The 57,671-nt window shown below is 34.1% G+C and carries 54 protein-coding genes, 1 tRNA gene and 2 pseudogenes (2 of these 57 running past the window's edge); 48 read left to right on the top strand and 9 right to left on the bottom strand.

What is annotated here, in order from left to right; translation table 11 throughout:
• Both HUE88_RS11000 and fliW read right to left on the bottom strand, forming a co-directional pair.
• A protein-coding gene (locus HUE88_RS11000; protein WP_194368993.1) for an Ig domain-containing protein crosses the window boundary here: on the bottom strand, positions 1-2,576 show its 5' portion. It extends 2,359 nt beyond the left edge of the window; only the first 2,576 of its 4,935 coding nucleotides appear in the window; the start codon lies at positions 2,574-2,576; its stop codon lies off the left edge, out of view.
• Between the two features lie 166 nt (positions 2,577-2,742).
• Entirely contained in the window at positions 2,743-3,126 is a 384-nt protein-coding gene (gene fliW / locus HUE88_RS10995; protein WP_194368991.1) for a flagellar assembly protein FliW, read from the bottom strand.
• Positions 3,127-3,259: 133 nt separating this feature from the next.
• Here fliW and HUE88_RS10990 point away from each other — a divergent pair, with 133 nt between their 5' ends.
• Both HUE88_RS10990 and lon read left to right on the top strand, forming a co-directional pair.
• Complete coding sequence (locus HUE88_RS10990; RefSeq protein ID WP_194368989.1) at positions 3,260-4,018, top strand: outer membrane protein assembly factor BamD; 759 nt, start codon at positions 3,260-3,262, stop codon at positions 4,016-4,018.
• Entirely contained in the window at positions 4,005-6,416 is a 2,412-nt protein-coding gene (gene lon / locus HUE88_RS10985; RefSeq protein WP_194368986.1) for an endopeptidase La, read from the top strand. The genes HUE88_RS10990 and lon overlap by 14 nt, the downstream gene beginning before the upstream one ends.
• Here the strand turns inward: lon and HUE88_RS10980 are convergent.
• The 6 genes from HUE88_RS10980 to HUE88_RS10955 all read right to left on the bottom strand — a co-directional run bounded on the left by HUE88_RS10980 (position 6,413) and on the right by HUE88_RS10955 (position 14,299).
• Complete coding sequence (locus HUE88_RS10980; protein WP_194368984.1) at positions 6,413-6,787, bottom strand: response regulator; 375 nt, start codon at positions 6,785-6,787, stop codon at positions 6,413-6,415. The genes lon and HUE88_RS10980 overlap by 4 nt on opposite strands.
• 10 nt (positions 6,788-6,797) lie before the next feature.
• Positions 6,798-9,980: a hybrid sensor histidine kinase/response regulator gene (locus HUE88_RS10975; protein ID WP_194368982.1), complete on the bottom strand. Its 3,183-nt coding sequence runs from the start codon at positions 9,978-9,980 to the stop codon at positions 6,798-6,800.
• Positions 9,980-11,656 carry an Hpt domain-containing protein gene (locus HUE88_RS10970; RefSeq protein ID WP_194368980.1) on the bottom strand — a complete coding sequence of 559 codons (1,677 nt, stop codon included), beginning with the start codon at positions 11,654-11,656 and terminating at the stop codon, positions 9,980-9,982. Before HUE88_RS10970 ends, HUE88_RS10975 begins: the two co-directional genes overlap by 1 nt.
• Positions 11,657-11,667: 11 nt before the next feature.
• Positions 11,668-12,078 (bottom strand): PAS domain-containing protein, encoded by a 411-nt coding sequence (locus HUE88_RS10965; protein ID WP_194368978.1) that lies wholly within the window; start codon positions 12,076-12,078, stop codon positions 11,668-11,670.
• A gap of 69 nt (positions 12,079-12,147) precedes the next feature.
• A complete protein-coding gene (gene uvrC, locus HUE88_RS10960; RefSeq protein WP_194368976.1) occupies positions 12,148-13,950 on the bottom strand; it encodes an excinuclease ABC subunit UvrC in 1,803 nt (600 codons plus the stop codon).
• Entirely contained in the window at positions 13,928-14,299 is a 372-nt protein-coding gene (locus HUE88_RS10955) for a hypothetical protein (RefSeq protein ID WP_229860072.1), read from the bottom strand. Before HUE88_RS10955 ends, uvrC begins: the two co-directional genes overlap by 23 nt.
• A 57-nt stretch (positions 14,300-14,356) precedes the next feature.
• Between HUE88_RS10955 and HUE88_RS10950 the strand changes: the two genes are divergently transcribed.
• The 20 genes and pseudogenes from HUE88_RS10950 (at position 14,357) to HUE88_RS10860 (ending at position 34,774) form a co-directional block, all read left to right on the top strand.
• A complete protein-coding gene (locus tag HUE88_RS10950) occupies positions 14,357-14,548 on the top strand; it encodes a hypothetical protein (protein ID WP_194372719.1) in 192 nt (63 codons plus the stop codon).
• Entirely contained in the window at positions 14,549-15,997 is a 1,449-nt protein-coding gene (gene nadB / locus HUE88_RS10945; RefSeq protein WP_194368972.1) for an L-aspartate oxidase, read from the top strand.
• Positions 15,994-17,325 carry a sodium:proton antiporter NhaD gene (gene nhaD, locus HUE88_RS10940; RefSeq protein WP_194368970.1) on the top strand — a complete coding sequence of 444 codons (1,332 nt, stop codon included), beginning with the start codon at positions 15,994-15,996 and terminating at the stop codon, positions 17,323-17,325. The genes nadB and nhaD overlap by 4 nt, the downstream gene beginning before the upstream one ends.
• 95 nt (positions 17,326-17,420) lie before the next feature.
• Positions 17,421-18,971, top strand: coding sequence for a glutamine-hydrolyzing GMP synthase (gene guaA / locus HUE88_RS10935; RefSeq protein WP_194368968.1), 1,551 nt, complete (start codon positions 17,421-17,423; stop codon positions 18,969-18,971).
• Between the two features lie 19 nt (positions 18,972-18,990).
• A complete protein-coding gene (locus HUE88_RS10930; RefSeq protein ID WP_194368967.1) occupies positions 18,991-19,626 on the top strand; it encodes a uroporphyrinogen-III synthase in 636 nt (211 codons plus the stop codon).
• Between the two features lie 90 nt (positions 19,627-19,716).
• Positions 19,717-20,583: pseudogene (locus HUE88_RS10925) on the top strand (methyl-accepting chemotaxis protein); the annotation flags it as partial.
• 69 nt (positions 20,584-20,652) lie between these two features.
• The gene (locus HUE88_RS14175; protein ID WP_430733204.1) at positions 20,653-21,042 is read left to right on the top strand and encodes a CZB domain-containing protein; all 390 of its coding nucleotides are present in this window, start codon (positions 20,653-20,655) and stop codon (positions 21,040-21,042) included.
• A complete protein-coding gene (locus tag HUE88_RS10920; protein ID WP_194368963.1) occupies positions 21,039-21,401 on the top strand; it encodes a response regulator in 363 nt (120 codons plus the stop codon). The genes HUE88_RS14175 and HUE88_RS10920 overlap by 4 nt, the downstream gene beginning before the upstream one ends.
• A 1-nt stretch (position 21,402) precedes the next feature.
• On the top strand, positions 21,403-23,172 hold the full coding sequence (locus HUE88_RS10915; protein ID WP_194368961.1) for a sensor histidine kinase: 1,770 nt from the start codon (positions 21,403-21,405) through the stop codon (positions 23,170-23,172).
• 313 nt (positions 23,173-23,485) lie between these two features.
• Complete coding sequence (purD, locus tag HUE88_RS10910) at positions 23,486-24,751, top strand: phosphoribosylamine--glycine ligase (protein ID WP_194368959.1); 1,266 nt, start codon at positions 23,486-23,488, stop codon at positions 24,749-24,751.
• A 12-nt stretch (positions 24,752-24,763) separates the two neighbouring features.
• Positions 24,764-25,213 (top strand): RDD family protein, encoded by a 450-nt coding sequence (locus HUE88_RS10905; protein WP_194368957.1) that lies wholly within the window; start codon positions 24,764-24,766, stop codon positions 25,211-25,213.
• Entirely contained in the window at positions 25,206-27,368 is a 2,163-nt protein-coding gene (locus HUE88_RS10900) for an LPS-assembly protein LptD (protein ID WP_194368955.1), read from the top strand. Before HUE88_RS10905 ends, HUE88_RS10900 begins: the two co-directional genes overlap by 8 nt.
• Positions 27,369-27,372: 4 nt before the next feature.
• Positions 27,373-28,035, top strand: coding sequence for a phosphoribosyltransferase (locus tag HUE88_RS10895; protein WP_194368953.1), 663 nt, complete (start codon positions 27,373-27,375; stop codon positions 28,033-28,035).
• The gene (locus tag HUE88_RS10890) at positions 28,025-30,190 is read left to right on the top strand and encodes a polyribonucleotide nucleotidyltransferase (RefSeq protein WP_194368951.1); all 2,166 of its coding nucleotides are present in this window, start codon (positions 28,025-28,027) and stop codon (positions 30,188-30,190) included. Before HUE88_RS10895 ends, HUE88_RS10890 begins: the two co-directional genes overlap by 11 nt.
• Before the next feature lie 210 nt (positions 30,191-30,400).
• On the top strand, positions 30,401-30,715 hold the full coding sequence (locus HUE88_RS10885) for a F0F1 ATP synthase subunit C (RefSeq protein WP_194367074.1): 315 nt from the start codon (positions 30,401-30,403) through the stop codon (positions 30,713-30,715).
• Positions 30,716-30,765: 50 nt separating this feature from the next.
• Positions 30,766-30,849 (top strand) — tRNA-Leu (locus HUE88_RS10880).
• Positions 30,850-31,006: 157 nt separating this feature from the next.
• The gene (locus HUE88_RS10875; protein ID WP_194368948.1) at positions 31,007-32,770 is read left to right on the top strand and encodes a sensor domain-containing diguanylate cyclase; all 1,764 of its coding nucleotides are present in this window, start codon (positions 31,007-31,009) and stop codon (positions 32,768-32,770) included.
• A gap of 19 nt (positions 32,771-32,789) precedes the next feature.
• Complete coding sequence (gene cysK, locus HUE88_RS10870) at positions 32,790-33,713, top strand: cysteine synthase A (protein ID WP_194368946.1); 924 nt, start codon at positions 32,790-32,792, stop codon at positions 33,711-33,713.
• Positions 33,706-34,299: an aminotransferase class IV family protein gene (locus HUE88_RS10865; RefSeq protein ID WP_194368944.1), complete on the top strand. Its 594-nt coding sequence runs from the start codon at positions 33,706-33,708 to the stop codon at positions 34,297-34,299. The genes cysK and HUE88_RS10865 overlap by 8 nt, the downstream gene beginning before the upstream one ends.
• Positions 34,300-34,318: 19 nt before the next feature.
• The gene (locus HUE88_RS10860) at positions 34,319-34,774 is read left to right on the top strand and encodes a hypothetical protein (protein WP_194368942.1); all 456 of its coding nucleotides are present in this window, start codon (positions 34,319-34,321) and stop codon (positions 34,772-34,774) included.
• A gap of 66 nt (positions 34,775-34,840) precedes the next feature.
• Here the strand turns inward: HUE88_RS10860 and HUE88_RS10855 are convergent, their stop codons facing one another.
• The gene (locus HUE88_RS10855) at positions 34,841-35,743 is read right to left on the bottom strand and encodes a LysR family transcriptional regulator (RefSeq protein ID WP_194368940.1); all 903 of its coding nucleotides are present in this window, start codon (positions 35,741-35,743) and stop codon (positions 34,841-34,843) included.
• A 127-nt stretch (positions 35,744-35,870) separates the two neighbouring features.
• Between HUE88_RS10855 and HUE88_RS10850 the strand changes: the two genes are divergently transcribed.
• The 26 genes and pseudogenes from HUE88_RS10850 to HUE88_RS10725 form a co-directional block, all read left to right on the top strand.
• Entirely contained in the window at positions 35,871-37,919 is a 2,049-nt protein-coding gene (locus HUE88_RS10850) for an ATP-dependent helicase (protein ID WP_194368938.1), read from the top strand.
• Entirely contained in the window at positions 37,916-38,737 is an 822-nt protein-coding gene (gene truB / locus HUE88_RS10845; RefSeq protein ID WP_194368936.1) for a tRNA pseudouridine(55) synthase TruB, read from the top strand. Before HUE88_RS10850 ends, truB begins: the two co-directional genes overlap by 4 nt.
• The gene (csrA, locus tag HUE88_RS10840) at positions 38,731-38,961 is read left to right on the top strand and encodes a carbon storage regulator CsrA (protein ID WP_194368934.1); all 231 of its coding nucleotides are present in this window, start codon (positions 38,731-38,733) and stop codon (positions 38,959-38,961) included. The genes truB and csrA overlap by 7 nt, the downstream gene beginning before the upstream one ends.
• A gap of 10 nt (positions 38,962-38,971) precedes the next feature.
• Complete coding sequence (locus tag HUE88_RS10835) at positions 38,972-39,748, top strand: 4-(cytidine 5'-diphospho)-2-C-methyl-D-erythritol kinase (RefSeq protein ID WP_194368932.1); 777 nt, start codon at positions 38,972-38,974, stop codon at positions 39,746-39,748.
• 59 nt (positions 39,749-39,807) lie between these two features.
• Positions 39,808-42,513 (top strand): class I SAM-dependent DNA methyltransferase, encoded by a 2,706-nt coding sequence (locus tag HUE88_RS10830; protein ID WP_194368930.1) that lies wholly within the window; start codon positions 39,808-39,810, stop codon positions 42,511-42,513.
• A gap of 18 nt (positions 42,514-42,531) precedes the next feature.
• A complete protein-coding gene (locus HUE88_RS10825; RefSeq protein WP_194368928.1) occupies positions 42,532-43,500 on the top strand; it encodes a DUF2971 domain-containing protein in 969 nt (322 codons plus the stop codon).
• 66 nt (positions 43,501-43,566) lie between these two features.
• Positions 43,567-44,238, top strand: coding sequence for a DUF3800 domain-containing protein (locus HUE88_RS10820; protein ID WP_194368927.1), 672 nt, complete (start codon positions 43,567-43,569; stop codon positions 44,236-44,238).
• Complete coding sequence (locus HUE88_RS10815) at positions 44,238-44,780, top strand: hypothetical protein (RefSeq protein ID WP_229860071.1); 543 nt, start codon at positions 44,238-44,240, stop codon at positions 44,778-44,780. The genes HUE88_RS10820 and HUE88_RS10815 overlap by 1 nt, the downstream gene beginning before the upstream one ends.
• 250 nt (positions 44,781-45,030) lie before the next feature.
• Positions 45,031-45,486, top strand: a pseudogene (gene smpB, locus HUE88_RS10810) (SsrA-binding protein SmpB); the annotation flags it as partial.
• Positions 45,486-46,346 (top strand): peptidoglycan metallopeptidase Pgp3, encoded by an 861-nt coding sequence (gene pgp3, locus HUE88_RS10805; protein ID WP_194368920.1) that lies wholly within the window; start codon positions 45,486-45,488, stop codon positions 46,344-46,346. The pseudogene smpB and the gene pgp3, both read left to right, overlap by 1 nt.
• A 41-nt stretch (positions 46,347-46,387) precedes the next feature.
• Positions 46,388-46,984 (top strand): tetratricopeptide repeat protein, encoded by a 597-nt coding sequence (locus HUE88_RS10800; RefSeq protein ID WP_194368918.1) that lies wholly within the window; start codon positions 46,388-46,390, stop codon positions 46,982-46,984.
• A 9-nt stretch (positions 46,985-46,993) separates the two neighbouring features.
• On the top strand, positions 46,994-47,716 hold the full coding sequence (locus HUE88_RS10795; RefSeq protein WP_194368916.1) for a Nif3-like dinuclear metal center hexameric protein: 723 nt from the start codon (positions 46,994-46,996) through the stop codon (positions 47,714-47,716).
• A gap of 35 nt (positions 47,717-47,751) precedes the next feature.
• Positions 47,752-48,465, top strand: coding sequence for a zinc ribbon domain-containing protein (locus tag HUE88_RS10790; RefSeq protein ID WP_194368915.1), 714 nt, complete (start codon positions 47,752-47,754; stop codon positions 48,463-48,465).
• A gap of 2 nt (positions 48,466-48,467) precedes the next feature.
• Positions 48,468-49,634: a lipid IV(A) 3-deoxy-D-manno-octulosonic acid transferase gene (gene waaA / locus HUE88_RS10785; protein WP_194368913.1), complete on the top strand. Its 1,167-nt coding sequence runs from the start codon at positions 48,468-48,470 to the stop codon at positions 49,632-49,634.
• Between the two features lie 45 nt (positions 49,635-49,679).
• Positions 49,680-50,414 (top strand): pseudouridine synthase family protein, encoded by a 735-nt coding sequence (locus HUE88_RS10780; protein WP_194368911.1) that lies wholly within the window; start codon positions 49,680-49,682, stop codon positions 50,412-50,414.
• Positions 50,407-50,664, top strand: coding sequence for a GIY-YIG nuclease family protein (locus tag HUE88_RS10775; RefSeq protein WP_347401028.1), 258 nt, complete (start codon positions 50,407-50,409; stop codon positions 50,662-50,664). Before HUE88_RS10780 ends, HUE88_RS10775 begins: the two co-directional genes overlap by 8 nt.
• A complete protein-coding gene (locus HUE88_RS10770) occupies positions 50,664-51,110 on the top strand; it encodes a YaiI/YqxD family protein (protein WP_194372645.1) in 447 nt (148 codons plus the stop codon). The genes HUE88_RS10775 and HUE88_RS10770 overlap by 1 nt, the downstream gene beginning before the upstream one ends.
• A gap of 79 nt (positions 51,111-51,189) precedes the next feature.
• Positions 51,190-52,536, top strand: coding sequence for a signal recognition particle protein (gene ffh / locus HUE88_RS10765; RefSeq protein WP_194368909.1), 1,347 nt, complete (start codon positions 51,190-51,192; stop codon positions 52,534-52,536).
• A 114-nt stretch (positions 52,537-52,650) separates the two neighbouring features.
• A complete protein-coding gene (gene rpsP / locus HUE88_RS10760; RefSeq protein ID WP_194367093.1) occupies positions 52,651-52,881 on the top strand; it encodes a 30S ribosomal protein S16 in 231 nt (76 codons plus the stop codon).
• A 1-nt stretch (position 52,882) separates the two neighbouring features.
• Positions 52,883-53,119: a KH domain-containing protein gene (locus HUE88_RS10755; RefSeq protein ID WP_194368906.1), complete on the top strand. Its 237-nt coding sequence runs from the start codon at positions 52,883-52,885 to the stop codon at positions 53,117-53,119.
• The gene (gene rimM, locus HUE88_RS10750) at positions 53,103-53,645 is read left to right on the top strand and encodes a ribosome maturation factor RimM (protein WP_194368904.1); all 543 of its coding nucleotides are present in this window, start codon (positions 53,103-53,105) and stop codon (positions 53,643-53,645) included. The genes HUE88_RS10755 and rimM overlap by 17 nt, the downstream gene beginning before the upstream one ends.
• Positions 53,645-54,349 (top strand): tRNA (guanosine(37)-N1)-methyltransferase TrmD, encoded by a 705-nt coding sequence (trmD, locus tag HUE88_RS10745; protein WP_194368902.1) that lies wholly within the window; start codon positions 53,645-53,647, stop codon positions 54,347-54,349. The genes rimM and trmD overlap by 1 nt, the downstream gene beginning before the upstream one ends.
• Complete coding sequence (gene rplS, locus HUE88_RS10740) at positions 54,339-54,698, top strand: 50S ribosomal protein L19 (RefSeq protein WP_194368900.1); 360 nt, start codon at positions 54,339-54,341, stop codon at positions 54,696-54,698. The genes trmD and rplS overlap by 11 nt, the downstream gene beginning before the upstream one ends.
• A gap of 119 nt (positions 54,699-54,817) precedes the next feature.
• Positions 54,818-55,921, top strand: coding sequence for a M20 family metallopeptidase (locus HUE88_RS10735; RefSeq protein WP_194368898.1), 1,104 nt, complete (start codon positions 54,818-54,820; stop codon positions 55,919-55,921).
• Between the two features lie 12 nt (positions 55,922-55,933).
• Positions 55,934-56,857 (top strand): ATP-grasp domain-containing protein, encoded by a 924-nt coding sequence (locus tag HUE88_RS10730; protein WP_194368896.1) that lies wholly within the window; start codon positions 55,934-55,936, stop codon positions 56,855-56,857.
• Positions 56,851-57,671, top strand: partial view of an ATP-grasp domain-containing protein gene (locus HUE88_RS10725; RefSeq protein WP_194368894.1) — the 5' portion only. It continues 505 nt past the right edge of the window; the window shows 821 of its 1,326 coding nt (coding positions 1-821); its start codon is at positions 56,851-56,853; its stop codon lies beyond the right edge, outside the window. Before HUE88_RS10730 ends, HUE88_RS10725 begins: the two co-directional genes overlap by 7 nt.

Here is a 57,671-nt window from a genome sequence, read left to right as displayed (position 1 = left end):
ATATTTGCACCAAGTGTAAGAGTGTAGGGTACTGTAGTTCCTGCGATTGTCAAGTCGTATCTTGCTTTTGCTTTTATTGGCATATCAATAGATGTAGAGGAAGGATTAATGCTATAGTAAGCATAAAAGTATTCGCTTGAAGAGATGCTTCCTATATCTATGTTGTTAATGAAATCTCCACTAGAAGTATTGCCCACTGTTACATCACTTCCATCAACCAAGTTAGTAGGAACAACAGCACCAATTTTATGAAGTTTTGTTGAGTTTGAAACGTATGTTGCTTCACTGGTGTTTATGTCATATATATCTAAAAACATATTATCAACGGATATGTCTGAATCGACAAGGTTTTTTATATAGATAGTTGTTTCAATCTCTTTGTTTGGTATTATATTACCGCTTATTTTGGGATCTTGAGAACCATTGTTGTCTTCTGTAAAAAATATACCTTGTTGTTTGTATGCGTAATCATAACAAAAATTCGGGACATAAAGTTGAGTCTCCAGAGCATACATACCAGGCATGTAACCATCACCTGAAGATGTAAATGCTATATCTGTGCTTGATTGTAAATTTCCAAGTATCCCACTTATATCATAAGTGTCAATATCTGCACCCAAGGTATTTGGTGAGTAGTACGGAAGACCAGTTGTAACAGTAGCACCGTCTTTAGATATTGTAGCATTCATCACGTTATTAGATGGGTTTAGCCCATTGGTTAATGCATGTTGCATTCCCGTGTCATCAGTTATAGACCCACTATCACCGGTAATTGAAGTATCACCCTCTCCTGCAAATACAATTAAAGAAGAGTTTACAGTGCCGCTTCTAGGAGTTAAAAAACCAGTAAGCGTAGATGATACGCCTGAGCCGACACCTGTGTTTGTATTGTCACAGCCATTGTTGTTGGCATAGGTTATAGCGTTGTTTATATCTGTATTTCCGGCAAAAGCTTGATAACCGTGAAAAGCTGTAATGTTTTTAAAGTCTTGCGAAAAGTCCTCATAAACAACAGCCAGTGACCAAGCACCAAAGCTACCACCTGCTGGTTGCCCCTCTGTTGTAGCAATATCACCTACCCAGTAGTATCCTGGGCCGTTAGCGTTTACATAGCCAGTTATATCAATAAAACTTTGGTAGTAAAAACGATTAGCATCAAAATATACCCAGTTCATAGATGCATTTGAAGCACTTTGGTAAGAAGTGTCACCGTCATGCTTATATTTTATACTTCTACCTGTTTGTTTTTGTGCATCATTCCAACCTACCATGTATCCTTGCCAAAACAGACCTGCCCATAATACTTTTTTCCCTGCCGGTATATCAAGTAAGGCAGCAGATGAGTTAGATGTTGTTGCAGCATTATCAGCTGTTGCGTGAACGTCATCGTAGTCGTTATGCATCATATTGATATTATTATTTTGTGATGTTCCTGGGTCTGTACAGTTTCCAGAGCCATCATTTGCACACAAAGAGGTGTTTCCTATTTGAACTAGTTTTGAGTAAGCACTGTCGCTGTATACAGGAGTAAAAACTCTTGGGTTTGCACATGTAAAATTAACAACAGTGCTAACTGTTATGGAAAAACTGTCACTATTTGAATCTCCATCAACATCAGTAGCAATAATACTTAGGTTGGAAACACCATCAACAGTTGGAGAACCGCTTATGATGCCAGTAAACATATCAAAAGATAGTCCCGCTGGCAATGTTCCTGCTAATGTGTATGACGTTATAGCATCACCGTCAGTTAATGTCACAAAATTAGATATATCTAAAGAGAAAGCGACACCGTTTGATGCTGCTTGATCTGGCACATCTCCCATAATTGGCGGAGCTTTTGTAGATACAGTAATAGAAAACGCATCACTGTTTGAGTCTCCATCATTATCTGTTGCAATAACACTTAGGTTAGAAACACCGTCAATTGTTGGTGTTCCGCTTATAATACCCGTTGATGTGTCAAAAGATAATCCAGTTGGCAATGTTCCCGCTAGTGTGTAAGATACAATAGCGTCAGCGTTTGTTTGTGTTACAAAAGTAGATATATCTAATGTATAAGCAAAACCATTCGCTGTTGACTGATTAGGTATATCTCCCATTGCAGGTGGAATTTGAACTGGAGTGCCATCAATTGAAATATCTAAGATAAATGCTGGTTCATTGTCTGCAGAGGTATCTGGGTTGAAGCCTACTGTAATGTTTCCACTTGCATCAGTAGTTGTGGTAGTTATGAAAGAATCACTTATGCCTCCTCCGTCACTATGATATGTTTGTTCTATACTTCCATTAATTAAAACGTTAAAGTCATCACTTGTTTCCCAAGCATTTGGTACATTGGCGTTGAATGTGATAGTTATTGCGGAATTTGCATACTCTAAACCAAAATTATATGTTTTAGAAGCTGTTGTGTCTCTGGCAACTTCCATCTCTCCACTAGATACGCTTACATATCCAGACCAACCGTCATCATCACTTGAAAAGGTGTCGTTAGCAATTTGGATAGAGTAAGCATTTACAGAAAAAAACATTAAAAACAGTAGCGGAAAATAAAAAGCTTTGGTAATAGTTTTCATAACAGACTCCTCGTCAAGCAAATATTAGGGCACAAAAAACTTGGGCTCACTCACAATTTAGTTATCAATCTTTGATTGTACTCCAATTAAAGTTATAGTTATATAAAAGTTTTTTAGCATAGATGTTGTTTGAAGAGGTGATAGCAAAGGCTAAATAAATTTTGTTTTATTTAGCCTTTAAAAAAGTAGAAATTTTCTCTGCAACGCCATATTTGGTAGATTCAGGCAAAATTATTTGAGTTGCTTTGTTGTTGTCGGTATTAAAGATGATTGGACCTATAAAGTTTACGACAGAATCTTCTATAGGTGTTTGTATAAGAACTATATTTAAAATAAGAAGGTTTGAGTCTTTGTTTGCTCCCAGCAACTCTTGTGTGCTTTCCATCACTTCAAAGTCATAATCTCTCAAAATAAACGGGTCAATCAGAGTGAAGGAGATATGTTTATCAGTTGTAGATTGCATTTTCATAAAAATATCATCAATTTTTTCTAATGTTACTTGTTTTAAATCTTCAAAGCCTAAGATAGGCGCACATATATCAAATTGCATAAAAATCCCCAGTTTGTAATTTTGTGATTGTATCACTTAACGGATAAATAAAGCATAAAATGTACCTAGTTTAATGAGTGTTATATATCTTTTGGATAAAATATCAACTTATTTACAAATAGGAAATTATTTTATGAAATTAAAAAGTTATTTAGTAGCGGGTTCTGTTATATTTATTGTGTTGTTTGCAGGTTGCGCTAAAGAGGTAGAAGAGTACAACAAGCCAGCAATGTACTGGTATTCTAAAATTGTTCAGCAAATATCTCAAGGAGATTTAGAAAAAGCAGACAGCTTTTATAGCTCTCTTCAGGGTGAACACATAGGTTCTCCTCTTTTGCCGGAGGCAACTATGATTTTAGCGATAGCTCACATGCAGTATGAAGAGTATTTGCTAAGCGAGCATTTTTTAGATGAGTATATAAAAAGATATGCAACTCAAAATGAAAAAGAAGAGGCAGAGTTTTTAAAAATAAAATCAAAATATATGGCTCTTCCAAACCCAAGACGTGATCAAGCTTTAATAGACTTAGCAATAAAAGAGGGTGAAAATTTTAAATTGCAATATCCAAACTCTATGTATACTGAAGTTATAAACACTATGCTTGTTAGATTAGAACTTGCACAAGCGGCACTTAACGAGACAATAGTTGACCTTTATAACAGACTTGATAAACCAAAAAGTGCTGAATATTATAAAAATATTAAGCCACAAGATTGGATAGTGTGGAGTGACATTCAAAGAGCAAATACAGCTTGGTACCGTGAGTGGTTTGAAGGTGATGGAACTTCTAGTTGGTATGAGTTCTTGATACCGGACACACAAAGTGTTGTCTCAAGAAATTCTGTAGCACAAGAAGATAAAGCAGAAGGAGAAAATAATGAAACTAAGTGATTATGGAACTTTTCCGGCAAGTATACCAGTTATAGCAGAGGATGAACTATTCTTATACCCATTTATGATATCCCCTCTTTTTTTAAGTGATGAGAATAACATTGAAGCAGCAACGAGAGCAATAGAAGAGAGTACATTAGTTATCGTGTGTCCTACTAAACCTTCAAAAGAGGGTGAACGTAAGTTTGAATCACTTTATGACGCAGGTGTAGTTGGCTCCATAATGAGAAAAGTCGCACTCCCCGATGGTAGAGTGAAAGTTCTCTTCCAGGGTCTTGCTCGGGCAAAAGTATCTAGCAAAGTAGAAGATAATCCTCTGGTTGTTAATGTAGACATTATTGAAGCAACAAATGTAGACTCACTTAAGATTGATGCTATTTTAGAGATAGTTAGGGAAAAGGTTAGAACACTCTCTAGTGTGAGTAACTATTTCCCGCCTGACTTGCTAAGAACCATAGAAGAGAATCATGACCATAACCGTATAATTGATCTTATTTGTTCAACAATAAAGCTAAAAAAAGATCAGGCGTACGGTCTTTTTGTAGAGTCAAATACTGAAAAAAGATTTTTAGATTTAATCGAGCATCTTATAGATGAAATTGAAGCAAATAAACTTCAAAAAGAGATACGTTCAAAAGTTCATACACACATAGAGCAAGTGAATAAAGAGTACTTCCTAAAAGAGCAGTTAAAGCAGATTCAAAAAGAGCTTGGCAGTGATACTTCAAGAGATGAAGAGATGGATGAGTACAGAAACAAGCTGGCAGCTAAAAAAGATAAAATGAGTGAAGAGGCTTACAAAGAGGTGAACAAGCAGATAGAGAGGTTCTCCCGTATGCACCCTGACTCATCTGATGCATCAATGACTCAAACATATCTTGATTGGGTTTTATCTATACCTTTTGGAGAAGAGAGTAAAAGGGCGCTTAAAATCAGTGATGTAGAAAATCAACTAGACAAAGACCACTTCTCACTAGAAAAGCCTAAAGAGAGAGTAGCAGAATTTTTTGCTGTTAAGGAGTTGATGGAGCTAAGAGGAGTTAAAGGCAACTCTGGTGCAATTTTATGTTTTTCAGGACCTCCAGGAGTTGGTAAAACATCACTTGCAAACTCTATTGCTAAAGCACTTAAGCGTCCACTTGTCAGAATTGCACTAGGCGGTTTAGAAGATGTTAATGAGCTAAGAGGCCACAGACGAACTTATGTTGGCGCAATGCCAGGAAGAATAACACAAGGGCTTATCGATGCAAAGAAAATGAACCCTGTTATTGTTTTGGATGAGATAGATAAAGTGTCAAAAACAGGAAGAGGCGATCCAACTGCAGCACTTTTGGAAATTTTAGACCCTGAGCAAAACAAAGAGTTCCGTGATTATTACTTGAATTTCAATATTGACTTAACGAAAGTTATTTTTATTGCTACTGCGAATGATGTCGGCAGAATTCCTGCACCTCTTCGTGACAGAATGGAGTTTATAACAATCAGTTCATATACTCCTCAGGAGAAATTTGAGATTGCATTAAGATACCTTATCCCTCAAGAACTTAAAAAACATGGACTTAAAAAGAGTGAAGTAAGCATATCTAATCCGGCACTAAAAGAGCTTATTCACAGTTATACACGTGAAGCAGGGGTAAGAAATCTTCGTAGACGTATTGCCAATATGTGTAGAAAAGTAGCCAGAGAAGTTTTGGAAAAACCAGAAATTACGAAAGTCTCTTTAACTCTGAAAAACCTAAAAGATTATTTCGATAAGACCGTATTTGAGATAGAAAAAACAACAAAAGTTCCTGTAGTAGGGGTTGTAAACGGTCTTGCTTGGACTGCAGTTGGCGGAGATGTTTTAAAAATAGAGTCCATTCGTATTAAAGGTAAGGGTACTATGCAATTAACTGGTAGTCTTGGCGAAGTCATGAAAGAATCAGCAAGAATAGCTTTTAGTGTAGTTAAAACATTGATAGATACAAAAAAATTAAAAATAGATGTTAAAAATATTCCACTTACACTAAAAGAGAGAGAAGATGCAGCTAATGTAGACGCAAGTGAAGTTTACAAGCGCTATGACTTACATGTACACGTTCCAGATGGTGCAACTCCAAAAGATGGACCAAGTGCCGGCATAGCTATGGTGAGTGCAATATCATCTATATTGAGCTCTAGAAAAATTCGTTCAGAAATTGCTATGACGGGTGAAGTTTCACTAAGTGGAGATGTATTGCCAATCGGCGGACTAAGAGAGAAGCTGATAGCTGCACACAAAGCTGGAATGAGTAAAGTGCTAATACCATTGAAAAATCTTGAAAGAGACCTAGAAGATATCCCTAAAGAGGTTAGAGACTCTTTAGAGATAATTGGTGTCAGTAGAGTGGAAGAAGTATTGGATTATATTCTTGTTTAAAGTACTAGAGAGTTAATTTTTTCAACAAGATCGTTATTTCTGATTGGCTTCATTAAAAAACCATTAGCACCAAGCTCTAGTGCTTCTGTTTTTTTGGTTTCATCAGTAGTTAGTACTATTATTGGCATTTGTTCTATATTGTCATCTGAACGAACAACCTTAAGCATCTCCAGGCCATTCATAATAGGCATAATTATATCAAGCAAAACCAGATTAATATCACCCCTTGATTTTATTTGACCTACAGCATCAGCTCCATTTTTTGCCTCAATAACTTCTTTTACATCCGGGTTTTTCATAAGCATTGATTTAAGCAGTTTTAGATTTATTAAATCATCATCAACTGCTAATATCACTAATTCTTTTGACATATTTTACCTTTTAAGCGTATTTAATAAATAGAGATTTTAATAACTCTCTATCCATAGCATTTTTAACTATTTCATCTACATGTTTATCATGAACAGCACCATTTTTTTCAACAGAATCATCTATAAGTACAATATGAGAATCCAATCCGCTAGAGTCAATTAACCCTTTAACAGCCGAAGATACCTCTGCTACATCTAAGCCATCATACTCTTTATCAAATAAAACAACTTTATAAGAATAGTTTTGAATCAGCTCTTGAAAGTCTATTGCTGAAGATGCAACTTCATAAGTTAACCCATCCATGCTCTCAATGATTTTAGTATAAAGTTTTGTTTCAAAGTTGCTTTTTTTAGCAATAAGTATGTCAGCCCTGTATTCTGGTGCTTTATTTACTTCTTCCTCTTGTAATTCGTCTAAGCTAACCTCTGTGGTGTTTGTGTGAATTTGGTCAGTAGATTCGACTATGCGATCGAATAAAAATTGATTTAGCACCGATATAATTTCTGAACGAACAAGAGGTTTTGTTGTGTATTCATCAAGGCCGGCGGCTAAAAATCTTTCTCTATCACCTTTTAATGCATTCGCAGTAAGAGCAACTATTGGTATGTGTGGTTGATTAAAATCTTCTTCATAGTCTAATATCTCAGCAGTTGATTCAACACCATCTAAAAATGGCATCTGGATATCCATAAAAATCAAATCAAATTTTTCATCTTTTCTTTTTTGAAATGCCTCAAGACCATTATTTGCAATTGTTATTGTTAGTCCTAAATCTTCGAGTGTTCTGCGTATAAGTTTTTGATTAATTATATTATCTTCTGCGACTAAAACATTCGCAATAAATTTTGATGACCCTGAATCGAATTTTTTACGAGATAATTTTGCGACAATATTCTTGTCTTTTCTTAACATAGAGTAGTTTTCAAGCGTTAGTTTAAGCTTTGTGAAGTGTAGAGGCTCATAAAGAATCTTAAATATATTAAGACCCATATTGTCAATCTTCTTCATTAGGTTAGATTTTGTCAAAACTATTAGCTCTTGAGGAAGTTTTGCAAACTCTGCAAGAATCTCATCTGTTACATAGTCGTAATCAACGAATATAATGTTATAGTTTGTATCTTTTTGAAGAAGAGAAACTTTACTGATGTCTTTAAATGTTGTGTATCCTACTCCAAAATAATCAAGATACTCTCTTAAGTATTTATCCTGCTTCTTAATTTTTATGGAATCGCTTAATATAAGAGCATTTAAATTATTAAAACTATTTTGTGAACTCTCATTGAGTGTTTCAACATCTTCGAGCTCAATAGTAAAGAAGAAAGTGGTGCCCTCTCCAGGTTTGCTCTCCAAATCAAGCTTTCCACCCATTAACTCAACGAAACTGCTTGAGATAGTAAGTCCAAGACCAGTACCTCCATATTTACGAGTAATGGAAGTGTCAGCTTGGCTAAATGCTTCAAAAATTCTAGATTTTTGCTCACTTGAAACGCCTATTCCACTATCTTTAATCTCAAATTTAATTTTTGTTTTACCTACGCTGTCTGAATTAACTTTTCTAATATTAACATTGATAGAACCGGCATTATTTGTAAATTTAACAGCATTTGAAAGAAGATTGATAATAACTTCTTTGATTTTAGTAGGATCTCCTTTTAAAGGGAACTCAAGTTGAGGATCTATAAAACAACCAAGGTTTATGTGTTTTTCACTCGCTCTTACTCCATATACTTCGACTGCACTCTCAAACTCAACAATAGGGTTGAAGGCAATATTTTCAATTTCAAGTTTGTTGCTTTCTATTTTAGAAAGATCAAGAATATTATTTATAATTTCAAGTAAGTTCTCAGAACTTTTTTCGATTATGTCAACAAACTCAATTTGCTCATCTTGTAAGCCAGAATCTTTTAGGAGTTCCGTAAATCCAACAATACCATTTAGAGGCGTTCGAATTTCATGTGACATGTTTGCCAAGAACATGGACTTCGCTTCACTCGCCTCTTGAGCTGACTCTTTATCTTTTTTCGTTTGCTTGATAATCTCTTCAAGTAACTCATAAGCTCTATTGGTACCTTCAGAAGTTTGAAGATTAATCTTTGTATTATCTAATTCTGAATCTTCTGCAACCCTTTTTAGTACATTTTCAAGTTCTTTGATATTTTTAGCAATTTCATTTGCCAATATGTAACCAAGAGTAGCTAGTATTATTGTCACAACCCAGATAGTAAATGATATTACTAGCAATTGTAAAGATTCTTCTTGAACTTTTTTAGATCTTGTTACCATAGAATCAAGAAGCAAGTCTTCTGCTTTTGAAATAATATTTATTTTTTCTGATTGCATTGTAAACCAGACACCAGATGTAATTTCATACTCCCCAGTGCCTGAAGCGGAAATAATTGCTGTTCTCTCGGTATTTAAATCTTCAAATAACTCTTTGCTCTCTTCATTTTTAAAGATAGCATCCATCTTTTTAATTAACTCTTTGTTTTGCATCCGTTCATAGTTTAGTGAATCGGCTTTTCCAATAAGAGAGACCCATTTATTCAAGTCATCTTCTATAAGTTTAGCGGAACGTGAAATAATATATGATATGTATCCCCTCTCAATTCCAGTTGCCTCTTTAGCATTAATCATTGTCATATAGAGAGTGTATAGTTCACCAATCTCTTTATCTATTTGATTTTCAGTAATTTGTTCTAGTTGAGTAATAAATTTTTCTTGGACAACAACATATGTATCCATAAACATTTCATTAAACTCTATATTTCCCTCATCGACTAGAGGTCTGACTAAGTTTATTTTAGCCATAGACTCAGAAACGGTTTCTATGTTGCTACACGCGATGCACTTTGATTCGTTGCTAATATCATCATGAGTATGTAAGAGTTTATTATCTCTTGAATGCTCTAGATATTTAGCAACTTTTAAATCAACAATTTTTCTCTGCTCATTTAGAGATTTTAGAATATTTCCTGTCTTATTCCCAAGCTCCATAGCGCTCATCCCACGCTCACGAGCAATATTTCCAATAACATCATTTAGATATCTGTTTTGGTCTAGTCTATCTTGTAGTTGTTGAGCAGCTTTATACTCAATATATGAATTATAAACATAAAAACTCGTCATAGCAAATAATGCTATGATTGGTAAAAGACTGATTAGTCTTAGTCTGTTTTTTAGCCCAAATTGCATTATTTGTTCTCCAAATTAGAAATCTGATTTAGCTTTGATATTACACTCTCGGCAAAACCTTTAATATTGCCGATGTCAGTAGAGTTTATAATCGAATCTAGTTCATTATCGAACTTATGAATTCTCATGTTATCGCTCATTCCTTTTAGTTTAATAGCGGAACTTTTACATCCAGCTAGATTGTTTTTTTCAATTGAATCAATAATTGTATGTAATAATTCATGAGATTCATTTATATACTCTTCAAATAACTCTTTGAAGCTGTCTAAATCTAGTCCAATGTCACTTGCTACACGTTGCATGTCGTATGTAATTGCTATGTCTAAAGCTTCATTCTCAATATCTTCTTCACTTATATCACTCTCATTGTCTAAAATTGAAAGGTCCTCATCAATTAGTTCATTGTTTTTTCCGCTAATTTCTGATTTGAAAAACTCATCATCAGCAAGCTCTGCAACAGAAATGCTATCTGGAACATCAGAATCTACAATTGCATCAGTAGAAAAATCATTGGCAAAACTATTGTCTGGTATTTTCTCAATTTCAGGTTTTGAGACATGTTCCTCTTTAAATGATAAAACAAAATCTTCTTCCTCGTCTTCAACTATCGTGCTTTTGTTCAAATCTTCTGACACGTCAAAATTTTTATTTGATAATTTAGCAATTATTTTGAACAGTGTGTCTAATTTTTCTTTAATCTCGCTCCAGTCATCAGAATGATTCATTATAGTTAGAGCATCTAATGCATCTTCAATTCGTAAATTTGCAGCAACACCCTTAAGTTTGTGAGATTGAATTTTTAACTTATTCGCATCTGAATCCTCAACAGATCTGTATAGTTCATCTTTGAAGCTGTAGGCTTGAGCAATAAAATCCTGAATAAATTCTTCTATTAAATCAATAGGTAATCCTAGCTCTTCAGAGGCTACTTTAGGGTTGTAAACATACTCTGCAAATTCACCATTGTCATCTTCTGGAGCGACAATTTTTTTAGATTCAGGCAACTTCTTTTCAAGAGTTTGTGCAATCTCTTTGGTTGTTTCTGGTTTAATAACTTCGTTATCTATGGTCTCTTCGTCAAAATCAATATCTAACGGTGCATCTGAGCTTAGGTCTTCTTCTGAAATTTGACTTTCATATATGTCGACCACTGCATTAGGCTCTGATTCAGGAGAGTATGTTTCATATGGGTCAAAAGAGGCTTGGATAACCTCTTCTTGTGCTAAGTTCGCGTTTTCATCGTGTACTATAGAACCAGGGGTTGTGATAAGCTTAATTGCCCCAGTTGCTTTAGCAGGAGCAGGTCTCTGAAGTATGTCGGCAGATATTTTTTCACTTTGAGCTTGAGAGATAGCTCTGATATTGGATAAGTTGATAATGTAGGCTTTCTCGGACGGATTGTCGACTAGATAAATTGTTTTTATATCTATCATAGTCGTATAGTTTTTTCCTTTAACGTGTATTATTGCCTTTGAACCTACACCCCCATCATCACATAGGATGTAGTCTATCCAGTGAACATGTTTGAAGTTATGAATATAGCCGGGTGTTTTTACAAACAAATCCGCAAAGTCAGCTGCTTCATTACGAAGATCTGCCAAAGTTGACAGACCAAGTATCTCTAAATCATTAGCATCAATTCCTAAAAATTCTTTTTTATAATTATAAATTAGCATACATCGACCTTTTATTTTGTATTGTTTTCTTGTCTATATTGTTTTTCTTTTTCAATAATGTTCTTTCTGGGTGCAGGCTTGCTTACTGAAATATAGCCTGTTATGTTTTTTTGTTCATCTAAAATAGGAGCTAGTTCCACATCAACCCAATAAAATTGACCATCTCTGCGCATATTTTTAATTAGACCATTCCAAACTTGACCGCTACTAATATTTTCCCACATCTTAAGAAACACAGATTTAGGAACATCGGGATGTCTTATTATATCTTGGTTACTACCTACTAGTTCAGAAACTGTATATCCAGAAATCTCACTATATTTTCTATTTACAAAGGTAATAACACCTTTTAGGTCTGTTTGACTTATTGCAACTCTACCTTCGAAGATATACTCTTCATCTACTGGTACAACTTTGTTCATAAAAAACCTTTAATAATGGAAAGTGTCATAAATTGCGCTAAATATATCATTAATAGTTTAAAAAAAAACTTAGTTATAAATATTTTTAATGATTTCTGCATCTTTTTTGTTTAATACAGAACTAATCTCATCAATGGTTAATTCTTTTAATAACTCAAATGTCCCAAAATGATTAAGCAATTTTACTATTTTTGCTTGTGATATCCCTTTTAAAGTTAAAAGTTTACTCTCTTTGTCAAGTTTTAACTTTGTTTTTTTATGAAAACCTATTGCGCATCTATGGGCCTCATCTCTTAAATTTTGAACCCACTGGAGTCTTTTGTCGCTATTTTTTAGTCTGAAAATATCATCTTTTGTATGTAATATATCATTTGCTTTCCCCTTTGCTCTATGGGCTTTGGCATCTATTTTCTCTTTTGAAATTGCAATAACATCTAAAAATATCCCATTTGATTCCAGAATTTCAGTAGCTAATTTCAGCAGAGTAGCTCCACCATCTAAAACCCACAAATCAGGAGGTGAATTTTTAAAGAATCTCTCCACTCTTCTGGTGAGTGTCTCTCTCATTTGGGAGTATTCATCTTTTGCTTGAAGGTGATATGTTCTATACCCTTTTTTATCAAACTTGCCATTTTCATAAACTGCCATGGCACCCACTGTTGCAACCCCTGACATGTGAGAGTTGTCAAAAATTTCTACACGGTTTGGAACTCTTTGCAAAGAAAAAAGCTCTTTAATCTCAGACAATATTTTAGAGTTGCTCTCACTAATCTCTTTTTTTAGCAACTCTTTCGCATTTAAAATAGCTAACTCTATCAAGTGCTTTTTGTCACCTCTGAGCGGTACTTTAATTTCTGCTTTTTGTCCAAAGATTTTACTTAAATGCTCCTCAATTATTTCTACATGTAGAAACTTATGTGCCACTAAGATAGGAGCTATTATTGGTGGCTTTTCATCTTTGTAGAACTCCATTAATACTCTTTGGTAGATTTCATCCTCATCATAACCTTCGTTAAGTTGTATGTAGTCATGTGATGATGAGATAATTTTACCGTTTCTCATAAATATTCTAAGAATAACGGCTCTGTTTGTTGTGTTTTGAAGGACAAAAATATCGTAATTTTCATCACTTGCAAAGTCAATCTCACTTTTAATCTCGGAACGACCTATTGTTTCTATGCGGTCTCTTAGCTCTCCTGCCTCCTCAAAACGAAGTTCCTCAGCATAAAAAGACATTCTCTCTTGAAGTTTTTTTATAAGAGTTTTTTTGTTTAAAATCAACTCTGTCGCCAAATCGAGCTCTTTTTTATATACTGCTGGTGAAATATCAAGCTCACATGGTCCAAGACATTTATCTATCTGATAATAGAGGCATAATTTTTTTGATTTTAGACAATTTTTTTTCTGTACAAGTTTACAAATTTCATACACAGAGTCTAAAATATCTTTGGCACCGACAGAGTATGGCCCATAATACTTGATACTTGATGATTGAATCACTTTTCTTGTTATCTCAAATCTTGGAAAATCCAGTGAATTGTCCACATATATATATGGGTAAGTCTTGTCATCACGAAGTAAGATGTTGTATTTTGGATTTAGCTGTTTTATAAGTGAGTTTTCTAAAATAAGTGCATCATGCTCACTGTTAACAACTATATAGTTTAAAGAAGCTGTCTGGTCTATCATTTTTGTGATTCTAAGAGATAGGTTTTGCTTAGCTTTTAGAGTAGGGGTAAAACTAAAATAACTTCTTACTCTCTTTGAGAGACTCTTTGCTTTTCCAATGTAAAGCAAATGTCCATTTATGTCAAAATATTGGTAAACACCGGCAGAATCCGGCAGTTGTTTAATTGTCTCTTTGAGATTCATTTTTAGCTTTTATAATATCTTGAATAGAGCGGAGCAGTTCGTTTAGTTTTTCATTTTTTATCTCTACATCTAGATTTCCGGATGCACGCTCTTTGTAGACTTGTTTTACCTCTTTAAACTCTTGTATCGGTTTTTTAGGGGAGTGTGTTACAAAAGCTTTAATATCAGTAAAAAGAGTCTCACCAGACTCCATACACTCCTCGGGCTTGTAAAAATTTAAAGCAGATTTAATACTTTGTATATTATTATCAAATTCTTGTTTGCCAACAGGGTGATTAAATACAAAAAATAGAGTACTATTCTTTATGTAAGCAAAGTTTATCATCTTCTGTACCGGTGGAGTAAACATAGATTTGACCGTGTTAACACACTTATAATAGGAGAGTTTAGAAAATTGAGGTCTACTTTGAATAGAATTAATAATTTGACTAGCGTTTTTCATATAGCAATTATAGCAATGTTTTTGTTAAGTTTTAGTGGGTGTGGACATAAAGCAGATCCATACTATTTAGAAGAAGCACCGCAAAGCGATGAAAATGTAAAGTTCATCATTAAAAAGCCAAGCCATGATAGTAACGAAAGTATTAACGGACAATAGATGAAATACGATGTAATAATAGTTGGTGCTGGAGTAGCTGGTCTTTATGCTGCATTGCATCTGCCACGTGATAAAAAAGTTCTAATAATAAATAAGAGAGAAACATTTAAGTGTAATAGTTTTTACGCTCAAGGTGGTATAGCATTAGCAGTTGATAGTGATGATATACCGCTACATGTAAAAGATACACTTGATGCAGGGGCTGGACTTTGTGATGTGGAGGCTGTAAGAACTTTAAGTGAAAACTCAAGAGAAGCTATTGATAACCTCATAAAACTCGGATTTGAATTTGATAGTGATGAGAACGGAAATCTTTTATATACTAAAGAGGCCGCACATTCAAAAAATCGTATATTACATGCTGGCGGAGATGCAACCGGAAGACATATGCACCACTTTTTGCTCTCACAAAATCCGCATCCCATGCTTGGCGATGCTAGAGTAGTTGACCTGCTTATAAAAGATGGTGAATGCTATGGAGTAACAGTTCTTGATCATAGAGAGAGCAGAAATATTTATGCCGACAGTGTGATACTGGCAAGTGGCGGAGTAGGTTCGCTGTACGAGTATCATACAAATGCCCCTTGTATAAGTGCAGATATGCAGGGTCTTTGTGTTATGAAGGGGATAGAACTTGAACATATGGAGATGATGCAGTTTCACCCAACTGTTTTTGTAAAAAGTGAATATGCACAAAAGCTTCTATTGACAGAAGCTCTTCGTGGTGAGGGTGCAACGGTGGAAGATGAGTATGGAAGAAGATTTTTATTTGATTATGATGAGAGAGGTGAGTTGGCATCTAGAGATATAGTCAGCAAATCTATTTATGACTACAGTAAAGAAACAGGTCTTAAAACATATCTTAATATCAGTAATTTTGAATACCACTATTTTACACTTAGATTTCCAAATATATTTAAAAATTTACAAGATTTAGGTTTTGATGTTCCGACTCAAAGAGTGCCGATATCTCCGGCTTTTCATTATGCCATAGGTGGTATAAAGAGTGATTTGTATGGAAGAGTACCGAGCGTAAAAGGACTTTATGCCGTGGGTGAAGTTGCATCTACAAAAGTTCACGGAGCAAATAGATTGGCATCGAATTCACTTCTAGAGGGTTTAGTTTTTGCAAAAAGGGCATCTTTATCTATCTTAAACTCATCAAGCAAGAAGAGCTTTGTAGAGTTCGCCGTTAGTGATGAGGTAATGAGTCTTCCAGAGGACAAAGAGAAGAAGAATCTGCTTCGTAAGATTATGTGGGAAAATGTTTCAATTGTTAGAACAAAAGAGGGATTAAATCATGCATTGGAGCAAATCAATGCTCTTTTAAAAGAAAATATTGGTAAACTTCTGAAATTTCGTTTACTTACAGCAAGAGAGATGGTTACTCACGCACTCTCTAGAGGTAAGTCTATTGGAGTACACACAATGATTGAGGAGAAAGAATGATAACAGGACCAGGAACAGGAGTGCATGCAGTTGATCTTGCAGTAGAACCATTTGGTTGGCTTTTATTAGCAATATTTGTAATAGGTTACTATTTTATAGCAGCAGAAGAAAAATACGAAATAAATAAGGCAAAACCTGCTTTATTTACAGGTACTTTTTTGTTTATGCTATTAGGCGCATATTATGCATATAATGGCTTGGATTTTGCACCATTTGATGCAGAAATAGCTCATTTAATATTAGAAATAGCAGAAATTTTCTTCTTCTTGTTTGTTGCCATGACTTTTATTGAGGCACTTATAGAGAGAAATGTTTTTGATTCACTAAAAGAGAAGCTTATTTTAGCAGGGTACGATTACAAAAAACTTTTTTGGGTAACTGGTATTTTAGCATTTTTTATCTCTCCAGTAGCGGATAACTTAACCACAGCTCTTATTCTTTCTACTGTTTTAATAACAATAGAAAGAGACAACAAGGCTTTCTTGGTTCCAGCAGCTATAAATATTGTAGTCGCAGCAAACGCTGGTGGCGCTTGGTCTCCATTTGGTGATATTACAACTTTAATGGCATGGTCATCAGGAAAAGGACACTTTATAGACTTTTTGTTTTTGTTTCCGGCATCTATTATTGGTTGGGGAATTACAGCATTTTTGCTAAGCAAATTTGTTCCAGAGGGACATCCAAAAAGAGTTGAGAATGCTGAGCCGGTTCATATTCACCATGGTGGTGAAGTTATTATAGGACTAGGTGTATTAACTATCGCTTTAGCAGTAGTTGGAAAACAAGTTATGCATTTACCTCCTATGTGGGGAATGCTATTTGGTCTTTCTCTTTTACAGCTTTACGCTATTAAACTTAAGAAGCACCATGACCATGATATTCAGATATACAAATCTGTTTCAAAAATAGAGAATGATACATTACTGTTTTTCTTTGGTATATTAGCAGCTGTTGGCGCACTTCACTTTGCTGGTTTCTTGACTCATGCAGCAGAACTTTACACAATGTTTGATCCAACTTATGTAAATATTGGAGTTGGTTTTATATCAGCAATCGTAGACAACGTTCCAGTTATGTCAGCGGTACTAAAAGCCTCTCCAGATATTCCATTAGCTCAATGGATGCTAGTTACACTTACAGCTGGTGTTGGTGGCTCTATGATTAGTTTTGGTTCTGCAGCCGGTGTTGGTGTTATGGGTAAACTTCATGGAATCTATACTTTTGGTTCACATATGAAATTTGCTTGGACGATAGTTATAGGTTACTTTGTGTCTGTCGCTGTATGGTATCTCCAATTTGAAGTATTAGGTCTATATATCAAATATTAATCTAACTTATTGTATCCTTTCACCATGTGAAAAGGGTACATTCCCTCTCAAAGCCATTTTTGGCACCTCAAAACACTCTTATTAAAGGCATTAACATGACAAATGTTAGCATTATCGTATTAGATTTTGGTTCTCAGTACACACAACTTATAGCTCGTCGTCTTCGTGAAGATAAAATTTATTGTGAAATTCTCCCTTACCATACACCAGTAGAAGATATTAAAGCAAAGAACCCAAAAGGTGTTATCCTTAGCGGTGGCCCATCATCTGTTTATAACAAAGACGCTTATGTGGTTGACCAAGGTGTCTACGCTATGGGTATCCCAATTTTAGGTATTTGTTACGGTATGCAAAGAATTGCTGTTGATTTTGGCGGTAGCGTTATCCGCTCTAGCCACCATGAATACGGCAAAGCTGAACTTACTATTAATAATATTGACGAAAAATGTTCCCCTCTTCTGGCTGATTGTGATGATGGTCGCGTAGTTTGGATGAGTCATAGTGACAAAGTTGATGTGCTTCCAGAGGGTTTTGCTCCTATAGCGACATCTGCTAATTCACCTTATGCAGCAATTGCAAATGAAGAAAAGCGTGTTTACGCTATGCAGTATCACCCTGAAGTTCAGCACTCTGAAGAGGGTTACCTAATGCTTCGTAACTTCGCAAGAAATATTTGTGGAGTAACTGAAAAATGGAAGATGGAGCACTTCTTAAAAGAGCAAATAAAAATTATCCGTGAAAAAGTTGGAACTGGAAAAGTTCTTTGTGGATTAAGCGGTGGTGTTGACAGCTCCGTTGTTGCTGCTATGCTGTATGAAGCGATTGGTGACCAGCTAATTCCGGTATTTGTAGATAATGGTCTTTTAAGAAAAGGTGAAAGAGAACAAGTAGAAGAGGTTTTTAAAATCAATCTAAAAACTCCTCTGATTACTGTTGATGCTGTCGATAACTTTCTTGGCAAACTAGCAGGTATTAGCGATCCGGAAGAAAAGAGAAAAATAATTGGCCATACTTTCATAGAAGAGTTTGAAAAAGAGGCTAAAAAACACGATGGTATAAAGTTTTTAGCTCAAGGGACACTTTATCCGGATGTTATTGAGTCAATAAGTGTAAATGGTCCATCTGAAGTTATTAAGTCTCACCATAATGTCGGCGGTTTACCAGATTGGATGGATTTTGAGCTAATAGAACCTCTTCGTGAACTATTTAAAGATGAAGTTCGTAAAATTGGACTAGAGCTTGGTCTTCCAGAAGGTATGATTAACCGTCATCCATTCCCTGGACCAGGTTTAGCTATTAGAATCATGGGTGATGTAAATGTTCCTGATTTAACTATTTTGCGTGAAGCTGATGTTATTTTACTAGACGAATTAAAAGCTAGTGGATACTACGCTAAAACATGGCAAGCATTTGCAGTTTTATTAAATGTAAAATCTGTTGGTGTAATGGGAGATAACCGTACTTATGACAATACTATTTGTGTTAGAGTAGTAGAAGCTGTTGATGGAATGACAGCAACATTTGCTCATCTTCCACATGATTTACTAGAGAGAATATCAAGAAGAATTATCAATGAAGTAGATGGTATAAACAGGGTAGTTTACGACATTAGTAGTAAGCCACCAGCAACTATTGAGTGGGAGTAGAGATTTAATCTCTATTTTCATGTCAAGACAAATTTATCTCTTCTCAACTTCCTCTCATCCCAAAGCTACATGTATCAATTCTTTAAATATTAGATATTTAAATCCATCTATAGATTTTACAAAATACGACTACCTAATAATAACCTCAAAACAAGCAATAAAAGCTCTGGAACAATATGATAAAAAAGATTTTATTCATCTCCGAGCACTTTGCGTATCTGCTAAAACAGCAATGGAATATAAAAGTATTGGCGGCAGTATTGTAACTGCAAAAGAGGGGTACGGAGATGGGTTGCTTGAAAAAATAGAAGAGTTTTCAAAAGAGACTAAATGGCTATATTTAAGAGCACAAACAGTAGCTTCAAATTTTGCACAAGTAGCTAAAAAAAACGACTATAAAATAGATGAAAAGATACTCTATGTAAGCGAGTGCTCAGAAGAAATACTAAATCTACATGTACAAAAGAGTGCCACTCTAATTTTCACATCTCCATCATCAGTGGAGTGTTTTTTGAAAACTCATACAATAACTTCGGATTTAAAGGTTATAGTTATTGGTAAAACTACGGCAAAGTCAATACCAAAAAATATCGAGTATCAAATATCAGAAGAAACATCTATTGAAAGTTGTATAGAGTTAGCTTTAGAGGTGTAACATATTTTAACAAACTTTAAGAAACTTTTATAATTTATTCTAATATAATGGCTCAAAATTATAGTCCAATACAAAATTAAAGGTTGTTAAATGTTTTTCTCATCAAGTAAAAAACATAATGAAGAGATAAAAGCTTTAGAAGAAGAGATCCTATCTATGAAAAAAGAGTTAGAGTTTTATAAAGAAACTTTTGGATTTTCACAAGAGGAGATGATTGTATCAGTCTCATCAAGCGGGGAGATTACTAATAAAAATAGTTTAGCCAAAGAGATGATAAAAGATGAAAATGCACTCTTGACGGAGCTTAAAAGAGGAAACAAGAACATTAATGTAAGTAATTGCAGTGGGAATGTTAAATCTCTTCCTCTATCAAACGGAGGGACACTTTACAGCATCGTTAAAACTGATATTAAAAGTGCAAAGGACAGTACGATAATGTCTAAACGCCAAAAATCAATCAATTACGCCCTGCAAGATTCTCAAAAAACATATTCAGGTATGCTAAGTGAACTAGAGCAGATGAAAGAAGAGTCATCAGTAATTGCACTAGAGTCAAAAGATGGTCTAAATCTTATAATGGAGTCTGTTGGCAATATGGACTTTTTATCAGAAAATATGGAGGCTACCAGAGGAAATACAGAATCTTTGAGTACAAGATCTAATGAAATCTCTAACGTTGTAAATCTTATAGAAGATATAGCAGATCAAACAAATTTGTTAGCCTTAAATGCGGCAATAGAAGCAGCAAGAGCAGGGGAACATGGGCGTGGATTTGCTGTTGTAGCAGATGAAGTACGCAAGCTTGCAGAAAAAACACAAATTGCTACAAAAGATATATCGATTGTTGTTCGTGCTATGCAGCAGGAGAGCTCTTCTGCTCAGGAGAGTGTTGAAGCGACAAGCGATATTTTACAAAAAACAAAAGAAAAAATAGAGCTACTAAAAAATAAGATAATCTCTTTTGAGCGAAACTCATCAAGAAGTGTCTATGAAATTGACCATATAAGTAATAAAATATTTGTTTCATTGGCCAAAATAGACCATGTTATTTATAAAAACAATGTATTTGCACTTATCTTCGGAGAAGAAAATAGTTTTAATAAAGTTGATCATAATAACTGCAGACTAGGCAAATGGTATCGTGAAGGTTCTGGTAAAAAAGAGTTTGAAGATACAAGTGCTTACTCAAAACTGGAGATTCCGCACTCAATAGTCCATAGTGTTGCAAACAGAGTGGCTGAGGAGTGTTCCGGCACTCAAGAAGTGTGTTCTAATGGAAAAATAGAGAATATGGTTCAAGAGATAGAGGATGCCTCTTTGGATGTTTTTAAATATCTTGATGAGATGGTTGAACAAAAAGCAAACAAACAAATGAAATCTGCCGTCGTTGATTTATTTGAAAAAGGAAGAAAATGATTAATATTGTAGTAATAGATGACGAAATAGAAATTTTGTCAATGATAGATAAATACTTATCAAGAGATAAAAACAATAGCGTTAAAACTTATAATAACCCGTTAAATGCGTTGGACAGCATAAGCAACTCCACGGATGTTATTTTACTTGACATAATGATGCCACAAATAAATGGACTTGAGCTTTTACCAAAGATAAAAGAGAAATGCCCAGATATTAAAGTTATTATGATGACTGCATATTCTACTTTGGATAAGGTTTTAGAGGCGCACAGACAAGGAGCTGAGCACTACTTAATGAAACCATTTAGCTCTCTTGATGCTATAAGTAAAAAAATTGATGAGGTACTTGCAAAATAATATGAGTGAATTTAGAAGATATGGCATACTTTTTATATTCTCAATACTCTTTTATGTTCCAACCTCGCTTTTTATCAATCATGTATACAGCATAAGTCTTGAAAAGTATATTGAACACGAAAGAGTCTCAAAAAAAAATATATTTGATCTTTTAAATGTTAAACATCCTGAAAATTACAAGGGCATGGAGAACCTTTTAATAGAGATGCAAGAGATATTAAAAGATAAATATATGTTAGTATATTTTGAAAAAAACTCCCCAAATATTTTTGACTCAGATATTCTTGGCGTGCTTAACGATAAAATAGACAAAAAACAGCAAATAGAAATCTCAAACAAAATTAAAGACAAAGATATTTTTGTAGATAAAGTGAACATAGACAAACTATGGTACTTTTTGACATTTATAAAAATGAATAATACTCAAAGATATATAGTTTCATTGTCAATCTCCAATGAGGTAGTTGATTTGGAAAAAAATAAACAAATTTCACATATTATGCTTCTTGTTGTACTGTTAACAATGTTGATTTTACTCAATGTAGCGCTAAAACATACACAAAAAATCAAAAAATTAAATAAGACATTAAGTGAAAATTTGGAGCGATTGCAAACAGTTTTAGATGCTGTTCCTTTACCTATATTTGTAAAAAACAAACAAAATGTATATATTGAGTGCAACAATGCCTATGCGGGACTTACTAATGCAGATAAAAATGAAATAGTCAACAAGAAAACAGATGATATCTTACCGGAGTATTTAGCAAATGTTCACGCAAAAAAAGATTTGGAGCTTTTAAGCTGTGACAATATTCATTATAAAGAGATATATAATTCAAGAGGTAACAAAACGGTTATATATGAATTTTTTAAAACAGTTATAAAAAAAGATGGAAAATATAATGGCTACATTTGTGCCATGGTTAATGTAACAAGGCACGAAGAGCAAGAGGCATACCTGGAGCGAAGAGTTGGCGAACTCGTCCCTCTTCTCAACAATGAGGTTATAAAAAATATGACTTTGGCAAAAGAGCATGAAGAAGCAAGAATGAGAGATGTTAAGTTCAGTGTTATTGGGCAGCTCTCAGCGGGAATAACACATGAGATAAATACCCCTTTAACTTATATTAAGGGCAATGTTGAGATGATGAAAATGGATTTAGAAGATCTCGAAGATTCAACCGCAAAGAAAAACCTTTTGGAAGATTTTGTACATGTAAGCAGCGGAGTAGCAAAAATTGCAACAATAATTGAATCCATGAGAGAAATGTCTCAACATACAAAGGAGAGTTCTGAGGTTGTAAATATTTATAATACGATTGCGGTATCTTTGGTAATGGCCTATAATCGCTCAAAATATATAAGTAAAATATATTTAAATAAAAAAGAGTTTAATCTTAGTTTTAATATGAAAGAGTTTGTGTTTTTATCCAATGTCCAAGAGCAGAGAATAGAGCAGGTTTGGGTTGTTATGGTAAATAATGCGCTTGATGAACTGCAGAAAAAAGAGTCTTACGATGATAGAGAGCTCTTTATAGATTGTAAAGAAGAAGATGAAAATATTATTGTAACTTTTAAAGATAACGCTGGTGGCATTGATGCAGAAATTTTAAATAATATTTTTGAGCCGTTTGTCTCAAGCAAACCTCAAGGTGGAATGGGAATAGGTTTAAGCATAGCCAAGAAAATTGTGCTTGACCAAAAAGGAGATATAGATGCTTACAATGATAAAGATGGAGCAATATTCAAAATAACTCTTCCAAAAGCCTAATTCATAAAAAAATCAAGTAATTTTTAGTATAATCCATTTATAGTCTGGGTAGTTCGACATATCGTAATAATGAGGGTTCTACATATTCAAACCGCGAACAGGTAGTTTTTCTTATGTGTCGGTGCTATCGTTTGAGATACGTTAACTCTGTCGAGATAATGCCGCCTTTAAAGAGTTCTCTCTTCGCCCAAATTCGGCTTTTAGAACCAAGCCAAATGCGAGACGGCTACTCGGGCTTATTTTCCAAAGTATTTGTTTAGTTTATTTTTTATAATTTAAATAAATATTTTTTTAATCACTATGGAGTATAGAAATGAAGATTTTAATATTAGGCAATGGTGGTAGAGAATACTCTATAGCCCGTGCAATTAGAAATGAAGCTGAAGCTCATGAGATATTTTTTCAACCTGGAAATGGCGCAACGAGCAGCTTGGGGACAAACTTAGATATTAAAGATTACAATGAACTTGCTATATTTGCAAAAGAGAATGGTATTGATTTAACAATAGTTGGCCCTGAAGCTCCCCTTGTTGATGGCGTTGTTGATATTTTTAAAGCAAATGGACTTGTTATCTTTGGACCAAGCAAAGAGGCCGCTCAGCTAGAGGGTTCAAAAGTTTATATGAAAAACTTTTTGGCGAAGTACAATATCCCCACTGCCCGTTATATTGAAACTGCTTCTATTGAGGATGCTTTTAAATTTACCGAGACTCTGACTGCTCCAATTGTTGTAAAAGCTGACGGACTATGTGGAGGTAAAGGTGTAATCATCGCACAAAGTCATGATGAAGCAAAAATAGCAATTTCCGAGATGTTAAGCGGAAAAAGTTTTGGTGATGCCGGACTCAAAGTTATTGTTGAAGAATTTTTGGATGGCTATGAGCTTTCGATGTTTGCAGTTTGTGATGGAGATGATTATATTCTGCTTCCAGCAGCACAAGACCATAAAAGACTTTTAGATAATGACGAAGGACCAAACACGGGAGGAATGGGTGCATATGCCCCAACACCTTTAGTGGATGAAGAGCTATACCAAAAAGTAAGAGATAGAGTAATCCGTCCAACGCTTGATGGGATGAAAAAAGAGGGTGCACCTTTTGAAGGTGTACTTTTTATCGGAATAATGGTTGTAAACGGAGAGCCCATTACACTGGAATTTAACGTTCGCTTTGGTGACCCAGAGTGTGAGATACTTATGCCCCTTATGACATCAAGCGTGAGCGACATGTTCTATAAAGCTGCAACAAAAAGACTTGGCGAGATAAAAGTAGAGTTCTCAAAGCAGTATGCTGTTGGCGTAGTAATGGCAAGCGGAAATTATCCATATAAAAGCTCACTTCCAGCAGAGATAATTGTAGACAATGCTCACCATGAAGAGATTGAAAAATATACTCATATCTCATATGCCGGTGTAAGCATGATTGACGGGAAGCTTTATGCAGACGGAGGAAGAGTTCTGGTCTGTGTAGGGGTCGGGGATAGTATTAGAGAGGCAAGAGACAGGGCATACCTAAGATGTGGTCAAGTCCATTTTGCAGGTAAAAAACTAAGAACAGACATAGCTTACCAAGCTCTTTAGGAAGTATAAAAAGTGAATAACGACATTCAGGATATACTTCACCGAGAAGATATAACTCTTGCAACATTTAAAAAAAGAGCATTGGCTTTTTTTATAGACGAGATGCTGCTCTCTTTTTTACTTATTATAGCTCTGGGCGACTCTTTTTTTGAAGCTAAAACAATGGAAGAGATGATAATAGTGACAAATACTTTTGTTTTGGAATATATGGCCATGAAAGTTTTTTATCAGGCTTTTTTTGTGACACAGTATGGGGCAACTTTAGGTAAGATTGCTATGAAAATAAGAGTAATAGAAATAAAAACACTTCAAGCTCCAAATGTAATAAGCGCTCTTAACCGTGCTATAGTTAGGGTGATTAGCGAAATGTTTTTTTATCTGGGATTTGTTTGGGGGATGATGGACCCTTCCCGTCAAACTTGGCATGATAAAACTGCTAAGACTTTGGTTGTAAATGCTTAAAATCCTCATTTTATTTATACTTTTTATCCCTTACCTAAACGGTGATGATAAAGTTGAAGTATATGCTACTAAAATGGACACCAAGGATAATGTTGTAAAGGCTTACGGAGAGGTTATAGTAATTTATAAAGAGTCTCATTTAACTGCTCAAAGAGCCGTCTATGACAGAAATAGCGGTGAGTTGGAGTTATTTGGAAATATTCGTGCAACACAAGGAAGTGACATAAAGTTGCTAGGAGATTATGCAAAGTTAAATATAGCAAACAAAGAGAGAACTTTTAAGCCGTTTTATATGTCAGAACAAACATCAAATGTCTGGATTAGCGGAGCTAAGAGTTATGCAAAAGATGATGAAATAGAGATTACCTCCGGTGTGACGAGTGGCTGCGACCCAGACAATCCACTCTGGAAAATGGAGTTTACATCATCTGAATACAATACAAACACAATGTGGCTAAGTCTCTATAATGCGAGACTATATATCTATGATATTCCGGTTTTTTACACCCCATACTTTGGATATTCACTAGATACAACCAGAAGAACAGGAGTTTTACCTCCAATGTTCGGATATTCAAATAATGAAGGGTTCTACTATGAGCAGGCACTTTTTATTGCCGAGCAAAATTGGTGGGATTTAGAGTTGAAACCTCAGATTAGAAATCAGCGTGGCTCAGGCATATACTCTACATTCAGGTTTGTTGACAGTAGAGTCTCTAAAGGAAGTTTGGTAGTCGGTTATTTTAAAGAGAAAGGTGATTATTTTCTTGAAAATGATTTGGCAAATGAGACTCATTATGGGTTTAATTTTAATTATGTCAACACTGATGTTATAAATCAGTGGTTCTCGGCTAATTTAAAAGGTCAGTCTGGAATACATGTCGATATAAATGATATGAACGACGTAGAATATATAAATTTATCTACAAGTGACAGTACATTAACTTCAACTGCAACGCAGGTTATTTCAAGAATCAATATATTTTACAATAATGATACAGACTATTTTGGTGCATATTTCAAGTACTATAAAGATTTAACAAAAGAGAGTAACGAAAAGACTATTCAAAACCTTCCGTCACTGCAGTATCACAGTTATTTAAGCACACTTTTTAAAGATCATCTTTTATATAATCTTGACATTAAAACAAATAACTACTCTAGAGCAGTTGGTAAAAGTGCAACTCAAACAGATATAAATATACCTGTAACATTTCAGACATCACTCTTTGATGAACATGTAAATGTTTCATATAAGTCATATATTTATGCACAATATACTGGATTTAAGGGGAATGAGGAGCTTCCAACTGCTAATGTGTACAATGACGGCTTGTATGCAAGAAATTCACACTCACTCTCTATCTCTTCTCAGCTTGCTCGTGCTTATGATAAATTAACTCATGTAGTGGATTTTGGTTCTCAGTATATTGTCGGTGGGTCTGAGACAAGAGACGGTTACTATAATGAGCAAAAAGATTACTGTTCTCAAAATATTCATAAAAACGAAGATATTTGTGAATTTTATAATATTTCAGACATAGAAGAGAATTTAAATCTCTTTTTCTCGCAGTATCTTTATTCAGATGACGGTCAGCAGATTGTATATCATAGATTATCACAAAATATTTCATATGAGGATGCTAATGGCGGGATTGGAGAGCTTGAAAATGAACTAGATTATAAGATTACTGATAGCATTGATTATTACAACAATATGTTTTATAACTATAACGAGAGAGATATTTCTAAAAACTTTAATAAAATATCTTTTAATGGCAATGGTTTCAATATAGCGCTGTCTCACATGTATAAAAATAGTTTTTTGCCAGGAGCTGATAAGACAAGTTACATGACTTCAAGTTTGAAATATGATTATAATAAGCACTACGCTTATAATTTTAGATATGATTATGACCTAGAAGAAGGTTATAAAAAGAGTATGGAGCTTGGCTTCTTGTATAAGAAAAGATGTTGGGACTTTGGACTTAGATATGTTGAAAACAACAGACCTATACTTGACCAAAACGGAGTGTCAGGGTCAATATATGACAGATATATTTATTTTACTATAGCACTTAAACCAATAATGTCATCAAATAATAAATCATCTGAGTTTGTTTATAGAATACCAGATGATTCAGAAGGGAATTGATTATATGAAAAAATATAAACATATACTTAAAAATCGCGAAGATGCTGCACGTAAACTTATGGACGTTATCCCTATGCAAAAACTTAAGGATGAAAAATGGAAGTTGATTGCTGTTTCAAGGGGTGGTTTGGATCTTGCTCACTACTTAAGAAAAAAATATTCCAACAGCATTGATTTTTTATTTTCAGAAGCAATAATGGCACCAAATAACTATGAGTGTGAAATAGCTAGAGTAAGTGAAAGAGAAGAGATTGTTATAAATGAAAACCTTGTCTCTGCCTTTGGGATTCAGTATGACTACATATATGGTGAAGCTCAAAGAAAGCATGAAGAGAAAATATTGAGTTATGTTTATCAGTACAGAAAAGGCAAGCACTTCTCCTCTGTAAAAAATAAAATAGTTTTATTGGTAGATGAGGGAAGTGAAACTGGGCTTAAATTTATGACAGCATTAAAAACAATTCTTGCACAAAAGCCAAAAGCTGTTTATATTGCAGTTCCAGTTATACCAAGCGATGTTCTGGAACTTCTCGAACCATTCGCAGACGATATATTTTTTCTTCATAGTATAGATGATTATGTAGAAACATCACTATATTATGAAGAATTAGAAAAGATAGATGAAGAAAAAATTGAGAAATTATTAGGAGAAAAGAATGAAATATGATGTTAACGTAGAGCTTTTAAATACAGAGCAAGAGTACAATTTTAGTGATATAGCCAAGCAGGCAAATGGTTCTGCATGGTTGAAGAGTGGTAATAGTGTAATACTTGCTACTGTTGTGATTGATGAGACAGAGATAGTTAAGGATGATTTTTTACCATTAACTGTTCAGTATATTGAAAAAACATATGCTGCCGGCAAAATTCCAGGTGGATTTTTTAAACGTGAGACTAAGCCAAGTGATTTTGAAACACTCACTTCTCGTATAGTTGATCGCTCTCTTCGCCCACTATTTCCAAAAGGCTTCGGACATCCTACGCAGATAACTATCTTAGTGTTCAGTGTTGACAAAGAGTCTGATTTGCAAGCCCTTGCACTTAATGCTGCCTCAGCTGCACTTTATGTAAGTGATATAGATATAAACACTTCAGTATCAGCAGTTCGTGCTGCTAAAATTGATGGAAAAATAGTTCTAAATCCAACTCTTCAACAGCTTAGAAATTCTACACTAGACCTTTACCTATCCGGGACAAAAGATGATATTCTTATGATTGAGATGAGAACAATAGGCTCTGAAAAGTTTGATAACACTTTAATTGTTGACCCGCTTATGGACCCAACAATGAGCGCTCCTATTTTATCAACTCATACTTCAAATGCAATAAGTGAAGATGAACTTATTAAGGTGTTTGAGCAAACACAAAAACTTCTTTTTGAGAATAATGCCAAGTTTGAAAACTCTTTTAGAGCCTTTAAAAAAGAGACTTTAGCTATTGAATATAAAGCACATGTAATAAATGAAGAGATGGTTTCATTTGTAAGAGACAATCACTTGTCAGATATAAAAGACGCGATGAACCAAATGGCAAAATCAGAACGCTCAACTGCTCTGAGACAACTTAGAAAAAGAATAATAAAAAATAATATTGAGTGGGAAGAAGTACAGCTAAAAGATGCAATAGAAAAAGTAAAAAAAGAGCAAGTTAGAGCTCAGATTTTAAACGAGAGAGTTCGTGCAGACGGAAGAGCTTTAACTGAAGTTAGACCTATATCAATTAGCACAAACATACTCCCTTCTGCTCACTCATCATGCCTATTCACACGTGGTCAGACACAAACATTAGTAGTTCTTACAATGGGTGGACCTAAAGATGCACAAATGTTTGAGGCTCTGACAGATGAGGGAACTCAAAATGAAAACTTTATGGTTCACTATAATTTTCCTGGTTTTAGCGTTGGTGAGGCATCTCCTATTATGGGAACAAAAAGAAGAGAACTAGGACATGGAAATTTAGCTAAAAGAGCACTTGAACCTATCGTAAATCTTGATGGACAAACAGTTCGTTTAGTCTCAGAAGTACTCGAGTCAAATGGTTCTTCTTCAATGGCGACAGTTTGTGGTGGTTATCTGGCATTGCGTGCTGCTGATATAGAGACTAGTGAAGTAGTAGCCGGAATTGCTATGGGTATGGTTTCCCAAGGTGACAAATATGCTATTCTCTCAGATATAATGGGTTTAGAAGATCATGATGGTGATATGGACTTTAAAGTTACTGGTTCAAAAGATGGAATCACTGCGATGCAGATGGATATTAAACTCGGCGGAATTAGTTTAGATGTTTTAAAAGAAGCACTTTTTCAAGCGAAAGAGGGAAGAGCTCATATTATAGACATAATGATTGAAGCTGAAGATAAAATCGAGTTTAATGATGGTGTTCTTCCAAGTACGGACTTTTTTCATATAGACCCTAGCTTTATAGGAGAGATTATTGGTCAAGCAGGTAAAACTATTCGTGAAATGATAGAGAAGTTTGAAGTAGCAATTGATATAGATAAAAAAGATGGAAAAGTTAAGATTACAGGAAAAAATAAAATAGGTGTTGCTGGAGCTAGAGATCATATAAATGGGATAGTGAATGCACCTAAGGTTGAGAAAGTCAAATATGAAGTTGGTGAAAAATACGAGGGAATTGTAAAAAAAATAGTTGATTTTGGTGCATTTATAGAGCTCCCAGATGGAACTGACGGACTTTTACATATTTCAAAAGTATCAGATCAAAGAGTAGAAAAAGTATCAGATGTCTTAAGTGAAGGTGAAAAAATCACAGTAGAGATATTGGAATTTAAAGGGAATAAAATTTCTTTAGGCCGTGCGTAACGGCTCTCCACATGCTAGAATCAATTCTACATGTAGAATTGATTTTATAAACTATTTTTCAAATATTAAACTCCCTTTTAGCACTTTTTATGTATAATCGCCAATCAAATTTTAGTAGGGAAATCTTTGCATTTATGTTTGGATTGCTGTATTCATTTAGAATATGGTTACGCTAGCCGAAAATTTTTGTAAAACATATTGGAGAAATACATGAAAAAAGTTCTATTTTTAATGGTAGCATTAGCTACTGCTGCATTCGCTGCTGATGGAGATGTTGCAAATCAAACTCTTAAAGCTTACTCAATGATCGCTGCTGGTCTTGGTCTTGGTCTTGCTGCTCTTGGTGGAGCTATCGGTATGGGTCATACTGCTGCTGCAACAATCGCTGGTACTGCACGTAACCCAGGTTTAGGTGCTAAACTAATGACTACAATGTTCATCGCTCTTGCAATGATTGAAGCACAAGTTATCTATGCACTTGTAATCGCACTTATCGCTTTATATGCGAACCCATATTTAGGTTAATCAACTTAAATATACCTCCGTTGGCTTCGGCCAACACTTTATTTTAATATGCGATTGTGGTGGAACGGTAGACACGCAGGCTTGAGGGGCTTGTGCCGCAAGGTGTGAGGGTTCAAATCCCTCCAATCGCACCACAAACAAATCCATTATCAAATAATAAAACAACCTTCCCTAAAATAATCAATACTATATTTACTATATAAAACATCATATGAAGTTTTTTATGTTAAAATTAACAAAAAAATTAAGTACTATTAAGGCTATAACAATGCATGATGTAAGAGAAAATCAATGAGTATAAAAAATAAAATCCTTCTATTTATAACTTTTATTCTTTCAATATTTTCTTTTGCTCTGTTAACTATTATCGAGGTGCAACAAGAAGAAGATATGAAAATACTTCAAACAGAGTATTTAAAAAATACAAAAAATTTATATGAAAAAATTAATAAAAAATACGAAAATTTTTACTCTGATAAAATTTTATTTAACTCCAACTTTTTTTATGTGAAAGAAGCAATTAAAAGTAGAGATAAACAGCTTTTATATAAACTTTCATCTGACACATTCATAAGACTTCAAAAAGAGAATCCAAATCTAGTTATTATGAATTTTCACCTTCCGGACAATACTTTGTTGTTGAAAATGAATCAACCTCATGAGACATATATGTACAAAAATAGAAGTCTTTTGGAAAAAGTACATAAAAGTAAAGAGGCGGCTGCAGGATTTTACAAAGATGAAGATTATTTGGCATATAGAATTATGCAACCTATATTTTATTCTGAAGAGTATATTGGAGTTTTGGAATTGGGTATTAATATAGATTATGTTTTAAAAGATATGAAACATTATTCAAATATAGAAGGTGTTATGTTTATTGAAAATAAGTTAACATATAAAACTATTGAAAACATTGAAATCCTTGATAATATATTTGAGTTTAGTGATATCATAAAAACAAGAAGCAGTGTCTATTTAAGCTACTTTTTTAGTATAAAAAACAGTGAAAATATATCTGTAGCAAATATTCATTTTTTCAAAAATATAACAAAAGAGGCAAATAAGTTTAAAAAAGATGAACAAATTATATCTACGCTTTTAGCTGGAATGGTTTTTTTAACATTGCTTGTTGTCAGTTTTGGACTTAAAAGAAGCCTGAAAAATTTGCAAGAGAGTTACGATGATTTTAGTGAACATAAAGATATGGTGGATGATAACATAATTATTGTCGAGACCTCGTCAGATGGTACTATTGTAGGAGTTAGTAACAGATTCTGTGAAATAAGTGGATATAAAGAGAAGGAATTGATTAGCAAACCATTTGAGATGATAATGGATTCTGAGATATCAGAACAAACAAACAAGAGTATTAAAGAAAGCTTACAAAAAGATGGAGAGTGGAGCGGTGATTTAAAAAACAGAACTAAAGATGGAAAAATATATTGGCTTAGTAGTAAAATAGAGTCAAAAATAAAAGATAAAAAATTAATATGCTTCAATCATATTATGCATGATGTCACATATAAAAAACTAAATGAAGATCTTCTTCTTGGTGATGAATTAACCAACATGTACAACAGAAGATATTTTAATGATCTTTTTCCAAGAACAGCCAAGGGTATAAAAAGAAATGGTGGTTGTTTTAATCTTATAGTCTTAGATATAGATGATTTTAAAAATTATAACGATATTTATGGGCACGATAATGGTGATAAGGCTATTGTAGATATATCAAATGTTGTAATAAAATCTTTTAGACGTCCTGACGATTTCTGCTTTAGACTTGGCGGAGCAGAATTCGGTATTATATTTAAAACAGCTAATGAGGACGAGGGGTATCTATATACACAAGTTCTAAGAAAAAATATAGAGATGATTCGTATTAAACATGAGGGAAATGTAATATACAAAGTTCTAACTGCATCATTTGGCCTGGTTTCTGTTATGAGTGATAATATAGGCGATGAAAAAGAGATTTATAAATTGGCGTACGAGCATCTTTATAGAGCAAAAGAAGATGGTAGAAATAAAGTTATTCGTAAGCTTGTATAGATAAATTAAAGGATATTCAATGAAAATTGCAAAAAACATTACAGAACTTATTGGCAATACTCCAATGGTTGTATTAAACACACCATCAAGATTAAGCGGTGCAACTATTATTGGCAAGTGTGAGTTTATGAATCCTACCAGCTCTGTGAAAGATAGAATAGGCTTTAATATGATTAGACGAGCACAAGAAGCGGGTAAAATAATCAAGGGTACAACAATCATTGAGCCAACAAGTGGAAATACAGGGATAGCATTGGCAGCAAATTGTGCATCGCAAAAAATAAAACTAATTTTGACAATGCCTGAATCTATGAGTTTGGAAAGAAGAAGCCTTTTAAGAGCTTTAGGTGCCGAGCTTGTTTTAACACCCGCTTCAGAGGGTATGAATGGTGCAATAAATAAAGCAGATCAGTTACACAAAGAGATTCCAAACTCTATAGTTCTGCAACAGTTTGAAAATCCGGCAAATCCTGAAATTCACATGTTAACAACAGCTAATGAAATTTTAAATGATACGGATGGAAAGATTGATGCCTTTGTTGCAGCTGTTGGAACAGGTGGCACTTTGAGCGGTACTTCAAAAGTTTTAAAAGAGCATGTGAAAAATATAGCGATATTTGCAGTAGAACCAAAAGACTCAGCAGTACTATCAGGAGGGACTGCTGGTCCACATGCTATTCAAGGTATAGGCGCTGGTTTTATACCTAAAGCATTAGATATAACTGTGTATGGAGAAGTTATAAGAGTTAGTAATGAAGACGCCATAAATACAGCAAAAATGCTAGCCAAAGAGGAAGGGTTGCTTGTCGGAATATCTGCTGGCGCAAATGTATATGCAACAATGCAAGTTGCTTCTAGAGAAGAGTTTAGAGGTAAGACATTAGTGACAATTCTTTGTGATACAGGTGAGAGGTATCTAAGTACGGCATTATTTAGTGAATAATGTTTTTTTAGAAACCATTAGGGCAGTTGATGGAGAAATTTTTCATCTTTCATATCATCAAAAAAGGTATGAGAGTGTTTTGGAATCTTTTGGTATTAATGAACCTATGAATATAAAAGAGCTTTTAAATCCTCCAAAAATAGGCATATATAGATGTCGTCTGATATATGATATATCTAAAGTGCCACATGTAATAGATGTTACATACCATGAGTATAAAAAAAAAGAAGTAAACTCTTTAAAACTTGTTTTTAGCAATGAGATAGATTACCCAGTTAAATCTGTAAATAGAGATGAAATAGATGCCTTATATAATGAAAGAGATGATGCAGACGAGATACTTATCATCAAAAACTTATTAGTTTGTGATACAAGTATAGCTAATATTGCTTTTTATAGTAACGGAGAGTGGATTACATCTAAAAAACCACTTTTAAAAGGGACTACAAGAGCTAGACTTTTAGATGAAGGAAAGATAGTAGAGGCTGATATAAAAGTGCAAGATATTAGAAATTTTTCTAAAGTGGCACTTTTAAACGCTATGGTTGATTTTTATGTGTTAGATAGATGTGAGTTTTTGATATAATTTCGAAAAAGGATAATATTTGTTAGAGAATGTAATAGAAAATAAAGATTTTGCAAATTTAATGAAAACAAATATACACAGCTTGATAATTCATCTTTTTGAGAAAGAGCAAAACTTCGGGATTCTTTGTAGGATAGCTGACGTTTCTTTTGAGCCTCCCCTTCCAGATGAGATAAATAAAGAGTTTAGAGAGATGACTCTTTTTTTCTTAGCAGGGTATACATTTGAAACAGCAATAGTTATAGGTGATAATTTAATTTTTGAAGCAGGTTTTGGAGCAGATAATTTTGGTAGTTTGGTCAGTGTCCCGCTATTGAGTATTATACAAGTTATTGTAGATGAAACACCACTGCTTATAAATCTGGCTAGCTATAAAAAAAATAGTAAGAAAGAGAAGAAAGTAGATAGTGGCGGAGTTGAAAACTCTATGGCCTCATTCTTGTCAAATCCTGAAAATTCTAAGTTTTTAAAATAAATTTTTAAACTTAGAAAAACAAACTTTTGAGAAATTTTTAAACAAAGTGCAAACTATTGAATTAGTTTACACTTTATTCAGAGATAATAAAAAGTTTACTACGTTATCAACAAATGCATCGTGCTTTCTCTCTTTAAGATAAGCAATATAAAAGTGTCTCTCAATTTTATAATTTTTAAGTCTAGCCTCAAATAGTCTTCCATCTTTTAGCTCTTGTGCAATTACGTGACGCGACATAACCGATACAACAGGTCTCTCTGAATTTTTATTAGCATGTAGTATAGATTCTTTAATTGCAGTTGGACTTCCAAGAACTCCGAGTACATTAAAGTGGTTACACTGAACACCAATCTCTTCAAAAACTTCAGAAGTTAGCTTTCTGGTATGAGAGTGTTCATCTCTGCAAATCCAATCAAAGTCCATCAAATCTTCTGCAGATAAGTGTTTTTTTATAGGCTGATTTGAAAACACAACTAATTCATCTAAAACCCACTCTCTATACACGATACCATCTCTAAAAACAGGAGATTCAATAAGTGCGACATCTATTTTTTTATCTTGTAGTTGGTCGATTATTTCACTCGAAAGAGCAACATTCATGTAAACATTGTTATCAATTCTTTTTTTGATATCGCAAAGGTAGTTTGGTAAGATATAGTTTCCAATTGCATTTGATGAACCCATAACAAACGTAAAATCTTTGTTGATAATTTTTAAAAGTTCTTTTTCGCTTCCAGCTATCGCTTTTTCAAGTCTAGATGCAATTCTGTAAAGGTCTTCACCCTCTTTAGTTAGCAAAATACCATTCTTTTTTCTATCTACAATTTTCGTATCAAGGTAATCTTCAATAAACTTTATTTGCTGAGTAACGGCAGGTTGTGAGATTCCAAGTTTTGCTGATGCTTTTGAAAAACTTCTCTCTTTTATAACCATCAAGAAGGTTTGTAATTTCGCAAAATCTTTTAACATAATAATTCCTATAAGCTTAAATAATAGTCAAAATTATAACTCAAAATTATAATTAATGCAATAGGTTTGTAATAATTTATTTCTTTTTAGCTATAATAATTTAACAAATATAACATAGTGGCGAAATATGAAAAAAATCTTCGACAAACTAAATGATTCACAAACAAAAGCTGTAAAGCAATCAGAAGGTCCTGTTCTAATCTTAGCGGGAGCAGGGAGCGGAAAAACTACTACTATAGTTTCTCGTCTTGCCTATCTGGTTGAAGAGTTGGGTATTCCAGCATCAAACACTTTGACACTTACCTTCACTAATAAAGCGGCAAAAGAGATGAAAGAGCGTGCATCTGACATGATGGAGAATGCTGCTTATCCACCACTTTTATGTACATTTCACAAGTTTGGATTGCTGTTTTTAAAGTTTAATATTCATCTATTAAATAGACAGAACAACTTTGTAGTTATAGATACAGATGACAAAAAAAGAATTATAAAAAAGATAAATTCTGAAATTCCAACACAGTTAATAGCAAGTGAAATATCAAGATACAAAAACTCACTGCTAACCCCAGATGACGCCTATAAGCAGGCTGAACTATTTAACTATCAGCAGATTGCAAAAGTTTATGAAGAGTATGAGGTATATTTACTGGAAAATAATCTGGTCGATTTTGATGACTTGATTGCCCTTACTTATAGACTTTTAAATGAAAATGAGGAACTAGCGCGCGCTACATCTGAGAAGTACCGATATATCATGGTTGATGAGTACCAAGATACAAATGAGCTACAGTTAAAACTTCTACAAAAGCTTTGTTGTACACATAATAATCTCTGCGTTGTCGGTGATGATGACCAGAGTATTTATGGCTGGAGAGGAGCCCATATACGAAATATTATGGAGTTTGATCAAGACTTTGTCGGTACTGCTGTTTTCAAACTTGAAGAGAATTACCGTTCCCGTGAGCCAATATTAAAAGTAGCAAACTCGTTAATCGAGCACAATCGCTCAAGACTTGGAAAAAAACTTATCCCTACTCGCGGAAGTGGCGAAGATGTTACTGTCTTAAACTCTAATGATGAAAATGAAGAGTCCAAAAAGATTGCTTTAAAGATTGGTAAACTCTTGGACTCAGGAGTAAAAGCAGAAAATATAGCTGTTTTGTACAGAGTAAATGTTTTGAGCCGTTCTATAGAAGAGGGGCTGAATCGTTCAGGTATCAATTATAAGCTTGTCGGAGGATTGAGATTTTATGACAGGGCAGAGATAAAAGACCTTATAAGCTATATTAGAGTTATTACAAATTTTCATGATGATTTCTCTTTTAAGCGGATAGTAAATAAACCAAAGAGAGGCTTGGGAAAAGCAAGTGTAGATAAAATCGAGCTGGCCGCACATGCGAATGATACATCAATTTTTGAGTATATTAAAAAAGTGTCAGTTGCAGACTTGGAGTCTCTAGTTAGAGCAAAAAATACCAAAACACTTAAAAAGTTTATTAAAGATATTCAAAGTGTTGCAAAGTCTGTTGGTGAATCTACGTATAATTTTATAGATGTGCTGGAGGATACTTTCCATCTAAAGGACATCTATACTGGAATGCAGGATGAAGCGGATCGAGTCCTTAACATGGATGAGTTTTATGGACTATTCCGTGATTTTGTTAAAAATACTCCAGAGGCATCGTTGGATGAGTTTTTAAATGAACTAACTCTTCAGAGTGAGCAAGATCAGGTTGAGGGGGATAGTATTTATATGATGAGTATTCATGCCTCAAAAGGCTTGGAGTTTGACCATATTTTTGTTATTGGACTTGAAGAGGGCTTTTTGCCGCTTGTCGGTGATGGAAGCGACCTTGAAGAGGAGAGGCGCTTAGGTTATGTCTCTTTTACAAGAGCAAAAGACACTTTAACACTTTCACACGCCTCTAGTAGATTTTATAAGGGTCGCAGAAGCGATTTACAAAAAAGCAGGTTTTTTAATGAGGCTGGACTATGCGAGGGCTCACTGATTGTTGAAAAAAACACTGCATTTAAGAAAGGTGATTTGGTTCGTCATAAAATATTTGGAACAGGACGAGTAACCGGTATTAGCAAATCCGGAAGAGAGTTTAAACTAAATATTAATTTTGCCGGTACAAAAAGAGATATTTTAGCCTCGTTTGTAGAGAGACTATGAATAAACTCTTTGTAGCATATAAACCAACAAGCATTAGTTCAAATTTTTTCCTAACAAAGCTAAAAAGAAAATATAATACTAAAAAGGCTGGATTTTCCGGAACACTTGACCCTTTTGCAAAAGGTGTTTTGATTATTGGGATGGGTTCTCACACTAAACTTTTTCGCTTTTTAAACAAAGCTCCAAAAATTTACAGAGCAACCCTTTGGCTCGGAGCACAGTCAGATAGTTTAGATACAGAGTTAATTAAAAATGTAGAAATTTTACAAGAGCTTGCTGAAGAGGATGTTTTAAATGTTATCAAATCTTTAGAGGGTGAGCTTGAATATGAGCCGCCTATATTTAGTGCAAAGCAGATAAACGGACAAAGAGCTTATGACTTGGCTCGTGCAGGAAAAGAGTTTACGCTTAATAAAATAAACTCTACTATTTATGAAACAAAACTTATAAACTATTCACATCCATTTGTCACATTTGAAGCTACGGTCTCAGAGGGAACATACATACGTTCTCTTGGTCTTATGATTGCAAATAGACTAGGAGTAGAGTTTGGAAGTCTTAGTGCTTTAGAGAGACTAAGTGAGGGGCAGTTTCGGTATAATGATGAAAAGCTCTTGAATATTAAAAATTCTTTGAGCATTCCTGAGAATTTTTACACTGGAGAGAGTGATAATCTAAAATATGGAAGAGTTCTTGCTATAGAGGATTTAAAGACGAAAGAAGATGGCTATTATTGGCTTGATAGCGGTGGGTTTATCTCTATTATAAATGTAGTCAAATCAGAAGTAAAATATGAACTAGGCAGGATTGAATGTTAGTACTAGCTAGAAAATTAAATGAGTCAATTGTCCTAGGTGATGATACGGTTATAAAGATTATATCTATTGACAAGGGAGTGGTAAAGTTGGGAATAGAAGCTCCTAAAAGTGTAAGTATCATGAGAAGTGAATTACTCGAAGATGTTAAAGATTCAAATATTGCTTCCTCAAAAGAGGCAAGTTTGGATGATGTCAGCTTACTGCGATCTTTGATAAAAAAATAAGAGATAGTCTATGAAGATTTACAAAGCTTATGCAAAAGTAAATATCTTTTTAAAAATAACAGGCATGAGAGCTAATTATCATGAGATAATTTCCAGATTTATGAGAGTAGACTCTTTGTACGACGAACTCTCTTTTGTATTCAAAGAGAGTGACGAGTTTAAAATCATAGGTGATTTTTCATGCACCACAGAGCAAAACACAATATATAAAGCATATTTATCTCTTTTAGACTTCTTGAGCGAGCCATTGGCTGTCTCATTACAAAGTTTAATGCAAAAATATGCTGTACATGTAAAGAAAAATATCCCAGCATTTGCGGGGCTTGGCGGCGGAAGCAGTGATGCGGCTACATTTTTGAAAATGTGCAATGAAGTTTTACACTTAGGACTTTCTCAAAATGAACTAGCAACAGTAGGTCTAAAAGTAGGAGCTGACGTTCCGTTTTTTGTTTATGGATTTGACAGTGCAAATGTTGGCGGAATAGGTGAAGTTGTTGAGGAGTTTAAAGAACCTCTTTTAGAGTTTGAGGTTTTTACACCAAAAGTGGAGATAAGTACGCCAAAAGTTTATGCCGTTTATAGAGAAAACTTTTATGATCCAATAGATGGATTTAAAATGAACGAGTTGAAAACAACAACATCCTCTGAAATACTCAATAAAATGAGCATTGATGAAGCAAACGATCTGTTCAAACCAGCACTTCAAGAGTATAGAGAGTTGAAAAATCATTATAAACACGGATATTATTTCAGCGGAAGCGGAAGCAGTTTTTTTAGAATTAAATGAGTGAACTAGATTTGGTGATGATTTAGTGTTATAAAACTGAGGCAAGGAAATCAAACTAAATGGCACTAAGCTGGAACGAGATAAAAAACAGAGCGATAAACTTTTCCAAAGAGTGGGAAAGTGAAGCAAGAGAACATGCAGAATCGCAAAGCTTTTGGAATGAATTTTTCAATATTTTCGGCATTAGTCGTAAACGTGTAGCGTCCTTTGAAGAGCCTGTTAAAAAGCTCGGTGAAAAACGGGGGCGGATTGACCTTTTTTGGAAAGGTGTTTTGCTCGTCGAACACAAATCAAAAGGCAAAGATTTAGACAAAGCCTACACTCAGGCACTTGATTATTTCCCCGGCTTAAAAGAAGCCGAACTTCCAAAATACATTCTCATCTCCGATTTTGAAATCTTTAGACTTTATGACTTAGAAGAGAACACCACGCACGAATTTAACATAAACGAACTCTACAAAAATGTCAATCTTTTTGGTTTTATAGCAGGCTACACAAAACATAAAGTTGTTGCAGAAGACCCCATCAACATCAAAGCCGCCCTGCTTATGGGAAAACTTCATGATGCGCTCAAAGAGACAGGTTATGACGGGCATCCGCTAGAGCATTTTTTAGTAAGGCTTCTGTTTTTACTTTTTGCAGAAGATACAGCCATTTTTGAAAAAAGACTTTTTACGGAGTTTCTTGAAAATAAAACACATGAAGATGGAAGTGATGTCGGGAGTAAACTAGCCGAACTTTATCAAGTGTTAAACACACCGCAAGAAAAAAGACTCAAAAATCTTGATGAGAGTGTAAACGCATTTCCTTATGTAAACGGAAGGCTTTTTGAAGAGTTTTTGCCGATAGTTTCGTTCGATACTAAAATGCGAGAAGCACTTTTGGAGTGCTGTTATCTTGACTGGGCACTGATAAGCCCTGCGATTTTTGGCTCACTTTTTCAGTCCATCATGGACAAAGCCCACAGACGAAATCTAGGTGCGCACTACACAAGTGAGGGCAACATCTTAAAGCTCATAAAACCTCTCTTTTTAGATGAACTTTATGAAAAATTTGAAAAAGTAAAGAAAAACAAAACGAAGCTCCAAGAGTTTCACAAAGAACTCTCAACACTCCACTTTTTAGACCCTGCATGTGGAAGCGGAAACTTTCTTATTCTCTCATACAGGGAGTTACGCAAACTCGAATTTGAAATTTTAAAACTCTTACATGTAGAGAGTGTTTTGGATATTGAAGCCATAGTTTGGTGTGACGTTGACCAGTTTCACGGCATAGAGTACGAAGAGTTTGCCGCACAGATAGCCAGAGTTGCCATGTGGCTCATCGACCATCAAATGAACATGATGATAAGTGAGTATTTCGGACAATATTTCGCAAGACTTCCGCTCAAAAAATCGGCAAATATCGTGCATGGAAATTCTTTACATGTAGAGTGGGAAGATGTGATAGCAAAAGATAAACTCTCTTTTATTCTTGGAAATCCGCCGTTTATAGGCAAGCAATTGCAAGGCAAAGAACAAAAAGAAGATATGAAAAAAATCTTTGGCAAAGTTCAGGGTGCAGGAGTTTTAGACTATGTTACGGCTTGGTATCTCAAAGCCGCACGCTACATTCAAAATACAAACATAAAAGTTGCCTTTGTCTCCACAAACTCCATCGCTCAGGGCGAACAGGTCGGCATACTTTGGAAAGAACTGTTTGATAACTATAAAATAAAAATCCACTTTGCACATCAAACTTTTAACTGGAGCAACGAAGCAAAAGCAAACGCAGCTGTACATGTAGTGATAATCGGATTTGCAAATTTTGACAGCGACAACAAAACTATCTTTGAATATGAAGATATTAAAGCAGAACCACATGCTAAGAGTGTAAAAAATATCAATCCTTATTTGGTTGAAGGCGATGATTTTGTAATTGAGAAAAGAAGAAAACCAATTTGCGATGTTCCAAATATATCTTTTGGTAGTATGCCAAATGACGGCGGAAACTTTTTACTTACCGATGAAGATAAAGCAGAACTTTTACTACAAGAGCCAATGGCTGAAAAATATATAAAACCATTACTAAGTGCAAGTGAATTTTTAAACGGTAAAAATAGATGGTGTTTGTGGCTTGAAGATTTAGAACCAAATGATTTAAAATCAATGCCACAGGTTAAGCAACGCATAGAAAATGTAAAAAAACTAAGAGAAGAAAGTACGAGAGAAGCTACCAAAAAACTAGCAGAGTATCCGACTCTTTTTGGAGAGAACAGACAGTCAAAAAGTAATTTTGTATTGATTCCATTACATTCATCAGAAAATAGAATATATATACCAATGGGATTTTTTAATGAAAAGTATATAGCAAATAATTCAACAAGTACAATTCCAATAAATTCTTTGTCACATTTTGGAATTTTAACATCGCTGATGCACATGACCTGGGTCAAATATACGGCTGGAAGAATTAAAAGTGATTACAGATATTCAAATGAGCTAGTTTACAACAACTACCCATTCCCAAAAAATGTAAGCGAAAAAAATAGACTACATGTAGAAGAAAAAGCACAAAAAGTTTTAGAGGTTCGAGAGAGTTTCAAAGACAGCTCACTAGCCGACCTCTACGACCCACTAGCCATGCCACCAAAACTAAAAAAAGCCCACCAAGAGTTAGACAAAGCAGTAGACAAATGCTACACAAATAAAATTTTCAAAAATGACAAAGAGAGAATTGAGTTTTTGTTTGAGTTGTATGAGGAGTATTTGGGTGAAAGTAATTGATGGAGGGTTGAAAATATAATGCATTTGTATAAATATGTGAGTAATCCAAATTTTATTTTGAATGATGGTTATATTCGTGCTACTCAATTAAGTGCTTTAAACGATCCATTTGAAGCAACTTATTCTAAAAAAGCATTAAAAAAATTAACAAAAGAATTTAATTGTGAGTTAGATGACAAAGAGCTTCTAAAGTATATTGAAGAGAATAAACATAAAGTTTGTGTTATCAGTTTTACAGAGGCTAAGGATGATTTATTAATGTGGGCACATTATGCAAACGAACATAAAGGTGCATTAATAGGATTTTCTTTTTATACAGGCTATACAGTTTTTTTTAAGAAATTATTTAGATTTACAGAAACAGCTCTTGATAAACCTTTTGATTATTATGATGGCAAATGTCATGCAATAATATATAGAAAACAACAAATGTATAAAATTGATATGTTTGATAGAGACTATAGTAATATTTCTGTTGAAGGTGAAGATAGATTATTATTTGAAATATTTCTTCAAAAAAGTGATGAATGGATATATGAAAAAGAGCATAGAATTATTTTAAAACTTTCTCAAGCTGATAAAGTGATATTGGATGATTTTGATAAGTATAAGGATATAAAATTTATTGATAATATGTTAAATAATGACATATCGGAAAACCCTAAAATTGAATTTGAAAGTTGTAAAAAAGAGAATGGTGATAAATGTACAAAACTTCATATATTTTTAGAAGATATTGAAAGTGAAGAGGATAGAAGTGTATGGGGAAATTCACTAGCAAATTTAGCAAAAAATAACCCTGAAATTTTGTATCTATTTAAAATAGATTCTAGTTCTATATGCTCTTTAACTTATGGAATAAAATCTAGTAAAGAAATTAGGAATAACGAGTATTTATATCCAAAGCAAACAGGTTATTTTGAAAGATATAACACTAGGTTAAATAAAAAAAATTATACATTGAAATTTCAAAAAATAGAGGAATGAAATTTGAGATATTACGTCAATTCTTAATGTCCGTTAGAAAAAATACAAGAAAATAAAGGCTAACCAATGAACTATAAAATATTCTGCGATGAAAGCAACCATTTACTGAACGACAGCTCAAATATCATGGTAAACGGTGCTATTTTGATAGATGAAGAAAAAGTTGTAGAAGCCAACAAATATATAAAATTTTTACGACATAAACATAACTATCATAATGAGATAAAATGGACAAAACTCATAAACAAACAGCAAGAATTTTATAAAGAGTTGATAGAGTATTTTTTTAGCAGTGAGTTTATGAAGTTTAAAGCGACTCTTGTCGTAAACAAATCCGACCAAAAGCATGAGCAGTACAATAGAACGCATGATGATTTTTACTATGTAGTTTATTTTTACACTTTGAGAAACTTTTTGTATAGAGACAGCCAATATAAAATATATTTGGACTATAAAGACACCAAAGGCAGAGAGAAAGTAAAAGAGCTTGAGAGGGTTCTCAAAAATGATAGATTGAGCGAAATAGATTTTTATATTATTCACTCTTTTGAGTCCAATATTATTCAGCTTTGTGACCTTTTTATAGGTGCTATCGGGTATAAAAATAGAAAAGATATAGAGAAAAAAAGTGAGATAAAAAAATATATCATAGAGCAGATAGAGCTAAATTGCGGATATGAAATCATAGGCACTAAACCTTGGATAGAAAAGTTTAATATTTTTAGATGGAGTCTGTAGTGTTTAGTGAAATTATAGACTTAGACACCATAGAAATCACGGAACTTTTTGATGTTTTGTATGACTATTTTTGTGAAAATTTTGTAGATAAGAAAACTTACCTCAATAGCAATATTTATATAAATCCAAAATCAAATCAAAAAGATGATGGCAAAGAATTAGTATTTTGGCATCTCACAACACGAGAAACTAAAATACAGAAAAAAGTTGGCAACAGATGGATTGTAGAGAAAGAGAGACTGCCCGATTATCGCAGGTCTGAGAGATTGGTTTGGATAAAAAAGATAATTGAAAATCATGCAATTGATGAAGTCAAAATGTTTTATCATCAAGAAACAAATGTAACAAAAGATATTAGATTATATTTGTGGCTGAAAGATTATGATTTTGTGGTAATTCTGCAGAAGTTAGGTAAAAGTAGCTCCTATTTAGTCACAAGTTTCTATGTTGACAGAGAGGGAAAAAGGCAAGAGTATCAAAAACGATATAAGAATTATAACTCAAAAAAAGATGTAAAATTGATTGGCTGTGAGTGGTTTTAAAGATGGTCGCTTATTATCAACCGAGCGAGTAGCGGCTACCTCTGGATACTCAATGGTATCTGAGCGGTGTAATTGTATTGTAATTACTTTTAAAACTTTATTATAAGGTTAAAGTAATTTATGAAAATGACCCAATTACCTATCCGAAGAAGCCTCCCTTGGAGTCTTGTCAGTAGCTAGGAACCTTTCGTATAATCATATCATAAATGAAATACAGCTATAATACAAAAAATAAAATAAGGAAAATCAAACAATGGGCGAAACAATAGCAAAAAATAAAAAAGCCTATTTTGATTACTATATAGAAGAAAAATTTGAAGCCGGAATGGTTCTTGCCGGAAGCGAAGTGAAAGGTGTACGGGCAAGCCGAGTAAATATAAAAGACAGTTTTATCCGTTTTGTACATGGCGAAGCATTTTTATTTAATGCGCACATAGGAAGACTAGAGACCACTCACCACTTCTATTCACACGAAGAGAGAGGAAGCAGAAAACTTCTTCTTCATAAAAAAGAGATAGTGAAGCTGATAAAAGCAGTTGAGAGAGATGGATATACCATTGTCCCTTTGCAGTTATACTTTAATGCTAGAAATATCGTGAAGATTCAGATTGCAATTGCAAAAGGAAAACAGCTTCACGATAAAAGACATGATCTTAAAGAAAAAGATATGAAGCGGGATATTGACAGAGCGATGAAAGATTTATAATGAGGCTATCTTTTTTTCTGCTTTTTCTTACATGTAGCGTTTTTGCTTTAAATATTGATATCTCAAATAGCACTATTGCTAACGGGAAAACAGCACTCTTAGAGTTTAAAAAAGAGAAAAATATCAGCTACGAAAAAATAGTTGTGGATAAAAAAACATATAAAATATTTGATAACCCGATTAATAGTGAAATGTCTTACGTTTTGCTTCCTATTAGTTACTATGAAAAGCCAAGTAAAAAAAAAGTAGAGCTTTTTTATAAAGAAGCAAAAAAGCAAAAAACTAAAACTCTGTTTTTCAAGATTGAAGATGCAAAGTATAAAAAAGAAAAAATAAAAGTAGATGGCTCAAAAGTTACCCTTAGCAAAGAAGACAGTAAAAGAGCTTCAAAAGAGTATGCAGAGGCTATGCAAATATATAAAACTACGAATGAAAAAAGTTATATATCACAAAGTTTTATATTACCACTAAATACAAAAATAACAAGTGAATTTGGAAAAGCAAGAGTTTATAATGATTCGCTAAAAGGTTATCATAGCGGAACAGATTTCAGGGCTAAAGTAGGGACTCCTTTAATTGCATGTAATGATGGGTTGGTTGTTTTGGCCACAGACAGATTTTATTCGGGAGGCTCGGTTATAGTGGATCACGGACAAGGGGTATACTCTTGTTATTACCACATGAGCAAGCTTGATGTTCAAAAGGGTACAATAGTTAAAAGAGGTGAGCTTTTAGGCTTGTCCGGAGATAGCGGAAGAGTAACAGGTCCCCATCTTCACTTTAGTTTTAGAGTTGGAGGTGAACAAGTTGACCCTCTTCAGTTAATGAAGTTAATAAACAAAAATCTACTAAATAAATGATAAAATTTCATTTTGTGAAACAATATTAAGGGATAACAATAATGACAACTTTTCAACTACTAATGCTTGGTGCCTCTGCATTTTTCGCATTTAAAATATATGAGCATATTCAAACACTTCAAGACCCTGAAGTGGCAGATAGCAAAGAGGCTTCCGATGAAACGAGAAGTGCTGATGCTTTTTCTGTTTTTTCACCGGAATCTTTAATTATTAGAGCAGATGAATCTTTTAAAGAGGGTGATTTGCAAAAATCGTTAGCACTGCTAACCGAGGCCAATGCAAAAGCTAAAAATAATCCTGATGTTCTTTTTAAAATAGGGTATATTCTTCAGCAGCTGAACAACAATGACGAAGCACTAAAATATTATAAAGAAGCTTTAGAGTTGGACAAAAAAAATGATTATATACACAACTCTATTGCAAGTATATATAGAGCAAATGGTGAGTTCATATCGGCTAAAATGCACCTAAATGAGTCTTTAGCTATAGATTCTCAAAATGCAATAACGTACTACAATTACGGAAATCTTTTAGTAGATATGAATCATCCAGACGAAGCAATAGAGATGTATAAAAGGGCAATAGAGATAAATCCAGATTTTGATGAAGCAAAAGAAGAGTTGCAAAAACTCTCTTAGGAGAAATAGATGAAAATATCAGAAATATATAAATTATTGGATAACTTATCCCCTTTTGATATTCAAGAGCCTTGGGATAATTCCGGTCTTTTAATAGGAGACTTTTCACAAGAGATAAAACAAATTGTTTTAAGTATAGATGTTGATGAAGCTTTGATAGACTCTATGCAAGACAATGCTCTGCTCATAACACACCATCCTCTTATTTTTGGTGGATTAAAGCAGTTGGAGTTCAATAAATATCCGGCAAACCTTATCCAGAAAATGATAAAGAAAAATATCTCAAATATAGCTATGCACACAAATTTTGACCAGACTCATCTAAATGAATATGTGGCAACTGAAGTTTTAGGATATAAAATTTCTCATAAAGATGGTTTTGTTGCTTATTTGGATGTGAATGAAGATTTTGATAAATTTGCTAAAAAGGTTGCCTCTGCTTTTGGACTTCCACATGCAAAATGTGTCAAAGGTGCAAACTTTATAAAAAAAGCAGCACTAACCACAGGCTCAGGATGTTCTTTAATCAAGTCTATTGACGCTGATTGCTTTCTTACAGGTGATGTGAAATATCACGATGCAATGGAGGCGAAAAGTATTAATTTATCACTAATTGACATAGGTCATTATGAAAGTGAGCACTTTTTTGCAAAGATTTTACTTAAACATTTGAAAATTTTAGGTTTAGAAGCTATAATTGCATCATCAAAAAATCCTTTTACTTATATTTAAGCAATTGGCATTACTACTTAATCCAAAGGAGATTAATGAACTCACACCTTAAACAATTGATTGACCTGTCACACATAGATAAAGCTATAGATGCTTTTGAGCCTCAAATAGAAGAGGCTAACTACAAGCTTGAAGCAGCATTAGCAAAAAAACAGAGTATTGATTCTGACATTGAAAACTTAACTAATGAGATAAAAGACGAGCAAGTTAAAAAGCATAAAAATGAACTTCATTTAGCTGAACTTTCTCAAAAATTAGAGAGTAATTCTAAAAAAAGTGGTGAAATCAAGACAGAACGTGAGATGAAATCACTTCAACTTGAAGAAGAGATTGCAAAAGAGCAGGTTACTTTTGCAAATGAAGAGATAGCTAGATTAGAAAAAATTATTGAGTTAAAAACTGAGCAGGTAGAGTCGGCAAAAGAGTCTCTCTCAGAGCTTGATGCAAGTTTAGAATCAGTAAGAAAAGAGGTTGATGAGAAACTTGAAATTATCAATAAATCTCGTCAAGAGGTGTTTGTTAAAAAAGAGAAACTACTTTCAGAAGTGAATCAAAAAGGGTTGACTTTTTATCAAAAAATCCGTAGATGGGCTAAAAACAGCACTGTAGTGGCTGTTGAAGAGCAAGCTTGTATGGGTTGTAATATGCTAATTAATGATAAAATTTATGCAGATGTTATAAAAGCTGAAGAGATTACTACATGTCCACATTGTGGTCGTATTCTTTATATGGGCGATACTGAAGAGTAGGCTTGAAGCCATTTACGCTTTTATACTTTATCTTAAGCGTGGCGCTCTATGCAGTAGCGCTGCCACTTTTGATTTACCTCTCGTTTAAACAAAAATACAAAGAGTCACTTCCTTCTCGTTTTTTTCTTTTCAATAATCCAAGATTTAATAATCGTGATGGAATTTGGTTCCATGTATGTTCCCTTGGTGAAGCCAGAGCTATAAAGCCTATTTTAAAGCTCCTAGATGATTGTGATATAAAAATAACAACTATTACTCATACAGGGCAGGTTGAGGCTAGAAAATACAATGCTGAGGTTAGATATCTCCCTTATGAGATGTTTTTACCTTTTTGGGCTAAGAGACAGAGGGTTCTCGTTGTGCTAGAGGCTGAATTTTGGTTTATGCTCTTTACTGTTCTAAAAGCAAAAGGGGCGAGAATAGTTCTTTTAAATGCCAGAATCTCTGAGAAAAGTACTAAAAAATATTTACAGATGGCTTGGTTTTATAAAAAACTGCTTTCACATGTAGAGATTGTTTATGCACAAAGTGAAGTTGATAAAAATCGTTTTATAGCTCTTGGCGCAAAAAATATTGAAGTAATTGGCAATATTAAGTTGGCTGGTGAAATAGTTAAAACAAAAGAGTATAAGAAGCCAAACTGCGAAGTTATTGTAGCTGGGAGTACTCATGATGGTGAAGAGGAGATGGTTCTTAAATCATTTGTTGAGTATATAAAGCAGGGTGAAGCAAAACTTATTATTGTCCCAAGACATCCGGAGAGATTTGATAGTGTTTATGAGCTTATGAAAGTTTATGCAGACAGATGTGATTTGTCTCTTGAGAGGTTTTCAAAAAGCAAAGAGCTTAAAGCTGATATGATTTTGGTTGATGAGATGGGCGAGCTGAATAATATTTATGCAATAAGTGATATTGCTATTTTAGGTGGTGCATTTAAAGAGGATGTAGGTGGGCATAATCCGTTAGAGCCGGCTCATTTTGGGTGTAAAATTATTACAGGAAAGCACTTCTTTCATCAAAAAGAGCTTTTTAAATATGTGCATCATGTCCAGTATGTCGAACCACAAGAGATACACAGAGCCTTGCTTACATGTAGGTCGTTACCGCCAAGTATGCTTGAGCAAGAGATCAACTTAGAGCCCGTAATAAAGAAGATATTAGAAGATTAAATAGATGATATCTATTTCATTAATAAATAAAAGAAGGAGTCACTTATGGCTACAGAAAAAGCGTATAAAATTTTATCAAATCAAACTGGTGTTTCAAACTCGCAGGCAAAGTCAATGATTGACCGTGGTTTAGTCTATGTTGGCAATAAGAAAGTTATGATAGCCCGTGGTGAGATAGATGAGAAAACTATATTTAGAATAGAGAAGATAGAGAAGACAAAACCTATATTTGAAAATGATGATATTATTGTAATAGATAAACCTGCACATGTAAACTCAGATGAGATAGAGAGACAATTTAAAGGTGCAAGGCTTTTACATAGACTTGATCGCGAAACGAGCGGTGTTTTAATGCTTGTTAAAAATGAAGAGTTTCGAGAAAAAGCAATTCAAGAGTTTAAAAAAGATAGAGTTTACAAAGAGTATATCGCATGGGTTGAGGGGATTGTTACAGAGCCACAAGTCATAGATAAACCAATACTTACTCAAAAGAAAAATAATAAAGCTTATTCAAATGTATCTAGTAAAGGAAAGCCTGCAATAACTGAGATTACTCCAGATATAGTAAGTGCAAACAAAACAAAAATACATTGTATTATTCATCATGGAAGAACACACCAGATTAGAACTCATATGAGATATGTAGAACACTCAATAGTTGGTGATGAGCAGTATGGTGGAAGACGTGCTAAGCGAGTAATGCTTCATGCCTATAAAGTTAGACTTCTTGGCATGGAATTTATAGCGGAAGAACCAAAGACATTTATCAACTTTGAATAATTCTAAAAGTTTATGGTTTATCTACATGTTAAAGTGCAATGATGAGACTCTTTATACTGGAATTACCACAGATCTAAACAGAAGAGTAGATGAGCATAACAGCTCCCCTAAAGGGGCTAAGTATACCCGTACGAGAAGACCGGTAGAATTGATATATTTCGAACATCATGAAGATAAAAGCAGTGCTTCTAAGCGAGAGTATGAGATTAAACAATTATCCAGAATTCAAAAGTTAGAGTTAATAAAATGATACGAATTTTTGTCGACGGAGACGCTTTTCCAAATCTGCTTAAGCCAATAGTGTTTCGTTCAATCGAAAGATTAGAGTTGGAGACATTTGTTGTCTCAAACAAACCTATAACAATAGGAAAATCTAAATTAATCACCTATATTATTGTCGAGCAGGGTGCTGATGAAGCAGATAACCATATTGTTGAACTTGTAAAAGAGGGCGATTTGGTAATAACAGCAGATATTCCTTTAGCAGACAGAGTTATAACTAAAAATGCACATGCTATTGATCACAGAGGTGAGCTTTATACCGTTGACAATATTAAACAGTATCTTGCTATGAGAAATCTTATGGAAAAAATTCGTGAAAGCGGAGAGATGACAAGAGGACCAAAGGCATTTGACCAAAAAGACGCACATCAGTTTGCAAATCAGCTACATAAATTTTTAACTAAGTATTGCTAATTTTAAAGCAAACTTAAAGTAACTTCCCGCTATAATTCGCCACTTTTTACATCCAATATAATTTAAAAGAGGAGGGCTTATGTTTGATACATTAACAGATTCGTTTACAAATGCGATAAAGAAAATTCGTTTCCATGATGATGAAAAAGCCCTCACTAAAGCCCTTGGCGAGCTTAAAAAATCTCTTTTAAAAGCTGATGTAAACCATAAAGTTGTTAGAGAATTAATTGAAAAAGTACAGATTGAGACGAAAGCAAAAGGAATTGGTAAAGACCAGTTTTTAGACGCACTTAGAGCGGCTCTTTATGAACTTTTAGAAATTGGCGGAAACAGAGGCTTTATTTTTTCTTCAAAGCCTCCAACCGTTATCCTTATGACTGGACTTCAAGGTTCAGGTAAAACTACTACTACCGGAAAACTTGCAAATTACCTAAAAAATAAGCAAAAAAAAGTTTTAGTTGTTGCAGCAGATTTACAGCGTTTAGCTGCAGTAGAACAACTTCGTCAGATTACTGCTCAAATAGAAGTTGAGTTATATGAAGATGAAAGCACTAAAAGCCCTGTAGAAGTAGTAAAAGCAGCATTGAAAAAAGCCAATAACGGTATTTATGATGTTGTTCTAATAGACACAGCAGGTCGTTTAGCGATAGATGATGAGTTAATGAATGAGCTTGAAGATGTAAAAAAAGCAGCTAACCCTGATGAGATTTTTTACGTAGCTGATTCAATGACCGGCCAAGATGCTATTAAAACCGCTTTATCATTCAAAGAAAAAATCGGTATTGATGGTGTTATTTTAAGTAAATATGATGGTGACTCTAAGGGTGGCGTTGCTCTTGGACTATCAAGCCAAGTTAAAGTTCCTCTCCGTTTTATTGGTAGCGGTGAAAAAATGGAAGATTTGGAAGTTTTCCTGCCAGATCGTATTGTAAACCGTCTTATGGGCTTTGGAGATATTGAAGGTCTTGCTGAAAAGACAGCATCTGTAATTGACGAAAAACAGGCAAAAAGACTTACATCAAAAATCAAAAAAGGTCAGTTCAACTATAATGACTTTTTAGAGCAGATGGAAAGTATGAAAAAAATGGGGAGCATGAAGTCTTTAATGGGTATGATTCCAGGTATGGGCAACATGTCCAAAGCCTTAAAAGATTTTGATTTAGACAACTCTAGTGAACTTAAAAATATTAAATCAATGGTTTCATCAATGACTATGAAAGAGCGTGAAAATCCAGATTTATTAAACAACTCACGCAAGTCAAGAATCGCAAAAGGTTGTGGGCTTGAAATAGTAGAAATAAATCGTATGGTTAAACAATTTAAAAACGCTGGTAAAATGGCTAAGAAATTTTCAGGTAAAAATGGGATGAAAGATCTTCAGGCGATGATGGGTCAGATGGGTGGAGCTGGAGCAATTCCAAGATAAGCAAAATTTAATGTAAATCTATAAACTTTTAGAAGCTTATAGACTTGCATTTAATGCAAAAAATTTAATATATTCAGCTAGTTGAAATATGACTAGTGCAGAGAAGGACAAAACATGGCAACAGTAATTCGCCTAACTAGAATGGGAAGAAAAAAACAACCTTTTTACCGTATCGCGGTAACAGATTCACGTAAACGTAGAGATGGAGGTTGGATTGAGCTAATCGGTCACCACAACCCTATGGTTGCTGAAAAAACTACAGTTGTAGATAATGAAAGACTAGATTACTGGTTGAGCGTTGGTGCTCAAATGAGTAGTCGTGTTAAAAAGATAACTGGTCGCTAAGATGATAGCTGACTTTGTCGCACAATTTGCAAAGCTTATAGCATCTAATCCAGATGACGTAAGAGTTGAAGTGAAGGATGGCGACGAAATTACTGAAATTCTACTCTATGCTAATCAAGCTGACATTGGTAAGCTTATTGGCAAAGAGGGCAAGATGATTGGTGCGATTAAAACTGTAATCTCTGGCTGTAAAGCTAAAGATGGCGTAAGCTACCGTATCAATGTCGAAGCAGTTTAAAGAACAACTTCTTCATATCGCTACTATCGGCAAGACTGTCGGTATACATGGTGATATGAAACTACATACAGACACAGATTTCCCAGAACAGTTTCAAAATGGAGCAACTTTTTTTACAAATTTAAAAAAAGATATAACGCTGAGTGAAGTAAACCTTGAGAGAGGTACTATTAAAATAGCAGGGATTAACTCTATTGAAGATGCTAAAAAATACACTAATGCAAAACTATTTACAACAAGAGAAGAGACAAGAAAAAATTGTCATCTAGAAGATGGAGAATACTTTTGGTTCGATCTTGAAGATTGTGAAGTTTATGAAGATGGTAAACTCTTAGGAATTGTTAACGAAGTAGAAAGAATTAGTATAAGTAATTACCTCAATGTAAAGACTGATGATATTTTAGTTAAAACAGGTAGTGCAAAAAGTTTTTTAATTCCATTCCAAGAGCCATTTAAAGTTAATGTAGATATAGATAAGAAAATTATCACTGTCAAAGGTGCTATGGATATTTTAGAAGCTTCATAATGAAACTTACTTTTGTAACTCTATTTCAAAATATTGTAGAGGGCTATTTTCAAGACTCTATACTTAAGCGTGCAATCGAAAAAGATATTTTACATGTAGAGTATGTTAATCCAAGAGATTTCAGTAATTCAAAACACAATAAAGTAGATGACACAGCAGTTGGTGGTGGGGCTGGAATGGTTATGTACCCACAACCTCTATATGACACGCTTGATGCTTTAAAATTTGAAGATGAAGATGTACATGTAGTTTTTTTAACACCAGTAGCAAAGCCTTTTAAGCAAAATGATGCAAAAAGATTAGCAAAAAAATCCCATATAGCTTTTGTGAGTGGAAGATATGAGGGAATTGATGAAAGAGTTATTGAAAAGTATGCTGATGAAGTTTTTTCAATAGGGGACTACATTTTAACTGGTGGAGAGTTGGCATCACTTGTAATGTGTGATGCAATAGCAAGAAATGTGGATGGAGTGCTTGGAAATAGTGATTCTTTAACAACTGAGAGCTTTGAAACACCATTATTGGAAGCACCATCTTTCTCTAAACCAAAAGATTATCAAGAAAATTGTGTTCCATCAGAATATTTAAAGGGAAATCATAGTAGAATTCGCTCACTTAAATTAGTTCTGTCTGAATGTAAAACTAAATTCTTCAGACCAGAGCAGCTTTTAAAGCATAGAACAAGGAAATCTTATGAGAAATAAGTATATAGAAAACTTTGAAAAAGCGCAAACAGCTGAGAAAACTATTCCAGAATTTCGTGCTGGTGATACTCTTCGTTTAGCGGTAACAATTAAAGAAGGTGACAAAACTCGTGTACAAAATTACGAGGGTGTTTGTATAGCAAAAAGAGGTCAAGGTACTGGTCAAACTATAACAGTTCGTAAAATTGGAGCTAATAGTATTGGTATCGAGAGAATCTTCCCACTTTACAGTGATTCAATTAACGAAATAATGGTTGTTCGTAGAGGACGTGTTCGTCGTGCTAAACTATTTTATCTTCGTGACCTTGCTGGTAAAAAAGCTCGTATCAAAGAACTTAGAAGAAAATAATCTTCTAAGTCTCTTCTTCTTATAATACATTTCGCATAACTTCATTACCATTCCAAAACATTAATCTAAATAATTGTATAATATCTCAATAAGTGGCTATCTTAACATATGGGACTTGTATGGATTATCTTTGTGATCTTAAATCTATCGTTGAAATAAACTCATATACAAAAAATAAAGTTGGTGTGGATAAGGTCGGTGAGATTTTTGACACATGGTTTAAAGAACTTGGGTTTAATGTGAAAATATACAAAAGAGAACTTATTGGCTCTCATAGACACTATACTTCAAAACACGACGGCAATTCCAAAAAATTACTGCTTTTAGGTCATCTTGACACTGTATTCCCTCCTCAAAAATTTGAAGATTATCATGAAGATACCAACTGGGTTTATGGTCCAGGAGTCTGTGATATGAAGGGTGGCAATATTGTTGCACTTCAGGCATTAAGAGAATTAAAACAAGAAAATATAGAAATAAAAAACATAGATGTTTTGCTGGTTAGTGATGAAGAGACAGGGAGTGATGACTCAAAACTACTTACGGCAGAGTTGGCTAAAGGGTATGACTACTGTTTTGTATATGAAGCAGCGGGAGAAAATCTAGAACTTGTTACAGGACGAAAGGGTGTCGGAACTTTTTTTATAGAGGTTCAAGGAAAGGCAGCACATGCCGGAAACAGTTATACACAGGGATATGACGCTAACTTAGAGGCTTCATATAAACTTCAAGAGCTTGTTAAGCTTACAGATTTGCAAAAGGGTACAACGGTAAATGTTGGCAAAATCGAGGGAGGTATAGGTGCAAACACTATTTCTCCCTATGCTAATATGACTTTTGAACTGAGATATAAAGTTGCAGATGAGAGAGACAGGGTTTTAAGCTCTATTGATACAATAGTGAATCACTCTTATGTAAAAGGAACCCTCTCAAAACTTAGAGGCGGTATACAACGAGATGTTATGCAAACAACTGAAGAGTCATTAGCTCTAGTTAGAAACATAGAGAATATTACATCAACTTCAATAAAAACAGAGGAGAGAGGCGGAGTTAGCGATGCTAATATTGTAAGCTCGGTGGGAGTTGTAACATTAGATGGATTCGGTCCATTTGGTGATGGTGACCATACCATAGACGAGAGAGCTAGCAAAGAGAGTTTTAGTAGCAGAATAGAACTAAGCAAACAGCTTTTTACACACTTTATAAAAAATTCTAATTTTTAAGGGGAAGAGTAGATGTCAAAAAGAACAATTGGTATGTGGATGTACAGTAATAGCGGCGGTGCTAAGATAGAGGAGAAAATTGTTTCTAAACTCAAAGAGAGAGACATAGAAGTGATTACCGGGCTGGATTTACGTTTTGCAAGAGGCTCAAAGGATGGGATAACTTGCAACGCTACAAATGTACTAGATTTAGACCTCTTTTTTTCATATAATGCTGGCGAACAAACTGTTGCACAGGTTTACATGTATGAAACTATTAATAAATATATACCGACCATAAACAGTTATGAGGCATTTGCTCTCTCAGAAGATAAGTTTAAAACTAATCTCGCACTTCATTATGCGGGAATAAATACTTCAGATTTCTTTTTATGCCATAGAGAAACACCAGAATACATGGTAGAAAAGTTTAAAGAGTGGGAGAAATTAGTTTTTAAACCAGTAGATGGGTGGGGCGGAAATGGAATGACTTTGCTTGAATCTCGTCAAAGTCTTGACACACTAATGCCCTCTTTAAATAAATCAGATATGAGACATATATATTTGGAGAAGTTTATAGAAAATGATTTTACAGATTTTCGAATTGATATTGTTGATGGTGAGTTTGTATCTTGTTATGGACGTAAGGCAAGTGACAGAGAGTGGAGAACAAACATAACAAGCGGAGGAAGCATAATGCTTCGAGAGGCGAATGATGAAATCGTTGATATTGCAAAAAAAGCAACTAAAGCTTTAGGGATGGATATTGCCGGTGTTGATATATTATATGATAAAAAAGAAGAAAAATATGTTGTTTTGGAAGTAAATGGAATTCCAGCATTTGCAACGCCAGAACAAGAAAAGATGGGTCTTGATTTTAATGACAAAAAAATAGACCTTTTAGTAAATCTAATAGATAGAAAAACAAAACAAAAACTAGGATTAAAGAAATGGTAAAAAAACAGAAGCTTCCAAAATTAGGATTTTTATACTTAGATTATGTACTGAGATTTTTTGATTACAGCAACTTTAGAGGTTGGCCAGACAAGATTGAAGAAGTGACATACCATTGGAAAAATGATAAAACAAGATTTATCAATGAAGTAAAACGCAAGAAAATTGATGTTTTAGTTGGAAATATTCCAGCGACAGCTTATGAGACTTTCAAAGAAATCGCAGCGGCACTTCCACATGTAAGATTTATACCATCTATTGAAACACAGTTTTCAAACAAATCTAAAGAGAATGTAACGCTGTTTTGTGAAAAATATAATATTGCTGCTCCAAAAACAATAATTACATATGATGATAAAAAAGCTGACAAACATTTTAAAAACTGCTCTTATCCTCAAATTGTAAAAAGAAGTTACGGGGCATCTAACTATGGTGGATATTTTGTTCACAAAGTAGATAATTATAGAGAGGCAAAAGCATTGTTTGCCGAAAAAAAATATAAACCAGTATATTCACAAAATGCAATTCCTCTTAAGGATAGTGGAGATATCCGTGTTATGTTAATTGGGCATAAACCAGTTTGTGCATTTTGGAGATATTCGGGTGCCGGTCAGTGGATAACTAATACTTCTCAAGGAGGAAACATGTCTTATGATAATGTCCCTATGAACGCACTTGAACTTGCAGTAAAAGCTTCTAAAGCGGCAAAAGCAGAGTATTGGGCTTGTGACATTGGTATTGATGAAAATACGAACAAAGCTTATATTATTGAGTGTGCAACAGCATTCGCAGCATTTCCATATATAAGGGATTGGAT

It is taken from the genome of Candidatus Sulfurimonas baltica, assembly GCF_015265455.1.
Classification (GTDB): Bacteria; Campylobacterota; Campylobacteria; order Campylobacterales; family Sulfurimonadaceae; genus Sulfurimonas; species Sulfurimonas baltica.
This window is presented reverse-complemented; position numbering and strand designations above follow the sequence as displayed.

What these genes read in the sequence shown, in the direction of transcription:
- HUE88_RS10990 (WP_194368989.1), top strand. Translation starts at nt 3,260, where the DNA reads ATGAAATTAAAAAGTTATTTAGTAGCGGGTTCTGTTATATTTATTGTG.
- HUE88_RS10820 (WP_194368927.1), top strand. Translation starts at nt 43,567, where the DNA reads ATGAACTATAAAATATTCTGCGATGAAAGCAACCATTTACTGAACGAC.
- HUE88_RS10850 (WP_194368938.1), top strand. Translation starts at nt 35,871, where the DNA reads ATGAAAAAAATCTTCGACAAACTAAATGATTCACAAACAAAAGCTGTA.
- lon (WP_194368986.1), top strand. Translation starts at nt 4,005, where the DNA reads ATGAAACTAAGTGATTATGGAACTTTTCCGGCAAGTATACCAGTTATA.
- HUE88_RS10795 (WP_194368916.1), top strand. Translation starts at nt 46,994, where the DNA reads ATGAAAATATCAGAAATATATAAATTATTGGATAACTTATCCCCTTTT.
- trmD (WP_194368902.1), top strand. Translation starts at nt 53,645, where the DNA reads ATGAAACTTACTTTTGTAACTCTATTTCAAAATATTGTAGAGGGCTAT.
- csrA (WP_194368934.1), top strand. Translation starts at nt 38,731, where the DNA reads ATGTTAGTACTAGCTAGAAAATTAAATGAGTCAATTGTCCTAGGTGAT.
- purD (WP_194368959.1), top strand. Translation starts at nt 23,486, where the DNA reads ATGAAGATTTTAATATTAGGCAATGGTGGTAGAGAATACTCTATAGCC.
- HUE88_RS10825 (WP_194368928.1), top strand. Translation starts at nt 42,532, where the DNA reads ATGCATTTGTATAAATATGTGAGTAATCCAAATTTTATTTTGAATGAT.
- rplS (WP_194368900.1), top strand. Translation starts at nt 54,339, where the DNA reads ATGAGAAATAAGTATATAGAAAACTTTGAAAAAGCGCAAACAGCTGAG.
- HUE88_RS10885 (WP_194367074.1), top strand. Translation starts at nt 30,401, where the DNA reads ATGAAAAAAGTTCTATTTTTAATGGTAGCATTAGCTACTGCTGCATTC.
- HUE88_RS10970 (WP_194368980.1), bottom strand. Translation starts at nt 11,656, where the DNA reads ATGCTAATTTATAATTATAAAAAAGAATTTTTAGGAATTGATGCTAAT.
- HUE88_RS10900 (WP_194368955.1), top strand. Translation starts at nt 25,206, where the DNA reads ATGCTTAAAATCCTCATTTTATTTATACTTTTTATCCCTTACCTAAAC.
- HUE88_RS10780 (WP_194368911.1), top strand. Translation starts at nt 49,680, where the DNA reads ATGGCTACAGAAAAAGCGTATAAAATTTTATCAAATCAAACTGGTGTT.
- HUE88_RS10975 (WP_194368982.1), bottom strand. Translation starts at nt 9,980, where the DNA reads ATGCAATTTGGGCTAAAAAACAGACTAAGACTAATCAGTCTTTTACCA.
- HUE88_RS10755 (WP_194368906.1), top strand. Translation starts at nt 52,883, where the DNA reads ATGATAGCTGACTTTGTCGCACAATTTGCAAAGCTTATAGCATCTAAT.
- HUE88_RS10915 (WP_194368961.1), top strand. Translation starts at nt 21,403, where the DNA reads ATGAGTGAATTTAGAAGATATGGCATACTTTTTATATTCTCAATACTC.
- HUE88_RS10855 (WP_194368940.1), bottom strand. Translation starts at nt 35,743, where the DNA reads ATGTTAAAAGATTTTGCGAAATTACAAACCTTCTTGATGGTTATAAAA.
- pgp3 (WP_194368920.1), top strand. Translation starts at nt 45,486, where the DNA reads ATGAGGCTATCTTTTTTTCTGCTTTTTCTTACATGTAGCGTTTTTGCT.
- nhaD (WP_194368970.1), top strand. Translation starts at nt 15,994, where the DNA reads ATGATAACAGGACCAGGAACAGGAGTGCATGCAGTTGATCTTGCAGTA.
- guaA (WP_194368968.1), top strand. Translation starts at nt 17,421, where the DNA reads ATGACAAATGTTAGCATTATCGTATTAGATTTTGGTTCTCAGTACACA.
- HUE88_RS10730 (WP_194368896.1), top strand. Translation starts at nt 55,934, where the DNA reads ATGTCAAAAAGAACAATTGGTATGTGGATGTACAGTAATAGCGGCGGT.
- HUE88_RS10735 (WP_194368898.1), top strand. Translation starts at nt 54,818, where the DNA reads ATGGATTATCTTTGTGATCTTAAATCTATCGTTGAAATAAACTCATAT.
- nadB (WP_194368972.1), top strand. Translation starts at nt 14,549, where the DNA reads ATGAAATACGATGTAATAATAGTTGGTGCTGGAGTAGCTGGTCTTTAT.
- ffh (WP_194368909.1), top strand. Translation starts at nt 51,190, where the DNA reads ATGTTTGATACATTAACAGATTCGTTTACAAATGCGATAAAGAAAATT.
- HUE88_RS10830 (WP_194368930.1), top strand. Translation starts at nt 39,808, where the DNA reads ATGGCACTAAGCTGGAACGAGATAAAAAACAGAGCGATAAACTTTTCC.
- HUE88_RS10895 (WP_194368953.1), top strand. Translation starts at nt 27,373, where the DNA reads ATGAAAAAATATAAACATATACTTAAAAATCGCGAAGATGCTGCACGT.
- uvrC (WP_194368976.1), bottom strand. Translation starts at nt 13,950, where the DNA reads ATGAATCTCAAAGAGACAATTAAACAACTGCCGGATTCTGCCGGTGTT.
- HUE88_RS10835 (WP_194368932.1), top strand. Translation starts at nt 38,972, where the DNA reads ATGAAGATTTACAAAGCTTATGCAAAAGTAAATATCTTTTTAAAAATA.
- HUE88_RS10800 (WP_194368918.1), top strand. Translation starts at nt 46,388, where the DNA reads ATGACAACTTTTCAACTACTAATGCTTGGTGCCTCTGCATTTTTCGCA.
- HUE88_RS10890 (WP_194368951.1), top strand. Translation starts at nt 28,025, where the DNA reads ATGAAATATGATGTTAACGTAGAGCTTTTAAATACAGAGCAAGAGTAC.
- HUE88_RS10920 (WP_194368963.1), top strand. Translation starts at nt 21,039, where the DNA reads ATGATTAATATTGTAGTAATAGATGACGAAATAGAAATTTTGTCAATG.
- HUE88_RS10875 (WP_194368948.1), top strand. Translation starts at nt 31,007, where the DNA reads ATGAGTATAAAAAATAAAATCCTTCTATTTATAACTTTTATTCTTTCA.
- HUE88_RS10980 (WP_194368984.1), bottom strand. Translation starts at nt 6,787, where the DNA reads ATGTCAAAAGAATTAGTGATATTAGCAGTTGATGATGATTTAATAAAT.
- truB (WP_194368936.1), top strand. Translation starts at nt 37,916, where the DNA reads ATGAATAAACTCTTTGTAGCATATAAACCAACAAGCATTAGTTCAAAT.
- cysK (WP_194368946.1), top strand. Translation starts at nt 32,790, where the DNA reads ATGAAAATTGCAAAAAACATTACAGAACTTATTGGCAATACTCCAATG.
- HUE88_RS10790 (WP_194368915.1), top strand. Translation starts at nt 47,752, where the DNA reads ATGAACTCACACCTTAAACAATTGATTGACCTGTCACACATAGATAAA.
- HUE88_RS10930 (WP_194368967.1), top strand. Translation starts at nt 18,991, where the DNA reads ATGTCAAGACAAATTTATCTCTTCTCAACTTCCTCTCATCCCAAAGCT.
- rpsP (WP_194367093.1), top strand. Translation starts at nt 52,651, where the DNA reads ATGGCAACAGTAATTCGCCTAACTAGAATGGGAAGAAAAAAACAACCT.
- fliW (WP_194368991.1), bottom strand. Translation starts at nt 3,126, where the DNA reads ATGCAATTTGATATATGTGCGCCTATCTTAGGCTTTGAAGATTTAAAA.
- HUE88_RS10965 (WP_194368978.1), bottom strand. Translation starts at nt 12,078, where the DNA reads ATGAACAAAGTTGTACCAGTAGATGAAGAGTATATCTTCGAAGGTAGA.
- HUE88_RS10955 (WP_229860072.1), bottom strand. Translation starts at nt 14,299, where the DNA reads ATGTTTACTCCACCGGTACAGAAGATGATAAACTTTGCTTACATAAAG.
- rimM (WP_194368904.1), top strand. Translation starts at nt 53,103, where the DNA reads ATGTCGAAGCAGTTTAAAGAACAACTTCTTCATATCGCTACTATCGGC.